This window comes from Psychrobacter sp. 1Y10 (assembly GCF_052259005.1).
GTDB lineage: Bacteria > Pseudomonadota > Gammaproteobacteria > Pseudomonadales > Moraxellaceae > Psychrobacter > Psychrobacter saeujeotis.
In genome coordinates this window covers 57672-115342 of record NZ_JBQQES010000003.1, presented here as the reverse complement: position 1 = coordinate 115342, position 57671 = coordinate 57672, and the positions used below count along the sequence as shown (strand labels likewise).

The 57671-nt window shown below is 42.7% G+C and carries 48 protein-coding genes and 1 pseudogene (2 of these 49 cut by a window edge); 26 read left to right on the top strand and 23 right to left on the bottom strand.

The annotated features are described in order from the left end of the window. Positions 1 to 370, top strand: the final stretch of a protein-coding gene (locus ACTXGH_RS06250) for a serine hydrolase domain-containing protein (RefSeq protein ID WP_439295987.1). It extends 1016 nt beyond the left edge of the window; 370 of the gene's 1386 nt are visible here — the last part of the coding sequence; the start codon falls outside the window, past its left edge; the stop codon is at positions 368 to 370. 28 nt (positions 371 to 398) lie between these two features. Here the strand turns inward: ACTXGH_RS06250 and ACTXGH_RS06245 are convergent, their stop codons facing one another. From ACTXGH_RS06245 to ACTXGH_RS06235, 3 genes are all read right to left on the bottom strand, one after another. Continuing rightward, entirely contained in the window at positions 399 to 1649 is a 1251-nt protein-coding gene (locus tag ACTXGH_RS06245) for a cation:proton antiporter (RefSeq protein WP_439295986.1), read from the bottom strand. A 262-nt stretch (positions 1650 to 1911) separates the two neighbouring features. Continuing rightward, positions 1912 to 3822 carry a dihydroxy-acid dehydratase gene (gene ilvD / locus ACTXGH_RS06240; RefSeq protein ID WP_439295985.1) on the bottom strand — a complete coding sequence of 637 codons (1911 nt, stop codon included), beginning with the start codon at positions 3820 to 3822 and terminating at the stop codon, positions 1912 to 1914. A gap of 197 nt (positions 3823 to 4019) precedes the next feature. Next, complete coding sequence (locus ACTXGH_RS06235; protein WP_439295984.1) at positions 4020 to 4784, bottom strand: hypothetical protein; 765 nt, start codon at positions 4782 to 4784, stop codon at positions 4020 to 4022. A gap of 243 nt (positions 4785 to 5027) precedes the next feature. Here ACTXGH_RS06235 and ACTXGH_RS06230 point away from each other — a divergent pair, with 243 nt between their 5' ends. From ACTXGH_RS06230 to dusB, 4 genes are all read left to right on the top strand, one after another. Beyond that, entirely contained in the window at positions 5028 to 5471 is a 444-nt protein-coding gene (locus tag ACTXGH_RS06230; protein WP_439295983.1) for an HIT family protein, read from the top strand. 291 nt (positions 5472 to 5762) lie between these two features. Continuing rightward, positions 5763 to 7808: a BCCT family transporter gene (locus ACTXGH_RS06225; protein ID WP_439295982.1), complete on the top strand. Its 2046-nt coding sequence runs from the start codon at positions 5763 to 5765 to the stop codon at positions 7806 to 7808. Between the two features lie 254 nt (positions 7809 to 8062). After that, entirely contained in the window at positions 8063 to 10105 is a 2043-nt protein-coding gene (locus ACTXGH_RS06220; protein WP_439295981.1) for a BCCT family transporter, read from the top strand. A gap of 136 nt (positions 10106 to 10241) precedes the next feature. Then, positions 10242 to 11279 (top strand): tRNA dihydrouridine synthase DusB, encoded by a 1038-nt coding sequence (gene dusB / locus ACTXGH_RS06215; protein ID WP_439260752.1) that lies wholly within the window; start codon positions 10242 to 10244, stop codon positions 11277 to 11279. A 56-nt stretch (positions 11280 to 11335) separates the two neighbouring features. Here dusB and ACTXGH_RS06210 read toward each other — a convergent pair whose 3' ends face one another. The 4 genes from ACTXGH_RS06210 to ACTXGH_RS06195 all read right to left on the bottom strand — a co-directional run bounded on the left by ACTXGH_RS06210 (position 11336) and on the right by ACTXGH_RS06195 (position 14284). Next, the gene (locus ACTXGH_RS06210) at positions 11336 to 11755 is read right to left on the bottom strand and encodes a DUF1622 domain-containing protein (protein ID WP_439260834.1); all 420 of its coding nucleotides are present in this window, start codon (positions 11753 to 11755) and stop codon (positions 11336 to 11338) included. A gap of 53 nt (positions 11756 to 11808) precedes the next feature. Further along, entirely contained in the window at positions 11809 to 12276 is a 468-nt protein-coding gene (locus ACTXGH_RS06205) for a hypothetical protein (RefSeq protein WP_439260753.1), read from the bottom strand. A 359-nt stretch (positions 12277 to 12635) separates the two neighbouring features. Beyond that, a complete protein-coding gene (locus ACTXGH_RS06200) occupies positions 12636 to 13166 on the bottom strand; it encodes an inorganic diphosphatase (protein ID WP_439260754.1) in 531 nt (176 codons plus the stop codon). A gap of 236 nt (positions 13167 to 13402) precedes the next feature. After that, positions 13403 to 14284 (bottom strand): lipoyl protein ligase domain-containing protein, encoded by an 882-nt coding sequence (locus ACTXGH_RS06195; RefSeq protein WP_439296069.1) that lies wholly within the window; start codon positions 14282 to 14284, stop codon positions 13403 to 13405. A gap of 320 nt (positions 14285 to 14604) precedes the next feature. Here ACTXGH_RS06195 and ACTXGH_RS06190 point away from each other — a divergent pair, with 320 nt between their 5' ends. The 6 genes and pseudogenes from ACTXGH_RS06190 to pncB all read left to right on the top strand — a co-directional run bounded on the left by ACTXGH_RS06190 (position 14605) and on the right by pncB (position 22969). Beyond that, positions 14605 to 16083: a coniferyl aldehyde dehydrogenase gene (locus tag ACTXGH_RS06190; protein ID WP_439260755.1), complete on the top strand. Its 1479-nt coding sequence runs from the start codon at positions 14605 to 14607 to the stop codon at positions 16081 to 16083. Between the two features lie 306 nt (positions 16084 to 16389). Next, a complete protein-coding gene (locus ACTXGH_RS06185) occupies positions 16390 to 18333 on the top strand; it encodes a glycine betaine ABC transporter substrate-binding protein (RefSeq protein WP_439295980.1) in 1944 nt (647 codons plus the stop codon). Positions 18334 to 18452: 119 nt separating this feature from the next. Next, the gene (locus ACTXGH_RS06180; protein WP_439295979.1) at positions 18453 to 19379 is read left to right on the top strand and encodes an ATP-binding cassette domain-containing protein; all 927 of its coding nucleotides are present in this window, start codon (positions 18453 to 18455) and stop codon (positions 19377 to 19379) included. A 183-nt stretch (positions 19380 to 19562) separates the two neighbouring features. Next, positions 19563 to 20228, top strand: coding sequence for a protein-L-isoaspartate(D-aspartate) O-methyltransferase (locus ACTXGH_RS06175; RefSeq protein WP_439295978.1), 666 nt, complete (start codon positions 19563 to 19565; stop codon positions 20226 to 20228). Beyond that, positions 20218 to 21546: pseudogene (locus ACTXGH_RS06170) on the top strand (erythromycin esterase family protein). The gene ACTXGH_RS06175 and the pseudogene ACTXGH_RS06170 overlap by 11 nt, the downstream one beginning before the upstream one ends. A gap of 196 nt (positions 21547 to 21742) precedes the next feature. Beyond that, the gene (gene pncB, locus ACTXGH_RS06165; protein WP_439295977.1) at positions 21743 to 22969 is read left to right on the top strand and encodes a nicotinate phosphoribosyltransferase; all 1227 of its coding nucleotides are present in this window, start codon (positions 21743 to 21745) and stop codon (positions 22967 to 22969) included. Positions 22970 to 22976: 7 nt separating this feature from the next. On the opposite strand, the gene xseB is transcribed toward pncB, so the two are convergent. From xseB to ACTXGH_RS06150, 3 genes are all read right to left on the bottom strand, one after another. Further along, entirely contained in the window at positions 22977 to 23222 is a 246-nt protein-coding gene (gene xseB, locus ACTXGH_RS06160) for an exodeoxyribonuclease VII small subunit (RefSeq protein ID WP_439260761.1), read from the bottom strand. A gap of 75 nt (positions 23223 to 23297) precedes the next feature. Continuing rightward, complete coding sequence (xseA, locus tag ACTXGH_RS06155; protein WP_439295976.1) at positions 23298 to 24848, bottom strand: exodeoxyribonuclease VII large subunit; 1551 nt, start codon at positions 24846 to 24848, stop codon at positions 23298 to 23300. Between the two features lie 193 nt (positions 24849 to 25041). Further along, on the bottom strand, positions 25042 to 25410 hold the full coding sequence (locus ACTXGH_RS06150) for a hypothetical protein (protein WP_439295975.1): 369 nt from the start codon (positions 25408 to 25410) through the stop codon (positions 25042 to 25044). 201 nt (positions 25411 to 25611) lie between these two features. On the opposite strand from ACTXGH_RS06150, the gene ACTXGH_RS06145 reads away from it, so the two are divergent. The 11 genes from ACTXGH_RS06145 (at position 25612) to purF (ending at position 36719) form a co-directional block, all read left to right on the top strand. Then, entirely contained in the window at positions 25612 to 26271 is a 660-nt protein-coding gene (locus ACTXGH_RS06145; protein WP_439295974.1) for an alpha/beta hydrolase, read from the top strand. A 129-nt stretch (positions 26272 to 26400) separates the two neighbouring features. Next, entirely contained in the window at positions 26401 to 27507 is a 1107-nt protein-coding gene (zapE, locus tag ACTXGH_RS06140) for a cell division protein ZapE (protein WP_299216012.1), read from the top strand. A gap of 86 nt (positions 27508 to 27593) precedes the next feature. After that, complete coding sequence (locus ACTXGH_RS06135; protein ID WP_443561724.1) at positions 27594 to 28244, top strand: nitroreductase family protein; 651 nt, start codon at positions 27594 to 27596, stop codon at positions 28242 to 28244. A gap of 135 nt (positions 28245 to 28379) precedes the next feature. Then, positions 28380 to 29822, top strand: coding sequence for an NAD(P)H-dependent glycerol-3-phosphate dehydrogenase (locus ACTXGH_RS06130; protein WP_439260767.1), 1443 nt, complete (start codon positions 28380 to 28382; stop codon positions 29820 to 29822). Positions 29823 to 29864: 42 nt separating this feature from the next. Next, the gene (gene sixA / locus ACTXGH_RS06125) at positions 29865 to 30323 is read left to right on the top strand and encodes a phosphohistidine phosphatase SixA (RefSeq protein WP_439260768.1); all 459 of its coding nucleotides are present in this window, start codon (positions 29865 to 29867) and stop codon (positions 30321 to 30323) included. 125 nt (positions 30324 to 30448) lie between these two features. Then, a complete protein-coding gene (gene gspL, locus ACTXGH_RS06120) occupies positions 30449 to 31780 on the top strand; it encodes a type II secretion system protein GspL (protein ID WP_439260836.1) in 1332 nt (443 codons plus the stop codon). Positions 31781 to 31823: 43 nt separating this feature from the next. Next, positions 31824 to 32375 carry a type II secretion system protein GspM gene (gene gspM, locus ACTXGH_RS06115; protein WP_439260769.1) on the top strand — a complete coding sequence of 184 codons (552 nt, stop codon included), beginning with the start codon at positions 31824 to 31826 and terminating at the stop codon, positions 32373 to 32375. A gap of 166 nt (positions 32376 to 32541) precedes the next feature. After that, on the top strand, positions 32542 to 33060 hold the full coding sequence (locus ACTXGH_RS06110) for a DUF4870 family protein (RefSeq protein WP_439260770.1): 519 nt from the start codon (positions 32542 to 32544) through the stop codon (positions 33058 to 33060). Positions 33061 to 33254: 194 nt separating this feature from the next. Next, positions 33255 to 34289 carry a quinone-dependent dihydroorotate dehydrogenase gene (locus ACTXGH_RS06105; protein WP_439295972.1) on the top strand — a complete coding sequence of 345 codons (1035 nt, stop codon included), beginning with the start codon at positions 33255 to 33257 and terminating at the stop codon, positions 34287 to 34289. A gap of 35 nt (positions 34290 to 34324) precedes the next feature. Then, on the top strand, positions 34325 to 34822 hold the full coding sequence (locus ACTXGH_RS06100) for a CvpA family protein (protein WP_439295971.1): 498 nt from the start codon (positions 34325 to 34327) through the stop codon (positions 34820 to 34822). A gap of 361 nt (positions 34823 to 35183) precedes the next feature. Then, the gene (purF, locus tag ACTXGH_RS06095) at positions 35184 to 36719 is read left to right on the top strand and encodes an amidophosphoribosyltransferase (RefSeq protein ID WP_299215990.1); all 1536 of its coding nucleotides are present in this window, start codon (positions 35184 to 35186) and stop codon (positions 36717 to 36719) included. Between the two features lie 280 nt (positions 36720 to 36999). Here the strand turns inward: purF and ACTXGH_RS06090 are convergent, their stop codons facing one another. The 6 genes from ACTXGH_RS06090 to yajC all read right to left on the bottom strand — a co-directional run bounded on the left by ACTXGH_RS06090 (position 37000) and on the right by yajC (position 43716). Continuing rightward, the gene (locus ACTXGH_RS06090) at positions 37000 to 37359 is read right to left on the bottom strand and encodes an AzlD domain-containing protein (RefSeq protein ID WP_439260772.1); all 360 of its coding nucleotides are present in this window, start codon (positions 37357 to 37359) and stop codon (positions 37000 to 37002) included. Beyond that, positions 37352 to 37993 carry an AzlC family ABC transporter permease gene (locus ACTXGH_RS06085; protein WP_439260837.1) on the bottom strand — a complete coding sequence of 214 codons (642 nt, stop codon included), beginning with the start codon at positions 37991 to 37993 and terminating at the stop codon, positions 37352 to 37354. The genes ACTXGH_RS06090 and ACTXGH_RS06085 overlap by 8 nt, the downstream gene beginning before the upstream one ends. A gap of 205 nt (positions 37994 to 38198) precedes the next feature. Next, positions 38199 to 39599 carry an MATE family efflux transporter gene (locus tag ACTXGH_RS06080; RefSeq protein WP_439295970.1) on the bottom strand — a complete coding sequence of 467 codons (1401 nt, stop codon included), beginning with the start codon at positions 39597 to 39599 and terminating at the stop codon, positions 38199 to 38201. Between the two features lie 220 nt (positions 39600 to 39819). Then, positions 39820 to 41097, bottom strand: a complete 1278-nt coding sequence (gene secF, locus ACTXGH_RS06075) for a protein translocase subunit SecF (protein WP_439260774.1) — start codon at positions 41095 to 41097, stop codon at positions 39820 to 39822. 9 nt (positions 41098 to 41106) lie between these two features. Next, positions 41107 to 42984 (bottom strand): protein translocase subunit SecD, encoded by a 1878-nt coding sequence (gene secD, locus ACTXGH_RS06070; protein ID WP_439260838.1) that lies wholly within the window; start codon positions 42982 to 42984, stop codon positions 41107 to 41109. A gap of 399 nt (positions 42985 to 43383) precedes the next feature. Further along, entirely contained in the window at positions 43384 to 43716 is a 333-nt protein-coding gene (gene yajC, locus ACTXGH_RS06065; RefSeq protein WP_058368608.1) for a preprotein translocase subunit YajC, read from the bottom strand. A gap of 542 nt (positions 43717 to 44258) precedes the next feature. Here yajC and ACTXGH_RS06060 point away from each other — a divergent pair. From ACTXGH_RS06060 to ACTXGH_RS06050, 3 genes are all read left to right on the top strand, one after another. Then, the gene (locus ACTXGH_RS06060) at positions 44259 to 45575 is read left to right on the top strand and encodes a hemolysin family protein (protein WP_439260775.1); all 1317 of its coding nucleotides are present in this window, start codon (positions 44259 to 44261) and stop codon (positions 45573 to 45575) included. Between the two features lie 211 nt (positions 45576 to 45786). After that, complete coding sequence (locus ACTXGH_RS06055; RefSeq protein WP_439260776.1) at positions 45787 to 46281, top strand: hypothetical protein; 495 nt, start codon at positions 45787 to 45789, stop codon at positions 46279 to 46281. 114 nt (positions 46282 to 46395) lie between these two features. Then, entirely contained in the window at positions 46396 to 49386 is a 2991-nt protein-coding gene (locus tag ACTXGH_RS06050; RefSeq protein WP_439295969.1) for a lytic transglycosylase, read from the top strand. 94 nt (positions 49387 to 49480) lie between these two features. Here the strand turns inward: ACTXGH_RS06050 and ACTXGH_RS06045 are convergent, their stop codons facing one another. Both ACTXGH_RS06045 and ACTXGH_RS06040 read right to left on the bottom strand, forming a co-directional pair. Continuing rightward, entirely contained in the window at positions 49481 to 50689 is a 1209-nt protein-coding gene (locus tag ACTXGH_RS06045) for a transglycosylase SLT domain-containing protein (RefSeq protein WP_439295968.1), read from the bottom strand. An 868-nt stretch (positions 50690 to 51557) separates the two neighbouring features. Continuing rightward, positions 51558 to 52385 carry a Nif3-like dinuclear metal center hexameric protein gene (locus ACTXGH_RS06040; RefSeq protein ID WP_439260779.1) on the bottom strand — a complete coding sequence of 276 codons (828 nt, stop codon included), beginning with the start codon at positions 52383 to 52385 and terminating at the stop codon, positions 51558 to 51560. Positions 52386 to 52697: 312 nt separating this feature from the next. On the opposite strand from ACTXGH_RS06040, the gene ACTXGH_RS06035 reads away from it, so the two are divergent. Continuing rightward, positions 52698 to 54050 carry a S1C family serine protease gene (locus ACTXGH_RS06035; protein ID WP_439260780.1) on the top strand — a complete coding sequence of 451 codons (1353 nt, stop codon included), beginning with the start codon at positions 52698 to 52700 and terminating at the stop codon, positions 54048 to 54050. 96 nt (positions 54051 to 54146) lie between these two features. Here the strand turns inward: ACTXGH_RS06035 and yfaE are convergent, their stop codons facing one another. From yfaE to nrdA, 5 genes are all read right to left on the bottom strand, one after another. Continuing rightward, positions 54147 to 54413, bottom strand: a complete 267-nt coding sequence (gene yfaE, locus ACTXGH_RS06030) for a class I ribonucleotide reductase maintenance protein YfaE (protein WP_299187604.1) — start codon at positions 54411 to 54413, stop codon at positions 54147 to 54149. Between the two features lie 96 nt (positions 54414 to 54509). Then, complete coding sequence (gene nrdB / locus ACTXGH_RS06025; protein ID WP_439295967.1) at positions 54510 to 55643, bottom strand: class Ia ribonucleoside-diphosphate reductase subunit beta; 1134 nt, start codon at positions 55641 to 55643, stop codon at positions 54510 to 54512. A gap of 97 nt (positions 55644 to 55740) precedes the next feature. After that, on the bottom strand, positions 55741 to 56112 hold the full coding sequence (locus tag ACTXGH_RS06020) for a hypothetical protein (protein WP_439295966.1): 372 nt from the start codon (positions 56110 to 56112) through the stop codon (positions 55741 to 55743). Positions 56113 to 56442: 330 nt separating this feature from the next. After that, positions 56443 to 57447, bottom strand: coding sequence for a DUF2806 domain-containing protein (locus tag ACTXGH_RS06015; RefSeq protein ID WP_439295965.1), 1005 nt, complete (start codon positions 57445 to 57447; stop codon positions 56443 to 56445). A gap of 125 nt (positions 57448 to 57572) precedes the next feature. After that, positions 57573 to 57671, bottom strand: the end of a protein-coding gene (nrdA, locus tag ACTXGH_RS06010; protein WP_439295964.1) for a class 1a ribonucleoside-diphosphate reductase subunit alpha. 2178 nt of this gene lie beyond the right edge of the window; the window shows 99 of its 2277 coding nt (coding positions 2179–2277); its start codon lies off the right edge, out of view; the stop codon is at positions 57573 to 57575.

Below are 57671 nucleotides of genomic sequence, written 5' to 3'. Positions count from 1 at the left end.
CAATGGTGTGGCTTCAGCACAAGCCTTGGCGACCATCTATGCTATGTTGGCAAACGGTGGTAAATGGCAAGGGCAAACTCTAATCGATGAAGCAACATTCGAGCAGCTATCTACTCCGCAAGTCACAGGGATGGATGCAGTAATGCCTGCTCACATGCATTGGCGCTTGGGTTATCATCGTCTGTTTAGCGTTTGTGCTAATACCGAAGCGGGTTTTGGACACATGGGCTACAACGGCTCAGTCGCTTGGTGTGATCCTGCTCGGCAGCTGTCTTTCGCTTTTATACATAACTTTGATGTAACTATGCTAAATGATGTCCGCCAGTTTGCCCTGACGGAAGCGGTATTAGATTTGATCAATACAGATTAAACATACGAATTGAGATTACCAACTTGAACTATGAGCGTGGTTTATTAGCTGTCATTTTTAGTAATTTTGGCGCACTTAAACCATGCATAAAGATAGAGGATAAGATAACAATAGAGCATACCACCCAAAGCTTAAGCGCATCTTCTTCTCCAAAAAACCCGTGATTAAGCGCATAAGACAAATAATATAAAGTACCAATACCTCTAATACCAAGGGCGGATATTGCATATTTTTCCGTTCGAGGTAGGTTCAGTCCTGTCAGAGCAATAATACCACCTAGCGGACGGATAAATAGTAAGAAAGCAAAACTGACAATATAGACTCGCCATGTCAGCTCAACACCTGATTGCAACCCTTGTCCAATAAGCATGCCAAAAGCTACCAGTACTAAGGACATCAATAGACCTTCTGACTGCTCAGCAAAATCATGCAGTTTTTCATGGTAACTATGTTCATGCTCCGAGCGGCGAAAGGCAAAAGCGGCGATAAAGACAGCAATAAAGCCATAACTATGTATATATTCAGCCAAGCCATAAGCTAATAATGTCAATGCAATGACTACATAACCTTGAGAGATGGTAGTCTCACGAGTATGCTTAGAAAACACCACTTTTGCCAAAGTCTTTCCGACGACTATACCGACGACTAAACCTGCACCAATCTTCCATAATACGTCGTGTGTAAACCACGTCCAAAGTAGCTCACCTGAGAACCCTTGACCTTCATTATAAGCTTCAGCTATTTTGATGGCCAAATACACAAAGGGGAATGCTAAGCCATCATTGAGCCCGGCTTCTGATGTTAAGGTAAAACGTGGGGCGTCTTCGCCCCCAGTATTAGGCGGTCCAACTTGAATGCTAGATGCTAATACAGGATCGGTAGGAGCAAGTACAGCCCCTAGTAGAATCGCTGCACCTATGGTTAAACCAAAAGCATAATAGCCCAAAAAAGCCATGGCAAAAATGCCAATAGGCATAGTAATAAGTAATAATCGTACAGTAGGACGCCATAGTCGCCAAGACAATGGCGTATCAATTTTAATACCAGCTCCAACCAGTGATACCAGCACCACAATCTCAGTGAGTTTTTCGATAATAATGCCGTGTTCCATGGGGTCTAGAAATGACAATGAAAGCCACAAATAGCCAATCACAATGCCAAAAGTAACTTGGAGCATGGGTAGAGATAAGGGTAGGGGCCTAAATATAATGGGAAAAACAGCACCAAATAAAAAAGCGATACCGCAAACTAATAAGAATAAATTATAATTTTCAATCATAAGGTTTATGCAAGCCGCTTGGTCCATTTAAAATTTAAAATTTAAAATTTAAAATGGAAAGTTGATAATAGCAATCTGTAGAAGTTGTAAGATGTAGAACATAAACGTAATCTATGAAAGCGGTCAAAAACCTATAGTGACGAAAAAACGCAATGAGTTTCGCAAAAAATCGTTATCAAAACGTCAGCTGCGTTGTTTTTTGGTGAAAAAAAACCAGCATAAAAGCTGGCTTGATTCAAAAATTTGGATAGCTGCTCTGTAGTTAGCGCTCCACTTGACTCACATCTCGTATCGCACCCGTGTCTGCACTGGTCGTCATAGCAGCATAAGCACGTAGGGCAGGTGTGACATAACGCTCACGACTCACAGGCTTCCATGCATCGCGGCCGCGTGCTTCCATTGCGGCGCGACGTGCGGCTAGGTCTGCATCACTGACCTGCATATTGATGGTACGGTTTGGAATATCAATATGGATGGTATCGCCTTCTTCAACCAGACCAATCGCACCGCCTTCAGCAGCTTCAGGGCTGGCGTGGCCGATAGATAAACCTGATGTACCCCCAGAGAAACGACCATCAGTGAGTAGCGCACATTCTTTACCCAAGCCTTTTGACTTAAGATAGGTCGTTGGATACAGCATCTCTTGCATGCCAGGACCTCCTTTTGGACCTTCGAAGCGGATAATAACCACGTCACCTGCTACGATTTGATCATCAAGCACAGCTGCTACGGCTGCATCTTGTGATTCAAAAATACGCGCACGACCAGTGAAGGTTAAGATGCTTTCATCGACGCCAGCAGTTTTGACCACGCAGCCACGCTCAGCGATATTGCCATAGAGTACGGCAAGGCCACCATCTGCTGAATAGGCATGCTTGACGCTACGAATACAACCCGACTCACGGTTGACGTCAAGGTTGGGCCATTCTTTTGACTGTGAAAACGCCTCAGTGGTACGTACGCCACCAGGTGCAGCAATGTAGCGCGCGCGCGCCTCAGTATTATCAGGATTCATGATATCCCATTTATCGATGGCTGCTTTCATGGAGGGGCTATGGATAGTCGGTATATCGGTGGTAAGTAAACCTGCTCGATCAAGCTCAGCAAGTAATGCCATCACGCCGCCGGCACGGTGCACATCTTCCATATGATATTTTTGCGAAGCAGGAGCAACTTTAGAGAGACAAGGGACACCGCGACTCAAACGGTCGATATCTGCCATTTTGAAATCTACTTCTGCTTCATTTGCCGCAGCCAATAGATGCAAGATAGTATTGGTCGAGCCGCCCATCGCAATATCTAAGCTCATCGCATTTTCAAACGCAGCTTTGGTCGCAATAGAGCGCGGCAATACCGAATCATCGTCCTGCTCATAGCGGCGTTTGGCCAAAGATACAATCGTGCGACCTGCTTCTAAGAATAACTCGCGGCGTAATGCATGAGTTGCTAATAAAGAGCCATTGCCAGGCAATGATAACCCCAAGGCTTCAGTCAAACAGTTCATTGAGTTGGCAGTAAACATACCAGAGCAAGAGCCACAAGTTGGGCACGCTGAGCTTTCAATAGCCAAGACATCTTCATCGCTAATGGTGTCATCAGCAGCATCCATCATCGCATCAACAAGGTCAAGCTTACGAATGGCGTTGCCTTTACTGTCAGTTGCATGTACGTCGCTGCCACCGTCGTTATTGTGACTGTGAGCAACGGTACTAGCGACAACTTTACCCGCTTCCATTGGCCCGCCAGAAACAAACACCACAGGCACATTTAGGCGCATGGCAGCCATCAGCATGCCAGGGGTGATCTTGTCGCAGTTAGAGATACAGACCAACGCATCAGCGCAGTGAGCATTGACCATGTATTCTACCGAGTCAGCGATGAGGTCACGACTTGGCAGCGAATACAACATACCGCTATGACCCATTGCGATACCATCATCGACGGCGATGGTATTAAACTCTTTTGCCACACCGCCCGCTTTTTCGATTTCACGCGCCACCATTTGTCCAAGATCTTTTAAATGTACGTGTCCAGGTACAAACTGCGTAAATGAGTTGGCAATCGCGATAATCGGCTTGCCAAAGTCACCATCGGTCATGCCAGTGGCGCGCCATAATGCGCGAGCACCTGCCATATTACGACCACCGGTAGAGGTTTTTGAGCGATAATCCATATGATATTCCTTACAAATAGGCGAGACTCGTTGAAGATATAGCCTCAGCTTTAGCTTTGATGTTTATAGTGTGCTTTTTATACAAAGTGAATACTAGTGAATAATACTAAGACGTTACCATACCATTAGATATGAATAACTAAAAACAATTCATGGGTAATGTGAAGATGTCTTACATAAAAATTGGCGTCATATGCTTAGGCGATTCGTTCTAGAATGGCTGCTTCAAACCAAGGCAATTCTGCTTTATCCGCTTCTAGCTTAGCGACAATCGTTAAAGCATGAGTAGCCAATAGCTGTTGATAGTCTGTACTAGCATTGATGATGATTAGCGGCTCATCATTTGCGCTTTGCTCATCAATACTGACCAAATCTTGCTTGTCATTTTTATACAGTACATCCACACGGCCAAAAAACTGCCATTCTTTAAAAGCCGCTGTCATAGCGTCGTCTGCGTCTTTGGTATATACCTGCTGCGTTGCTTTGCCCGTATTTGTCCAATGTAGGCGTACCGCTAATTGCAAAGCTTCGCTAAACACAACCAGCGAGCCGATAACTTTTACATGCCACGGGCTGGTGATAAGCGCCTTATCAATACCGATGAGTTTGGCGGCCTCACTGGCTGTCATAGGTGTATTAAACTGAGCAAGTAGGGCAGGTGTTAACGGATGAGTCTGTTTGATCGCGTCATCTAAACTGTCGTAGTAATATAAAAACGCCAAAGGCATATCTTGAGTGAGCGTTTTTTCACTAATTTTGCAATTATGAATGCGCCAGCTGATGGTTGTATCAGTTAGAGCGTCAGCCAAAATAGTGGCATTTGGCGCGATAGTCTTTGTGACAGCACCACTTTCTGATGATTCTATATCATCTGATGATGCAGATGATAGTTTATCAGAGTCAGAAAATGTATCGGCATTAGAATGGGATGATAACTGAGTAGGTAGGGTAGTCAAATTCATAAACCTAGCATTGGCAGAGTGAAGGTTTAATATAACATTTAAAGCACATACATCGCGAACAAAATAAGTGTTTAAACGATCGATATAACGATTTAATATTTGATGACTACACCGTGTTATAAATGATAATAGTGAGAAGGTATCTTGTACTCAGACTCTATTTCGTCCACTATATATGGCAGATGATAGGTAACTAGATAAAATGATGTATTAACTGCTAATGAATATTTAAGGAATAATATAATGAGTCAGGAAAATCAGGTAGTCAAGTACGATGACAATAACATCTTTGCCAAAATGTTAAACGGCGATATTCCGCACCATAAGGTGTACGAAGACGACAAAACGCTCGCCTTTATGGACATCATGCCGCAGGCAGAAGGTCATGTACTGGTCATCCCTAAGCAAAAGGCCATTGATTTGGCAAATCTTGAGCCAGAATATGCAGCAGCTGTGTTGATGACTTCTAAAAAAGTCATGCAAGCGCAGCGTCAGGTATTTGCGCGTGAAGGTATTATTCAGATGCAGCTAAATGGCGCACAAGCAGGGCAAACAGTGTTTCATTATCATGTACACCTGATACCAGGAAACATACATGAATTGGGTATTCATGCTGCCAAACAAGCGGATGGCGAAGCGCTTGCTAATATGGCAAAGAAACTTGCAGCAGCGATTTTAGATTTTTAATATAGTGCTATTGTTTTTGGTTATATAAATTAATTACATCAGATAAAGGCTTTAAGTCCTAACAAACTTACCATAGATATAAAAAGGTAGCTGACAAGCTACCTTTTTTATTGCTTGGTAATAGTCATGTAACAATCGTTAAATTAGTGTTACAAGACAAGCTTATATCTGGGGTTTGATCGGATAGTGTGGTAAAAAATATGTTTTATTGGGCGCGTTTGTTCTACTTCACCTATACGAATGAGTTTTTCGTTCGATAAAAGTGCCTTTAATTTGAGGACAATGTCTTTTATGAGTAAATTACCTCGCTCCACTATTTTGCTGCCAGTATTTTTACCCGCCGCCGCTATTATGCTGTTGCTAGTGATTGGCACAGCGATTAATCCCGAAGCTGCTGGCGAATTGTTTAGTTCTGTACTAGCGTTTACCACCGATACTTTCGGTTGGTTTTATATGTTGGCAGTTGCCATATTCTTGGTATTTATTGTTGCTTTGGCTTTCTCGTCTTATGGCAGTATCAAACTTGGGCCTGACCATGCGGAGGCTGAGTATAAGTTTCTGGAATGGTTTGCTATGCTGTTTTCAGCAGGCTACGGCATTGCCTTACTGTTTTATGGCGTCGCCGAACCTGTGCTACATTTTGCCAGTCCGCCACTCTCAGAGCCACAAACCATTGCTGCTGCCAAGGAAGCGATGCAGATTGCTTATTTTCACTGGGGATTCCACATTTGGGCGATTTATGGCGTGGTAGGGTTATCGTTGGCATATTTTTCTTTTCGCCATGGTTTGCCATTATCAGTGCGCTCAACGTTATATCCATTAATTGGTGACAAAATATATGGGCCTATTGGGCATACGGTTGACGTGTTTGCGATTGTAGGCACGATGTTCGGTATCGCCACCAGTTTGGGTTTATCGGTAGCGCAAATCAATGCAGGTTTGAATTACTTATTACCTAACACGGTGCCAGTAAGCACGACAGTGCAAGTCATTATTATCGCTTTGGTTACGGCAGCGGCGCTCGTCTCTGTACTGGCTGGAATGGATAAAGGTGTTAAACGGTTGTCTATCCTAAACATGGTCTTGGCAACAGCGCTGATGCTATTTGTATTTGTCGTCGGTCCATCAGTATTTATCTTAAATGCCTTTATGGAAAATACGGGCAGCTATTTGGGCAATATTGTTGAGCGTACTTTTAGTTTGCAAGCTTATCAGTCAAGTGATTGGATCGGTAGTTGGACGTTATTTATCTTTGCTTGGACGATTGCATGGGCGCCGTTTGTCGGTTTGTTTATTGCTAAGATTAGTCGTGGTCGTACCATTCGTGAGTTTGTACTGGGTGTGATGCTAGTACCAACGCTGTTTACGTTCTTTTGGTTTTCAGTATTTGGTGATACCGCGCTACATATGATTATGGTTGATGGTTACGATGCTTTGATTGGGGAGGTGCAAAATAACCAAGCGATAGCATTGTTTAAATTATTAGAAAATTTGCCGTTTACACAGATAGTTTCATCATTAACGGTTCTATTGATTATCACCTTTTTTGTGACGTCATCGGATTCAGGGTCGCTGGTCATTGACTCACTTGCTGCAGGTGGTCGCAGTGATACGCCGTGGTGGCAGCGTTCGTTTTGGGTGGTAACTGAAGGTGCAGTCGCGGCAGCGCTACTGATTGCTGGCGGTCTGAGTGCCCTACAAACTGCTGCTATTGTCAGCGCGCTACCCTTTGCGGTCATCATATTGATCTCTACATTTGGCATGTGGCGTGCGCTACGTATCGAAGGGCATCGCAACGAGAGCTTAGCCAATGACAATCATCTCCCACCGCATTTACTCAAACTAGATGCATGGCGCGACCGTATTGATTATATAACCCATCAACCAACGCGTGATAAGGTACTAGACTATATTAAAGGCACGGTTTTATCTTCAATGCATGAAGTTGCAGAGAAGTTTGAAGAGACAGGCTGGTTGCCTGATGTGAATTATGATGAGGTTAATGATCGTGCAGTGCTTGAATTAAGACGCGGTGATAACGTTGAGTTTTGGTACGAGGTTCGTTTGTCCGAGCATGAGATTCCTGATTATTATACTGAAGATATGGCCAATACATTACCGCAAGAGCATCACCATCGTGCTGAGGTATATCTGCGCCGTGGTGGTCAAACCTATGATTTGTATGGTTATCAATCAGAATCGGTGATTAACGATATCATCGATCAGTTTGAGAAATATCTACACTTTGTTAATGTGTCGCCAGACATTTTGCCTTGGCGTATGCAAGAGCATGATGATGATATTACGCTTGAGCAAGGTAGTGTGTTTGATAAGTAAGTATCGAATCATTTGATTGTCACTAAAGGCAGCTAGATGGCTGCCTTTTTTCTATAGAAAACACCCTTTTCATTATAGTTTAAAAGCGCTATGGTTAACGCTATTCTAAACTATCGCTTACTAGGCTTAGGGATGAATGAATTGTTGACAAGCGTTATTTATGCATACTAAAGACATATAAATACTTTAAAAAAACAGATGTTATATAAGCGTATCATATACCCATTCAAATTTATGATTTTTGAGAACCCTTTATGAGTAAGCTATCTCGTTCGACTATTTTGATGCCGGTATTTATACCGACTGCTGTGGTCATGGTATTGTTGGTGATCGGTGCTTCGGTCAATCCACAACTGGCAAGTGGTTTGTTTGCACAAGTGCTGGGCTTTACTACCGAGACTTTTGGTTGGTTTTATATGCTGGCCACAGCGCTGTTCTTGATGTTTATCGTGATTTTGGCATTTTCACCTTATGGTAGTATTAAGCTAGGACCTGATCATGGTACGGCGCAATATAATTTTATTGAATGGATCTCTATGCTGTTTTCGGCAGGATACGGTATCGCCTTATTGTTCTATGGTGTTGCTGAGCCTGTGATTCATTTTGCTACGCCGCCGCTGTCAGAGCCGCAAACAATTGCTGCAGCCAAAGAGGCCATGCAAATTGCGTATTTCCATTGGGGTTTTCATATTTGGGCTATTAACGGTGTGGTGGCACTCACCTTGGCTTATTTTGCTTTTCGACATGGTTTACCTTTGTCAATGCGCTCGACGCTGTATCCGATAATTGGCGAAAAAATCCATGGCCCCATCGGTCATGCGGTTGATGTATTTGCTATTTTGGGTACTTTATTTGGCCTAGCAACCAGTTTGGGTATCTCTGTCTCGCAAATTAACACTGGCTTGAACTACTTGGTGCCGAGTATTCCAGTTAATACCACCGTACAGGTTATTGCAATCACCGTAATAACAGGCTTGGCCTTGATATCAGTGTTGGCGGGTATGGATAAGGGCGTCAAACGCCTGTCTATTTTAAATATGACACTCGCGACCTCCCTGATGCTGTTTGTATTTATCGTCGGTCCTTCAGTGTTTATTCTAAATGCCTTTATGGAGAACACAGGCAGCTATCTGGGCAATATCGTTGAACGTACCTTTAGTTTGCAAGCCTATCAGCAAGGCGATTGGATCACCAGTTGGACGCTGTTTATTTTTGCATGGACGATTTCATGGTCACCGTTTGTCGGCATCTTTATTGCCAAGATTAGCCGCGGGCGTACTATTCGTGAGTTTATCGCCGGTATAATGCTAGTACCGACTATCTTCACTTTCTTTTGGTTTGCCGTGTTTGGTGATACGGCGCTAAATATGATTATGGTACAAGGCTATGAGTCACTAATTACTGAAGTACAGAACAACCAAGCTATCGCTCTATTTAAGCTGCTTGAAAACCTACCATTTACTCAAGTGGTATCTGGTCTAGCGGTCGTACTTATTATTACCTTTTTTATCACTTCTTCTGACTCTGGATCGTTAGTGATTGACTCGCTAGCTGCAGGAGGGCGTAGTGACACGCCAGCATGGCAGCGTACGTTTTGGGTGGTGATATTGGGTGTTGTCGCCTCGGTGCTGCTGCTGGCAGGTGGGCTACAAGCTCTGCAAACGGCAGCCATCGTCAGTGCTTTACCGTTTACGATGATTATCTTGATTGCAATGTTTGGTATGTGGCGGGCGCTGCGTATTGAAGGTCACCGTGATGAAAGCTTAGCAAATGAAAACCGTTTGCCACCGCATCTGCTTAAGCTTGAGTCATGGCGCAATCGGATTGATTACATCACTGAGCAGCCAAGCCGCGAGGATGTTTTGGGCTATATTAAAGGGACGGTCATGACATCGATGAAGGAGGTGGCGGAGAAGTTTAAGGAAACGGGTTGGAATCCTGAAGTCAATTACGATGACACCAATAACCGGGCAGTATTAGAACTACAGTATGGCGATGATGTGGAGTTTTGGTATGAAGTGCGGTTGACGCACCAAGACATACCTGATTACTATAAGGACAGGGTCAGCAGTGAGATATCGCAAGATCACTATTACCGTGCCAAGGTCCATTTGCGCCGCGGTGGTCAGGTTTATGACTTGTACGGTTATCAATCAGAGTCGGTGATTAACGATATCATCGATCAGTTTGAAAAATATCTATACTTTTTAGAAGAGTCGCCTAATAGCTTACCTTGGCGTATGCAGGAACATGATGACGATATTACGCTAGAGCAGGGCAGTGTGTTTGATAAGTAGCATGTTTGATAAATAGTTGGTTTCATTGTTGAAACTGAATGTTTATTGTTGCAAGTTATTCACCTGAATGGCTTGCATTAAAACCAAGAACCCTTAGAATAACGGCTTGTTTTCTATGCAAATCAAGCCGTTTTTTATGTCTATAAATAATCCAGCCCACGCTGAATCGGTCGTACAATCTGCCAGCGATCATCCATTGTTGCAGCCGCTTAATATTGGCGGTTTGTCGATTGAAAATCGTCTGATGGTCGCACCTATGGCAGGGGTGACGGACAATCCTTTTCGTAGGCTGTGTAAGTCGTTTGGCGCAGGTCATGCAGTCAGCGAGATGATTATCGCTGATACAGCACTTTATGCGCGCAAAAAATCTCTCTATCGTGCCAATTTTGATAATGAAATCGCGCCAATTTCTGCGCAGATAGCAGGAGCTGAGCCGGATAAACTTGCCGAGGCAGCGCATTATCAGATTGATAATGGCGCGCAGATTATCGATATCAATATGGGCTGTCCTGCCAAAAAAGTCTGTCGCAAGCTGGCAGGTTCGGCGTTGTTGCAAGACGAAGACTTGGTCGCGCGTTTATTAGATGCTGCGGTAAATAGCGTCAATGCGCCGGTGACATTAAAAACGCGCTTAGGTTTTGAAAATGGACGAGAGAATATTTTGCGCGTGGCGAAGCGAGCAGAGCAAGCAGGCATTGCTGCCATTGCTATTCATGGGCGCACGCGTGAGGATATGTATACCGGTGAAGCGCGTTATGAGCTGATACGAGAAGTCAAAGAGAGTATTAGTATTCCCGTCATTGCCAATGGCGATATCGATAGCGCGCAAAAAGCCCAACAGGTCTATGAGATGACAGGATGTGATGCGGTGATGATAGGACGGGCCGCCCAAGGACAACCGTGGTTATTTCGGGATATTGAGCATTTTTTACGTACTGGTGAGAGCCTTGACGCGCCAAGTGTTAGCGAGATAAAAGACATCGTACTGGCCCATCTACAAGAGTTATATGATTTTTATGGTGAATACTCAGGTTGCCGTATTGCCCGTAAGCATATCGCTTGGTACACCACTGGCATTCCCAACTCTAATGCTTTTCGCCAAGCAATGTATGGCGAGGAAAGTACCGCTGGACAGTTTCGCGTGGTCGAAGATTTTTTGCAAACGCACGAATAACTTAAATAAATGTCATACCAAAAGTATTATCTATAATCCGCATTTTGAGTCTGAGCTTAAGGGTCTAAATCTGGGCTTGGATTTAGATTATCAGAATTTTCATTATAAAGTTTTTGATTCACACGCTGTGCCCCCTGCGGTGATTTTTCTTTTTGCCACGGGAAGCGTCCTTCTAGCTCGACTTGTAGTGATAAGCTTAAAAAAGTTCGAATGAGTACAATAAAACCTAATACTAAAACGCCGCGTAACGTCGGCTCTGTGACCACGGTTGCCATAATGTCGGCAGCGATGAGCACCTCTAAGCCTAATAAAATAGACTTACCAACGGTCTGTCTAATCTCGACATAGGTATCATGATTGAAGCCATTAGTTAATCGTATGCCGCGATAAAACGCAAAGAACAAACCGAAAAACATAATAAGTACACCAATGATTTCAACTACCTTGGCAACCAAATCGATATAATGGGCTAGCATTTCTATCAAAATATATCCTTATTATCAAAAATCTTAGTTAAGTAAAGAACTAGTTAACCAAAGACCCGCCATAATATCCAAAACAATCCTGCCATGATGGCTGCAATCACTAAAAGCCGCTTAGCCAAATAAGGGATGAGCGGTTTTTTATAGCCTATATCATCCAATTTACTATCGACGCCTTTTTGTAAGCTTCTAAAACCTTGCTCAGGTTGCGTTGTTTTGACGCGGTGCTTGACAAGCGTTTCAGTCGTGGTCTCTACCTCTGGTTCTCTATCGAAACTTAAAGCTTCATTTGGGATGCCTTGTCTATTGGCAATTGTAGTTAGGTTTTGATGTTGTTTATTCTTAATCTCGGTCTCATAGGCGTCAATACGTAATTTTGCTGCGTCCATGCTGATGTTTTCGTCTTGAGCCAACGTCTTGATTGCCATCACTAGATTGCCTTTTTCGACCATCATACCAATAGACTTGGGTAGCTTTGCACTGACAGGTTTTGAGTTTGAGTCGGAGTTAAACATGATGGTCCTTGCTATTTGATGACGTTAGAGCGCTTGTTAAGAATGCCAACCATTATAGCAATGTTATCTCTATAAAATTATTGTTCGATGGTATCGTTAATACTAAATTAAATGGATACACCAGATTATGACGCGAGACTGGGAAAAAATTTTCTTGCGTGCTGTGTCTACACTGACAGAGACTGCGCAAAACTTGTCCCAGTCTTACTGACTCTCTTTTTATTGGCCTGACTATAAAGCAAAACCTTTACAACTTGATAGTTTTTCAATATGACCTAAATTTACACAAAAAAATACCGCCGTCATAAAGATGATTGCGGTATTTTAAATAATGCTTACTTATCACCTAAAGCAGTAGTTTACATATCTTTCCAGCGTTGGATAGACTCTTTGATGACTTCTTTCGCTTCCGTGACATCACCCCATGATTCGACCACGGTAGTACCTGCTTTTTTCAGGTCTTTGTAGTGGCTAAAATGGAAATGTAGCTGCTTAATGAGCTGTTCTGGCAAATCTTCTAAGCTGTTGTAGGCATTACCATTGTTGCGATCATCAGCTGGTACGACGACGATTTTGTCATCTACTTCGCCATCATCGACGAACTTCATCACACCAATAACCTTGGCTTTTAAGAAAATACCAGTCGTTAATGGCTGCTCTGTAATAAGCAGTGCGTCAAGCTCATCGCCATCTTCATCAAGGGTTTGCGGGATAAAACCATAGTTGCAAGGTTTGGCAAAAATCTGTGGATCAATACGATCAAGCTCGAACACAGCCAATTCGCGATTCCACTCAATTTTGTGACTGCTGCCAGTTGGGATTTCGACTACGACATTAATAATGCCGCCATCAACATCGCCTGCGTCTAAGATTTTATTGAAATCTGCCATAAAATACTCCTATCTGCTCTTGTTATAAATACTTGATTGGCTAAAAATGTTTAAAGGATGATATGTGGCGTAGGATGTGTATCGCTGCGCCTAATTTGTACCGCCTGCGAGTATAGCAAGTTTGACTTAAATTTTCTTGTTAAGCTTAAGTCTAAGAAGGCACGATATTATGCAAAATAAGACTCAATACTTTAGATTGGCATAAGACGATTAATATAAAGTAGTGAGACCAGCTGTTATTTATAAGAAGCAATCGGTCGCAATTCAATCAGACCAGCATGACGTTTGGCCACATTATCGATAAGTTTTTGGGTAACTTGCTCATAACTCAATGCTGCGCTCATTTGCAGTTCTCGCTTTGCATCATTATTCATTGACACAAAATCAGCCAATCGTAGCATTTGCATGCCAGCATAACCGCAAGGGTTAATCGCATTAAACGCTGACAAGTCACAATCTAAATTAAGTGCAATGCCATGATAGCTAAAGCCATGTTTAATCTTAAAACCTAATGAGGAAATTTTACCTAACATAATAGTGTCTTCTACTGACGAGTCAGATTGTTTATCTATATCGCTATCATCATCAGTATCGTTATCGTACGTATGAGACATGTTGGCATATAAATAGACACCCGGCGCATCACGGCGCGAATGAGCGCTAATAGTGCTACTAACATCGTTACTATCCGTTGGCGGCAGGATTTGTAGACAGTCGTTGACGACATCTTCTATCGCTTGTTCGGCATGTGATACTAGATTTCGAACACTCCAGCCAAGACTGTGTAAGTCAAATAGCCAATATACTACCAGTTGTCCATGGCCATGCCACGTGACTTGTCCACCGCGATCGGTCTTAATGATAGGCGTGTCTGTATGCTGTAGTATGTGCTCTTCTTTACCTGCCTGACCTAGGGTATAGACATCATTATGATCAACTATCCATAACTCATCAGGCGTACGTAAGCTTTGCTCTTTCTTTAAAGCAATGCGCTCAAGTGTGCGCTCAAGCATCGCATTATGAGTTGCATTATAGTCTGCAGAAGATAATGACTTACTGACAAGCATATCGCTTATTTGTGAAGCCTGTTGCGATGTTTCTTGTGAGGTTGTTTGCATAGTTTTTAGTGTGTGCTTTGGCATGAGGGTCAGCTTCTTATTGTGGTAGGTGCAATTTGTCGTATTTATGATTTGTTTAAGAGAGAATAATACATAATTAAAGATAATAACGAGTTTAGCAGTTTTTGCTATTATCACCCAGTCTGTAGATGACAGCTTATTTTATAAATAGGTTAATGTAGCCAAGTACTGCTTTAAAAGACAGCTGGTGCAAACCTATCAGTATGTGAATCAACCTTTTCATTCCTCACTCGATACGCTACATTAAGTAGCAACTGGCTAGAGTGCTTTCACTTTAGCATGTATGACAAGGAAGCAACATGACAGATAATGACCAAACTATAAACAGCGAAGCGATAAATAATCAAACGTCAATTGACTCTCAAAAGCCATTGAGTATTATTACGACGATAGCGCAATTACAAGCAAATTTTTCGCGCCTACAAACCTTGAGCCGTCATCAGCCCATTACTGATTGGAGCACGCGTGAGAGTCAGTTAGACAATCTAGAAGCGCTATTGAGCGATAATCAAACAACCTTAGCCAAGGCTATTAGTGCAGACTTTGGCTATCGTAGCGAGTCAGAGACGCAGTTTGCAGAGCTATTCCCTAGCTTTACGGGTATCAGTCATGCCAAAAAACATGGTAAAGCTTGGATGAAAACCCGCCGCGCATCCATATCAGCTTTATATATGCCTGCGCATAACGAGATTCAGCCGCAGCCCTTAGGCGTGGTCGGTATCATGGTGCCATGGAATTACCCATTATATTTGGCGATAGGGCCGATGATTGATGCCTTGACTGCTGGCAATCGAGTAATGGTTAAAATGAGTGAGGCTGCACCAAAATTTGCTGAGGCATTTGCTAAAGCAGTCGCGCATTATTTTTCATCAGATATGGTCTGTGTCGTACTGGGAGAAGTCGATATTGCTGAAGCTTTTAGTAAGCTGCCGTTTGATCATCTGCTTTATACTGGCTCTACTGCTGTCGGCAAAAAAGTCATGGCAGCAGCAGCACCGAACTTAACACCAGTGACACTTGAGCTGGGCGGTAAGTCGCCAGTCATCGTGCTCGATGATGTGAATTTAGAGAACGCAGTCAATCGCGTAATGATGGGCAAGACCCTTAACGCTGGTCAAACTTGTATCGCGCCTGATTATGTGTTGATTCAACGTCAATATCATGAGCGTTTTATTAGCCTAGCAAAAGAGTGGATGCAAAAACATTATCCTAATATTGGTAACAATCAAGACTATAGTCACATTATTAATGACGACCAGTTTAAGCGTGTAGCAGGTTATTTACAAAAATTGCCAGAAGAACGTGTACAGCCGCTTACTGATGTTAAGGCAAGTTCTGAGACACGTTTGATGCCTCCGGTTGTCGTTACTGATCCTGAAACGGACAGTGACGTGATGCAGGAGGAGATTTTTGCACCGATTCTTCCATTAATGGACTACGAAACACTTGATGATGCCATTCGTTTCATTAACGAGCGACCTCGTCCGTTAGCATTATATGTATTTGGTAATAATGATCGCGACGTTGATAAAGTACGCACGCATACGGTGTCGGGTGGTGTTTGTATTAACGAGGTCATCTTGCATGTGGCCCAGCATGATATGCCATTTGGCGGAGTAGGTCACTCAGGTATGGGGGCCTATCACGGTAAAGCAGGATTTGAGCGCTTAAGTCATATGAAGCCTGTCTTCGTACAATCGAAGCTTAATGGTATGAATTTGTTGTTGCCGCCTTATGGTGAGCTATTTAAAAAAGGTATGGCTCTGCTGTTAAAGTAGTTAATATTTAAGCTTCGTTATTTAAAGTATCAAAGCGTCTATTAGCATAGGCGCTGTTTTTTTATTTGAAATATAGTCAGTTTTTAAAAAAAGAGCTAAAACCATTAGCATGTACTACCAATTATAAGCTTTTTTTAGTCAAAAAAAGCACTAGTGATGAATAAGTAAGCGTTTGTCATCAATACTATAAATCGCTACACTTCGTAATATTACTAGATGGTAGTTGTGGTAAATTTATATTTCTGGTTAGCAATAAACTTTAATATTGATAATGACTGGCTAAAATAATAATAAATAGGACATAACATGCGCCAATGGATTGCGTTAAGTTTACTTTGTATGAGCGCGTTGTTACTGCCAATATCGGCATCAGCAGCCTGCCAATCACCTATCAAATTTGGCGCGCTGACTTGGGAGAGTGGTCAGTTTATCTCTGGTGTGCTTAAGTACATCACTGAAGATGGCTATGACTGTACGATCGAAGAAGTACCAGGAGCAGGCCCTGCGCTTGAGACGGCATTGTCACAGGACGATATTCAAGTCATTGGTGAGCAATGGGTTGGACGCTCGCCGATTATGGAACAAGCCATTGAACAGAATAAAGTGGCAGTCATTGGCGATACGCTCAAGGGCGGCGCAACTCAAGGTTGGTATGTACCCAAATATGTCTTAGAAGAAAACCCAGGTTTACGCAGTTATCAAGATTTGCCTAAATATGCTGAGTTATTTCCAGACCCTGAAGAACCTGGTAAGTCACGTTTTATGAACTGTCCATCGGGCTGGGCATGCGAGGTTTTTAATACTCGTTTGCTTAAAAATACTGGTTTAGACAGCACTTTTAATAATGCCCATCCTGGTACTGGAGCAGCTCTTGATGCTGAGATTGCCTCTGCGTTTGAGCAGCACAAACCGCTACTATTTTATTACTGGCAGCCTACGGGTTTGATGGCGAAATATGACTTTGCGTCATTAGAGTTCCCAGCTCATGATAATGCCTGCTGGCAAGATCTGTTACGAGCTGATGGTACCGCTGATTGTGTGTCTGGCTTCCCTGTGTCTCCTTTAGGTATTGCAGTATCCACGCCTTTTATAGAATCTAATCCTGAGCTCGCTGATGTCTTCAAAAAGGTTCAATTCACCCCTGACAAGCTCAATGGCGCTATCTTAGAGATGAGTGAGACTAAGCGTAGTGGAGATGAGCAAGCGTTAGCGTTTTTACGTGATAACCCAAATGTTTGGCAAGATTGGTTGTCTGATGAAGCAGCCAAGCGTCTAGCTGCTAAGTTAGGTATAAGCTTAACAGGCGCAGCTGTTACTAATACTGGCATTGTTAATGACAGTGCAGCCAGTGACAATCAATTAGGTCTAGCATCAAGCTTCCCTTCTTGGTCACTTGAGACTCCGCTGAATAATACTTTGGCAAGCGTCGTTCAAAATTATGGTGATGTGTTTCGTACCATCAGTACGATGGCATTAACCTATCTATTACTACCCATTGAGCGTCTGTTAACCGTTATTCCACCATGGATCATTATCGCGCTTGTAACGATACTAGGATGGTTTGGTGTCCGCAAAATATGGTTTGCGCTAGCCTGTGGTGCAGGGCTATTTTTAATTGGTGCTTTTGGTCTATGGGGCGCGCTCATCGATACCTTAGCGCTACTGATTGTATCAGTATTGGTTACGGTAGTGATTGGTATTCCTATTGGTATTGCCATGTCAGGTAGCAAGATACTTCGTAAGATTGTGACACCTGTACTAGATGTGATGCAGACCATGCCAAGCTTTGTTTATCTTATTCCGGTACTTATGTTGTTCGGGATTGGTAAAGTACCGGCGCTGTTTGCCACAGTCATTTATGCACTGCCGCCACTCATACGTCTAACGACTTTGGGTATTACTCAAGTCAATCATGAAATGGTCGAGGCAGGACGCTCATTTGGTAGCACTCATTTGCAGCTGCTTGTCTGGATTAAGCTGCCCCAAGCACTGCCTAGTATCATGGCGGGGATTAATCAAGCAGTAATGATGTCGCTTGCTATGGTAGTACTGGCTTCCATGATTGGTGCACCTGGTCTTGGCGAAGATGTCTTGCAATCTATCCAAACGCTCAATATCGGTCAAGGCTTACAAGCAGGTACCGCTATTGTCATCGTTGCTATTATTATCGACCGTATTACTCAAGCTTTTGGTCAAGGTAAGCGTGCGCGTCAAAAAACCATTGAAGGGGGCAAACGTCCGATTGGTTAGGAGTTTGCTTGGCGTTAAGGTGCACATGCCCCGTTAAAAATGAGCGTAACAAACAGCGAAAGTGACAATAACGAAAACCATAACAACGACAACAATAAATACCAATAGCGAGAACCACGATGAATCATATCCAATTAGAGAATATCAGTAAGATTTATAATGCCAATAGTACGCAAGCACAGTCTGCACTGACGTTACTGGCTGAGGGTATGGACAGCATTAAGGTGAAAGAGCAAACTGGCTATTCGGTTGGGCTATATGATATTAATCTGAATGTTAAAGCGGGCGAGCTGCATTGTATTATGGGTTTGTCAGGCTCTGGCAAGTCAACATTGATACGCCATATCAACCGCTTAATTGATCCAACCAGCGGCAAAATATGGGTAGATACCTCTATCAATGCAAAAAATATCAATACAAAAAATACTGCCAATGTGCAGCCAACTACAATGACTGCTGACAACATTAAAGACCCAGTAGGATCTGAAAAATCATCTTCTGCGATCAATGTGTTAAAGCTTGACGATAAAGGGCTACAACACTATCGCCAGCAAACCGTTAGCATGGTGTTTCAGCATTTTGGCTTAGTGCCTCATATGACCGTCATGCAAAACGTCGCTTATGGTTTGCGCGTCCGTAAAATGAGTGTCAGTGAGCGCCATGAGGTTGCCCGGCACTGGCTTAATGAAGTGGGCTTGCAAAATTTGGAACACAGCTATCCTGATGAGTTATCAGGTGGTATGCAGCAGCGTGTTGGGCTTGCGCGCGCGCTGGCAACAGACAATCCTATTTTGCTGATGGATGAGGCGTTTTCTGCACTTGATCCACTGATCCGTGCTCAATTGCAAGATCAGCTGCTTGAGCTACAAGAGCGGTTGAATAAGACCATTGTCTTTATCACGCATGATATCGATGAAGCGGTCAAAGTCGGTCAACGTATTAGTATCTTAAATGGTGGGCGCTTAGTGCAAACGGGCACACCGCATGAGTTACGCTACCATCCAGCCGACGACTATGTCGCCCAGTTTATGAGTGCTAAAGCCTAAAGTAAGTAAAACATCTATAAACTAAAAAGAATGTAAGCCAGCTAAAAGCAATTGTCATAGTCTTTGGAAAAGCGTATAGCCAACAAATAAATTTTTCTCAGTTATGTATGTTTATCTATTTTATTTGGGACTGACGATATCAATGGTATTGACTACTCCAAAATAAAAATTAAGGAAACCATCATGGATAATTTTGAAGAACTAAGGCAGCAAATGATAGATCGCCAACTTGCAGCTCGCGGCATTCACGATCAAACAGTGCTTAATGCGCTAGGTACGGTACCACGTGAAGCATTCATACCTACAGATCTCATCGAGTTTGCTTACAAAGACTCACCCCTACCTATTGAAGAAAACCAGACCATCTCACAACCCTTTATCGTTGCTTTGATGACGGCGGCACTTGAGTTGAAGTCAGACGACCGCGTACTGGAAGTCGGTACAGGGTCGGGATATGCTGCAGCTGTGCTTGCAGAGATTTGTGAGCATGTCTATACGATTGAGCGCCACAAAGCTTTGGCAGATACTGCCCAAATGAGACTAAAAAAATTGGGGTATACCAATGTTCAGGTCAAGCATGGCGATGGGACACTTGGGTGGGTAGATTATGCTCCTTTTGATGCCATTATAGTTGCAGCAGGAGGACCTGAAGCGCCGCAAATCCTCAAAGAACAGCTCGCCATCGGCGGACGTATGGTCATTCCCGTTGGCTCAACATTGAAGTCACAAAAACTGGTTCGTATTCGGCGTATCAGTAAAGAGGAATATGAGACAAAAGATTTGGGAAGTGTTCGTTTTGTACCTCTGATTGGTGCAGCAGGTTGGAAGGAGAAAAGGGATGAAAGCTAATAGAGCTTTGTCTGAATTGATTGGTCAATCAAGTGAACATTTTGCAAGTATTGATGACGTCAATCTAGATAATCTCATGGAGCGTATTGGAGACAGCCGTGTTGTATTGCTTGGCGAGTCATCACATGGCACGGCTGAATTTTATGAGATGCGCGCACGTATTACCAAAGAGCTCATAGAAAAGAAAGGCTTTACTATTGTCACTGCTGAAGCGGACTGGACAGATGCTGCGCATATCCATCATTATATTCATGGAAGAGAGCAAGATGCTTTGCTACAGAATAAACCTTTTTCCAGATTTCCTACTTGGATGTGGGCTAATCAATCCATGCTTGAGTTTACCCATTGGCTTCATGCATACAATACTAAAATTGAGAATGCTAAAACTGAATCTTCAGAACAAAAAGTAGGTTTGTATGGTCTGGATTTATACAGCTTATACAGTTCTATTGACAGAGTATTGGACTATTTGCAAAAAGTGGATCCGAAGACTGCAGAAATTGTCCGCGGGCGTTATGATTGTCTGATACCTTGGGCAGATGACCCTGCTTTGTACGGCCGTGCAGTGATGACCGAGCAACATAAAAGTTGTGAAGCAGAAGTACTCAAAAATCTGCAGGATTTACTCAAGACAGAGTTAGAGCATTCTAAAGCTAACGAAGAGCAGTTTTTTGACGCCAAGCAAAATGCTCAGCTAATAGCCAATGCCGAACGCTATTACCGTACCCTATATTATGCTGAAAACAACTCATGGAACCAGCGCGATCAGCACATGTTTGACACACTACAGGCAGTGCTTGAGTTTAGAGGCACCCAATCAAAGGCAGTTGTTTGGGCACATAATTCCCACCTTGGTGATGCTTGAGCAACCCAAATGAGTACACGTGGCGAATTAAATATAGGCCAATTGGCGCGTCAAGAATATGCTGACAAAGTTTATAATATAGGTTTTGGTACTGATCATGGTACGGTTGCTGCTGCGTCTAGCTGGGGCGGGCCCATGGAGATAAAACAAGTACAGCCATCACATATTGACAGCTATGAACGTATTTTTCACAAGGTCGCTGCTGATAATTTTCTTTTACCACTGCGCTATCCACTACATAAAGACATTCGTAAAAAATTGCTTCCAGAGCGATTAGAGCGAGCGATAGGCGTCATTTATAGACCTGAAACTGAGTTACAGAGTCATTACTTTTATGCCTCTTTGCCAGCCCAGTTCGATGAGTACATCTGGTTTGATAACACGCGTGCCGTTGAAGCGCTGCCAAAACAGCGAGAGGAAGGATCATTCGATACCTTCCCGTTTGGTTATTGAGAATACGCTCTAGGCAATCGTAGTAATTTTGCTGCAATCAACAGCGAATTCTGAAAAAAACAACAAACTTCGTTATACTTGACCTTTTATTGATGACTCATGAACAGTAATCATCTTGAGCTTATCAATCACCTATTATGTCGCTTTAAGTGTTAGGTGACGTTTATTTATTATTTTTGCGTTTTAAGGCCCTAGCATGACCGTTACCTATGCACCTATTATTACCTCGTTACTTGATAACGATTTGTACAAATTCACCATGCTACAAGCCATGCTACATCAGTTTCCGCAGACGCATGGGGTTTATCGTTTTCGTTGCCGTAATAACAAAGACACCGCTTATCCGCTAGCAGATATTAAAGCATCACTTGAGCAGCAGCTCGACAGTTTATGTGAATTGCGGTTTTTAGAAGACGAGTTGGAATATTTACGAGGGTTGCGTTTTATTCGTTCAGACTTCGTTGATTATCTTGAGCTGTTTCAGCTAAAGCGTCGATTTATTACGGTCAGTACTGACGCAAAAGGCAGGTTATGTATTGATATTGAAGGACCGATGATACAAGCGATGTTCTTTGAAGTGTTTGTATTAGCCATCGTGAATGAGCTATATTTTAATGCATTGTCTGATCCTAGTGTGATTAAAGAAGGCCAGCGTAGACTGGATGCAAAAGTTGCCTTGTTGCATAATTATGCAATAGAACAAGCCCAATACAGTCATGACACACCGCCTTTTATTGTTGCTGATTTTGGTACTCGCCGGCGTTTTAGCAAAGCTTGGCAAGCGCATGTGGTTGAGACTCTACACAAAGTTGCTCCAAAAATAGTTGGCGGTACCTCTAATGTATATTTGGCAAAAGAGCTGGGAATGACGCCAATCGGCACGATGGCACATGAGTTTATGCAGGCGTTTCAGGCACTAGATGTGCGTCTTCGAGATTCACAAAAAGCGGCGCTTGAGGCGTGGGTACATGAGTATCGCGGCGACTTGGGCATTGCTTTAACAGATGTCGTTGGTATGGATGCATTCTTACGCGACTTTGATTTGTATTTTGCCAAGCTATTTGATGGCCTGCGTCATGATAGCGGAGATCCCTATAGCTGGGGTGATAAAGCAATCGCTCATTATAAAAAATTAAAGATAGATCCCAAGACCAAAATTTTGACCTTTAGTGACGGTCTGAATCTCAATAAGGCGTGGGAGCTGCATCAGTATTTTAAAGATCGTATCAAAACCAGCTTTGGCATCGGCACCAATCTCACCAATGATATGGGCATCACGCCAATTAATATCGTTCTTAAACTGGTTGAATGCAATGGGCAGCCAGTTGCTAAGTTGTCTGACAGCCCAGGTAAGACGATGATCAATAATGATACGTATCTTGCCTATTTGCGCCAAGTCTTTGAGGTCGATGAGCCAGAGTAACGACCGTCTAAAGATCGTTATTCTCTGTTTTCTCTTCCTCAGCAAATGCTGCATCTAATGCTTGTTGCACGGCATTGATACGAGTTTCGCATACGCGATAAGCGGCGATTGACTCTTCAACGGTTGTCATTAGGTTATCAATATCAGGCTCATCTTGTTGTTGTAGTTCAGCTGCATTGGTCTTTAGAATATCGTAAGCCGCCTTAAAGGTTTTTGGGGCGGCTTTTTTGCGTCGGCGAGCAGGGGTTGTCATAAGGTTTCCTAGTTTCTTGTAATGGTCTAAGTAGATAATATGGTTTGAGTAAGTAAATAATTATTAAAAACTGTTTTATGATTCGGTTAGCGTATTAGCAGATTCTGTCATCTTGTTATTAGTTTTGATATCAATAATCTGCGCTTTTGCTTTACCGTCTTTTAAGACAATATGAATGGTCTGCTCGGGATAAAGCTGCGTACTGCTGGTCAATATCTGCTTATCTTTTGTATCAGTCAGCATGGTATAGCCTTGTTTGAGTACGCGAGACGGACGATGTAGTAGTACAATATCACGTAGATGCTCGCTGTTACGCTGCGCTTGTATGACGCGCTGCTGAGCATTTTGCATAACAGTTTTTCGATAATCCTTACTATTTGTAGCAGCCGTTGCCAACTGCTGATAAGCTGAGGATTGGGTCTGCGCGCGTAGCTCACTAGTTCGTCTTGCTGCCTGCTTAACTTGGCGCTGTGCGCTTTGCTGAATGCTACGCCACGCATAATCGCTGTCTTTTCGCAGTGCGGTTAGCTGACCGACAGTTTGCGATTGTATTTGGCTCAGTTGTCGTGACGTTCTTTGCTCAGCCATATTCAACTGCCGCTTTGCTGCTTGCTTAATCTGTGCTTGGTATTGCAGCGTCTGAGTGACTAGCTGGGCTAAATGCGCCATTATAGCTGCAATCACTTTAGATGGCGTATCAAAGCTAGTATGCGCGACCTCATCTAAGATAACTTTGTCACGCTCGTGACCAATACCGACCCACACAGGGATAGGCTGCTCAGCGACTAGGGCCGCTAGCTCATAATCATTGAGATAGGCTAAATCACCAACGGCACCGCCGCCGCGAATAATCACTAACAAATCTGGTATACGCTGATAAGTATCTTGGAATTGCTGTTGGGCGCTAACGATTGCTTGGCGGATCTCGCTTGGGGCATGATTGCCCTGAAAGGTAGCATGATGATAATGAAACTGACACGCACCGGTACTGGCTAAGCGGTTTGCGTCGGCTTGAAAGTCTCCCAATCCTGCGGCCTTTTCGGGTGCGATGACCAGCACATGCTCAATATCAAATGGCGTAGGCAGCTGCTGATTCAGGTGTAACAAACCTTCACCGGTTAAGCGGTCGATCATCTCGGCATATTGCCGCGCCAAGTCGCCTAACGTATAGCTGGGATCGATGTCTTCGATAGTGAGCGAGAAGCCGTACTGTGCATGAAAACCTGCCGATACTTTGAGCAGTACCGTTAAATCGCGCTCAAGCGGCATGCCAGTTGCGCGCTCAAACTTCGCTAAGACGCGGTCGGCTTTAAAGCGCCACAGGTTACCACGGCAGCTTGCGATAACTTTGCCATCGTCGTCTTTTTCTGCCAATTCAAAGTAATAATGTCCACCTTTGCTAGACAGGTTGCGAATCTCAGCTTTTACCCACACGCGATGATTAAAGGTTTGCTTGATGACCATATCAACGGCTGATAGATAGTCGCTAAGACGCAGAACGGTGTCTTCTAGGTTGACTTCAGGACTGTTTTCTTGCTCGGCGAGTTCAGCCTCCAATGTCGCCAAATCCTTGGCAGGTGCTAATACCTTTGCTTGTTTGATATTTGAGAGATTGGGTTTGCGCATAATAAAAAACCAAAGGTAAGGACAGATTAAAAGCTGAGTGTTTGTAGTCTGTTTGTTTGTGAATTGATTGTTTTAGACTAAATAAGATGGCTTAAACATTTAATACGACAGTTTAACCCAAAAACGGGCATACAAAAAGAGAAGCCAGTGATGCTACTATCAACCTGTTTTATTTGTTATAGGCGATTGACGATTACTGACAACGAAAGTTAATTTTATACTCATAATCGTCACTACGGGACAAATCTGGCGTACCAGTGCCGAAGATTGAGCCAATAACGGCACCCGCTTGTCCAACCATACGTCCAGTGCGCTCATCCAAGATACCGTTATACGTCATTTTGTCATCAACGATAATGACCTGCTTACTCTTGCAAGTCTTTTGCGCACTATCTATCGCATTTTGTTGAGCCTTTACCTTAGTATCTGCGATACCAGTTGTTTCATAAATTGAGTTGGCGCGCTGAATAACAGGTGATGAAAGCGTACTTTGACACGCACTTAAGGCAAGAACAGTGGCTACAGTAGCCGTCAATACTGTGGTTTTACTAAGGGTCTTCATAAATTATCCTTAATTTTTGTACATTGTTTCTATTTGTACTTTGTTTCTAGATGATAAGCACGAAAATTCACTAATTACTCAAAATAATGGATTATAACAAGCAAAAGTCAAACAAACAGCAACAGTACACAGCAAATCACTTGAAATATAAATCATATCTAGGATAATTAACCTATCTATTCTCAATTTATAAGTAAATCTATGCAATTGATTCCTGCTCCGGCTGGCGTGCTTGAAGTTGACGCACTATGGCAACAAGATAACCCTAATGATCCAGATACCGATACAGTGGCGCTGCTTTGCCATCCCAACCCACTTTTTGATGGTACGATGAATAATAAAGTGGTCACGACCATGTACCGTTTTGCTCGTGACAATGGTATGCATGTGGTACGTTTTAACTTTCGCGGTGTTGGGCAGTCGACTGGTGAGCATGATTATGCCGATGGTGAAGTAGTAGATGCAATGACCGTGCTACAATGGATTGCAGAACAAAGCGCTGCACGCAAGCTATGGCTTGGTGGTTTTTCGTTCGGTGGCTATGTGACAGCACGCGTCGCTGAGCAAATACTTGAAGCCTCTCATATTTGGGGGTTGAGTGATTTTGAAGTTGCAAAAATCGCCCTTATCGCACCATCGGTGGAGAAGAACGACAGCAGCGATTTGTATTTGCCAGCCGACAAGACCTTTGAGGTTTATGGTAATGCTGATGAAGTGATTGAGCCTGCCACTATGCAGGCATTTGCTGAACGCTTAGGTATTAGTGTTAGTGTGGTGGACGGTGCAGGACATTTTTTCCATGGACGTTTATCTGAGCTTAAGGGTTTATTAGAAGAGCACAGCTTTGGTAGTGATACATAGATTTTACTTAATAGTTTTATCTATCAGTATTACTCTTAATTATAACTGGTTCTCAGTTTTGCCGAGATATGGTGAAGCAAGATCAACAGTTTACTTTATTATTTATTTTGTCTAACGATGAGTCGCATTATGAGATTATCGCCATTGCAACGCTACGAACAAGCGATCGGTACTGATGAGTTTACTCGAGATGAGCAGCAATATCAGGCTATGAGCTACCTTGATGATCTCTATCATCAGCTTAATAGTAGTGCCGAACAAAAAAAGGGCTTTTTCAGTTTTTTAAAGTCAAAACCTGCTGCACCAAAAGGTCTGTATATGTGGGGCGGCGTTGGCCGCGGTAAAACATGGATGATGGACATGTTTTATGACTCTTTGACGATTGAGCGTAAGATGCGTCAGCATTTTCATCATTTTATGCAGCGTGTACATAGCGAGCTCAATACGTTACAAGGTCAAAGTGATCCGCTAGAAAAGGTCGCCGATATTATTCATACAGAAGCGCTGATTATCTGTTTCGATGAGTTTTTTGTCTCTAACGTCTCTGATGCAATGATCCTAGGGGATCTGTTTACTATGTTGTTTAACCGCGGTGTTACCTTGGTTGCCACTTCTAATATTGAACCATCGGGCCTGTACAAAGATGGCTTACATCGAGATCGTTTCTTGCCTGCCATTGCTGAGGTTGAGCGTCATACTACCGTGATGAATATTGACTCAGGCATTGATTATCGTTTGCGTGTATTACAGCAAGCAGAGCTGTATGAGTCGCCGATGACCAAAGCCAATCATCACTGGCTTGCCAACCGTTTTGCCAGCTTATCTAATAATCAAAAAATCAGTAACGAGCCCATCGTTATCAATGGCCGTGAAATAAAAATCAATGCTCGTACCGAAGATATTTTGTTCTGCGATTTTCGTCATCTGTGTATGGAGCCGCGTTCTGCCTCTGATTTTATTGAGATTGCTAAGCGATTTAACACTGTGTTGGTCAATGCAGTACCAGCACTAGACGATGACTTGCGCGATCCTACTCGTCGTTTTATTTATCTGGTTGATGAGTTTTATGATCGCCGTGTCAAGCTACTGGTACGAGCGGAACAATCGATTCTAGAGCTGTACCAAGGAGAAAAACTCGCGTTTGAGATCGAACGTACGCGCTCACGCTTGCTTGAGATGCAATCAGAAGATTATTTAAAAATGCAGCACCGTGTTGAAAACGTTGACGCTGCGTAACTGTTTTTTGATTTAACTATCAAGTATTTAGTTGTAGAATACCACTCATACTGAGCGACAATGATGATAATAATTAAGGATAGATGATGAATGTATCTGACGAAAATAAGAATAATAAAGAGATAGTTGATGATGATAAAGGAGTTGATAATATAGACGTTACTGGTGAGCAACTAATCAACTGGATTAATTCAAGACGCAGTATGGGTAATCTGGATGCGCCAGCACCAACTCGTGCCCAAATCCAAGAGGCTATTGAATGCGCTGCAACTGCGCCTGATCATAAGAAGCTTCGCCCATGGCGCTTTATTGTGACGGAAGGCGATGCTCGTCATGAGCTGGGTCTTGCCCTTCTTGAAGCTGCAAAGACAAAAGCGGTGCAAGATGGCGAGGACTTGTCTGAAAAAACCATCAAAAAAACTCAAAATATGCCATTACGCGCCCCCCTTATCATTACTGTTGCGACTCAAATGCAAGCACACAAAAAAGTCCCACCTTTTGAGCAAATGCTAAGTGCTGGTGCTGCTGTACAAAATTTGATTTTGGCTCTAAAAGCACAAGGTTTTAGTACCGTATGGCGCACAGGGTTACTGTGTAACGAGCCTGCGGTAAAAGCGTATTTCGATGTCGGCTCAGATGATTATGTCACCGCTTTTGTTTATATTGGCACTAGTCCCAAAGATGAGCCAAAACGTAAACCGATCGATATCGAACCGTTAGTACGTTTTGAATCATAAGCGTCATTTTATTGGTTTTAATCATAGCTGGTGTGGTGATGTATCAGAACTAAAGCATCATATAACGCTATACCTTTTTATGCAGACAGTGTAATCTGCCTCAATGATATAAGCAGTCAACACGGATAATTAGATATGACAAGCTCTACCAAAAACAATACATCCAACGAAAAGCCAAATAAAGAAGCTGTCGATACAGTAGCGCCCAATCAAAAGACAGACGATATAAGTTTGGATACCGCTAGTACTGAAAAGTCTAGTGGTCTGCTGGCAGGTATTATTGAGCGCGCAACTAAATCAGGGCTTGGCCGAAGAAAGCTTAATCCTAGTGCCGTTGAAGCCGATGTCGCCAAAAATATGGAACAAGTACGTGATAATCCAGATCAGCTACGTTTGGCGTTTTTAGGCGGCGGTAGTTTTGGTACAGCGATGGCAAACTTAGCCGCCCGTAATGGCTGTGATACAACCCTCTGGGTTCGTAACAAGCGTACGGTTAAATCTATGGCTAAATCGCAGATGAACAAAAAATATCTGTCTGGTTATAAGCTAGATGAAAGCCTTAAATACAGTCACGATTTAGCATCTGCCGTCAAAGATAAAGACATTATTTTTCTTGCAGTACCAAGCTTGGCATTTCGTGAGACGCTTAAGAGTATTGCGCCATTTATTACAGGACAGTCGGTTGTATCTTTGACCAAGGGTATGGAAAAAGACACCTTTGCGCTGATGAGTGACATCATCAAAGATGAGCTGCCAGAAGTAAATTTTGGGGTGATGTCAGGGCCAAATCTCGCTATTGAGATTATGAAAAATATGCCCTCAGCGACAGTAATAGCCAGTCATTCTGAGCCTTTGCGTCATGCAGTGCAAGCTGCACTACACAGTGCATTTTTTCGAGTATTTGCCAGTGATGACATACGCGGAGTAGAGCTTGGCGGGGCGCTCAAAAACATTTATGCCATTGCCATGGGTATGGCTGCTGCATATGATGTGGGCGAAAACACCAAAGCCATGCTACTAACCCGAGCGTTGGCTGAAATGAGTCGTTTTGGGGTAGAAGCTGGCGCCAATCCTTTGACATTCTTAGGCTTATCAGGCGTTGGTGATCTGTACGCTACCTGTAGCTCGGAGCTGAGCCGTAACTATCAAATTGGTAATATGCTCGGTCGCGGTATGAATATTGATGCAGCGGTCAAAAAACTGGGACAAACTGCCGAAGGGGTTAATACGATCCAGCAAGTGCATGAAAAAGCGTCCAAAGACGGTATTTATATGCCGATAACCCATGCTTTGTACGCTGTTATTTATGAAGATAAAGCAGCGCTTGGTGTAGCACTGCACTTGATGGAAGCAGGGTTTCGTAGCGATGTCGAGTTTGTCATGCCACACGATTATAGTAATGCGGCGCTTACTGCACAGATGCAAGCGGCTGCTAGTAATCCAGATGACCAAGAACAAGATTCTGACTCTAAAAACGATGCTGAAAACGTTACTAATACTGACGATGATTCGGTTGAAAATAAAGATGCTAAAAAAAGTACTGCTAAAAATGACAGTGCTAGCAAAGACAAAAAATAAGTTTGCTAAAAGTTATGTAATAAGCGGTAATAAAGGGATATTATGAAGATTATATTAATGCGTCATGGACAAGCAGAAGATGAGACTCGTCCAGATAGCGCACGGCAATTGACTGAGTATGGTCAACAGCAAGCAGCACAAACGGCTGAATATATTATTGAGCATTATGCGCCAGACCATTTTGTAGTAAGCCCTTATAAACGCGCGCAGCAAACATTGGCTGCGCTACAATCGCGTGCTACTGCAGTGCCGTCTATAGTACAAGACAATATTACACCGTCCGATGATGCCCATATGGCATTAGCAGATATTGCAAAGATTGAAGCCGAGTGTTTGGTGGTGGTTTGTCATATGTCTATCATTGCCTACCTTGCTGGGTTATTAACTGGTGATAATCCTGAGTCGTTCGCTTTGGCTGAAGCACGTGTCTTTGAGATGGAATTTGTCATGACTGGTATGGCAAACGAAATAGACCGTTTTGTGCCGCAGCAGCCCCATTGATATTATAAAGGCGTAAGTCAATACCGCGCTTTGATTTAACTGGCGACCATGACTAACTACTGAAATGTCTGATGGTTGGTTTTATTTTAATAATTTATCTCATAAGTTAAGTAAGGACACGCTTGGTGTTACATGTTTGGATAAGATCGCAGCATAGTCCGTTAGCAGTTTGGCACGCTGATACAAAAGAATGGCAGTCTGTGACCGGCTGGCAACAGCTGTATGATATTTATGGTAATAACAAAAACAGTGCTCCATCACTTTGTCTTTATTTTCCCTCCAGCTATCTGTTGCAAGTCGATACGAAGCTAAATGCAGCCCAGCTAAAACAGCTTGGTAACACAGGTAAGCAGTACTTATTTGAAGAAGCTTCTTTAACTCCAGTTGAGCAATTGGCAATTAGGCAGATTGGCGATACGCATGCACATCACATTTATGCGCTGGCTGAAAACAATATAGAGTCATGGCAACAAAGCGCAGCTTTAGTCGGCCTAAGTATCAACGCGCTACTGCCGGACTTTTTACTGTTGCCAATTCCTGAAGAGGGGGCCGCTCAGCAGATAATTTTATATCAAGATGAATATACTGCTTTATTACGACAGTCACAATATCAGGGCTTGGCAGTAAATTACTTGCCACTTATTTTTGAGCGCTTGCCGCATTTGAGTGAAGTTTGTATATTGCCTTCGATATCATCGGCTGATTTAGCATCTATTAGCGCTCCAATTGATGCATTTGATGACTTGACAGATAATAGCAATAACTTGCAAAAAACTGACTTGGAGTCAGGCTTTACATCAGACTCTATAGCAGAAACACGTATCGCGACAGAAACGGCCAACTTGCTGGCAGAACAGCAGATATTATCAACGCCTTTATCTACAGTCCCTATGCCAATAGAGATACCAGAACGCCACGCACTTAACTTTTTCATCAAGTCATCAACCACAAATCTATCGCCCTATTTACGAGTGGCGATGATGGTTGCATTGTCAGCATTGGTATTGCAAATGGCAACTGATGCCTTACAAACTTATCGTTATAATACTGCCGCTGATGTCGCACAGATGGCAACCGCGAAGCAGTACCAGTCATGGTTCCCAGATGAGGTGCTCAATACCAGTCGCACCAAGCTGCAAGTGCAGATGCAACCAAAACTACGTAGCGACAGTCAAGAGTCGGCTTCACACTTAGCGGTATTGGCGCGGATATCACCGCTTATTAAGCAGTCATCGTTACATGCACAGGCATTGGTTATGGAGCCATCTGTCTTAAGTTTTACCTTAATAGCGCCAGACCGTGGTAGTCTTGATAAGTTCGCCAGCACATTGACGGCACAAGGTATTCAAGCAAGCCTAGAGCGAGTCAACAGTAATGAGCAAGGACAGTTTAGTGGACAGATTACCATCGATATCGCCAATGATCCTGCGGCCGTAGACAATATGGCACAATCTTAAATTTTTAGTTTTTAAATTTTATACCATCCATCAAGGTCAAGTGATGAAACTATTACAGCGCCGTACCACCCACAGATCGTTAGCAACCAATGCCTTGTCAGCACGTGTGAACAACTATCAAAACGCACTATGGTCACGCTGGCAAGTACTCTCTTCTCGTGATCAGATGGCATTGGTTATTTTGCTGGTGTTTTTATTGTTATTTGTTGGTGGTTACGGTGGCTATAGTGTTCATCAAGCCGCTAAAGAGAGTAAGTCTAATTACCAAGAGCAGGTCGCTGATTATTTTTGGTTACGCTCACAAGCAGCCAATATCGACCCCAATGCATTAAATGCTGCTAGTAATCAAGATGGTGCTGATGCAATGCCACCAGCAAGCCGCGTGAATACTGCATTAAACAGCTCAGGTATCGATAATGCACAAGTGGTGGCTAATGGTGCAGGGGTGCAATTGAGCTTTAGTCATCCGAGCCAAGCGACCGTCAGTGCTGCACTTGGTAAGCTTGAGCAACAAGGCTGGCAGTTTACAAAGCTGTTGATGCAGCAGGATGTGGCGACCAAGCAGGTGCAAGTACAAGCGACTGTCACGTCTTAATAAACCTTATTTTTGAAAACTTGTCTCAAAGGCTCTTTACATATTCATCTACGTTTAACCGTTACTGTAAGTTAGATTATCAGGACATGGTAATTTTCATCTTGAAAGCGACGCTATTTGCCACAATTGAGTACTTAATGGCTACTGTCAGTTATGGATAAAAATTATGAACCAGTCTTCTAACGATAAAACCGATAAGCATTCATATACAAAAACACGGACTACCGAACCCTTTATTGACTCACAAACGACACACAGAATTATGCAGCAAGAGAGACCACTGTTGACTCAAAAAGAGCAGCGCGCATTAATCACTTATAATCACATCACCTATCTGCTTTATGTGATCAGCTATTTTACGGCAGGGCTGCTGTGGATTGTGCCAATCATAATGAACTATGGCAAACGCCGTGATGCCGAAGGTACATGGCTTGCGACACACTTTGACTGGCAGATTAAGACTTTTTGGTACAGTATAGTCTTTTTTATCATAGGAACGATTATCATAACGTTTGCGCTCGGTGGCGTTGGCGTCAGTATGTTGGCTGATAGTGGTAATATAGCTATCGGTTCATTTTTGTTGGCCGGGTTTGGCGCGTTACTGATGCTCTTTACTTTTATTTGGCACCTATACCGTATTATCAGAGGCTGGATCGCGCTTACTGACAATCGTCCTGTACCATAATTTAGTTGACTACTAATGCGTCCGTCTATGCTTGTCAAAACACAGCTAGTATTCAGTCGTTGCCCATGATATTAAGAATGAAACTTTGGTCTTATTATTGTTAAGCTGATATAATTGCAGCGCTTTATGACGCTCAATGTTTCATCCATCTTATTTCATTCACTATTTCTATCCAGACCGGGTTTATCGTTATTATGTCTTACGCCTTGCTTCGCCCTTTTTTGTTTAAGATGGATCCTGAACATGCTCATGATATGACTCTATCTTTACTGGCAAAAGCTCATAAAGCACGGGCTTTGGGCTTGGCTTATGGCCAATCTATGCAACCTACGAACTGTATGGGTTTGCAGTTCTCTAACCCTGTTGGTCTGGCTGCAGGATTGGATAAAAATGCCGATTACATTGACGCACTGGCTGAGCTTGGATTTGGCTTTATTGAGGTGGGTACGGTCACGCCAAAGCCGCAAGTTGGGAATGATAAGCCACGTCTGTTTAGAATAAGACAGGCAGATGCTATTATTAACCGGATGGGTTTTAATAATCAGGGTGTCGATTATCTGATTGAAAATGTCAAACGCTGTAAATATAAAGGCAACATCGGTATCAATATTGGTAAAAATGCCAGTACGCCCGTCGAAAATGCGGCTGACGATTATATTTACTGTCTAGAACGTGTTTATCCCCATGCCTCATATATTACAATCAATATCTCATCACCTAATACAAAAAATTTACGTGATTTACAAAGCGGCGAGGCGTTAACGCAGTTATTAGACGTGATTAAAAATCGTCATAGCCAGCTTGCGACAGAGTACGGGTTCTATGTGCCGTTAGTATTAAAAGTCGCCCCTGATTTAGAGCCGCTACAAGTTGATTATATCTCGCAGCAATTGTTAGATTTTGACATTGATGGTTTGATTGCAACCAATACGACCTTGAGCCGAGTGGGGGTTGAGGATCTGACCGATGGTGATCAAGCAGGTGGTCTATCTGGCCGTCCCGTCAGTCATATTAGTACTCAAATTTTGCAACAGTTCTCAGATCAGCTAGAGGATAAAGTGACTATTATAGGCGTTGGTGGCATCGATAGTGGCGAGAAGGCAGTTAAAAAGATTAAAGCTGGGGCAGATATGGTTCAGCTTTATACAGGTCTTATCTATCGAGGCCCAGGCTTGGTACAGTCTTGTATTCAAGCTATTGGCGGCTATTATGATGCCCAAGACATTTGATTAAGATGGTCCTATAAAGCCATGAGGCGGTCAGTATGAGTGGTCTAGATATCGTCATTGCCATTGTGGTCCTTATTGGCTTATGGCGTGGTTTTCAAATAGGACTTGTCAAGACGGCGGTTGGCTTAGTTGGTTGGTTTATCGCTTTGATTGTTGCGACTCGTTTAGCTGGTCCTATTGCGCCGCAGCTATCGGGGCTGACCCAAAGCTCTGTATTACAAATGGCGATGGCTTTTTTGCTCATCGTAATCGTAGTGTTAGCTGTGATGCATTTAGTAGCGTTTGTATTTTCAGGAGTGCTTAAAACTTTACGCTTGGGCGTGGTAGATAAAATGGCAGGCGGTGTATTAGGGGCGGCCAAAAACACTCTTGTGGTTTTAGTCATTATTAGTGTCAGTGCGCCGTTATTAGTACAGCTTCCGCAGTGGCAAACTTCTGTACTGGCCCCTGAGCTACTTCCTTATGCGCCAATGGCAAAAACGCTTGCATCAGATGTATTAGGCAGTGCGTGGGAGCAGATGAATCAGTCTTAATTATGGTAAAATTAAGGGCAAAATTAGTTCTAACGACTCTAGTTACGACAAGTGATACCTTGATAAATTGGCATTCATCATTATGTAACATCTGTGGTATCTACAATTTAAATCGCCATTGTTGATAATGCACTATCTAAATATTGTCGTTAATATGTCATCATATATAATATCTTTATTCTTAAATCAATCAGTATCTTTATTCTTGAATCAGTGAGTTAGAGCCAATAAAATGCTCAGTTCAGTGAAACAAATATCAGTAAATATATATCATCAGGTCATCGGTAAGCTAGTAGGCAACATTGTTATTTAGCTTACCGTTATAGTGTTACTAATGTGTGGTTTTAAATAGGACATAACTATGTGTGGAGTCGTTGGGGTTGCAGCTCATGAGCCAGTCAACCAAATTCTTTATGATGCCTTAACTATGTTGCAACATCGTGGTCAAGATGCGGCAGGTATTGTGACCTTGCAGGATGGTCGCCTATATCTACGTAAAGAAAACGGTATGGTTCGTGATGTCTTTATGAACCGTCATATGGTCAGACTGGTGGGTAAGTTCGGTATTGGCCATGTTCGTTACCCTACTGCAGGTACTTCAAGCAGTGCAGAGGCACAGCCATTTTATGTAAACTCACCTTATGGCATTACTTTGGCGCACAACGGTAACTTGACCAATGCTGAAAGCTTGGCCAAATCGTTATATCAAGATGATCGTCGTCATTTAAATACTGACTCAGATTCTGAAGTACTATTAAACGTTCTTGCTCATGAGATGCAAAATCTAGGTAAGACTCATCCAACGTCTGATGATATTTTTGAAGCGGTAAAAGCGGTCTACGCTCGCTGCGAAGGCGCTTATGGCGTAGTAGCGATGATTACTGGTCATGGCTTATTGGCGTTTCGTGACCCAAATGGCATTCGTCCACTAATCTTTGGCGAACGTTTAGCTGCCAATGGCGGCACAGAGTATATGGTTGCCTCTGAGTCAGTGGCCCTAACTGGTTGCGGTTTTAGTATTATTCGTGATGTCAAACCTGGTGAAGCTATCTTTATCGATTTGGATCACAATCTACATACGTATCAATGCGTAGAGCAAAAAGAGTATACGCCTTGTATTTTTGAGTATGTCTATTTTGCGCGTCCAGACTCTATCATGGACAATATCTCTGTCTACAAATCGCGCCTTCGTATGGGCGAAAAACTGGGACAAAAAATCCTCGATGAATGGGGCGATGACCACGATATTGATGTGGTGATTCCGATTCCTGATACGTCGCGTACTTCAGCGATGGAGCTGGCACTGAAGATGAATATTAAGTACCGTGAAGGGTTTATGAAGAACCGTTATATCGGTCGCACCTTTATCATGCCAGGTCAACAGCAGCGCAAAAAATCAGTTCGTCAAAAACTTAGCGCCGTGCCGTTGGAGTTCAAAGACAAAAACGTTTTGTTGGTTGATGACTCTATCGTCCGTGGAACCACCTGTCATGAGATTATTCAAATGGCACGCGATGCAGGGGCGAAAAAAGTGTTTTTTGCCAGTGCTGCGCCACCAGTAAAATATCCTAACGTATATGGGATTGATATGCCGGTACGTAGTGAGCTTATCGCTTCAGGGCACAGTGTGGAAGAGGTACGTAAAATCATCGGTGCTGACCGTCTGATTTTTCAAGATTTAGATGATCTTATCGATGCGGTAAAAGATACAAAGCATAGCCGCGTTGAAGGTTTTGATTGTGCTGTATTTAATGGCTGCTATATCACTGGACAAATCAATGAAGCTTACCTTGATCACCTGCAAGAGCAGCGTAGCGAAATCGCTAAAGCTGGTAAAAAAGGGGTACAAATTGTCGCAGATACGCCTGTCGATATGATGGGTGTAGAAGAGTCTTAAATAACCATTTTTAGTCAGTATAGTCGATATCGAATAAAACCGATGCGTTGTAATATGATACGCAACTGGTATCAATTTTTCTTGCTTGCTGTGTCTACGCTGACAGAGACTGCAAAAAATTTATACCAGTATCGCTGTATCGTTTTTATAGCGAATTAACTATAGTATGACTTAAAGGTATTATATAAAATAAAAGGCTGGATTCTTAATTGAATTCAGCCTTTTTTATTATTTTTGTTTACTAAGTATTAAGGGATAATCTATCAACTTATGAATACGATTAACCCAAAACGTTGGTTAACATCCAAAGTAGGCCGTTAATTGCTGCAATACCCACGACCATGCTTATTAATAACTGACGGCTAATATGATAGATAATTAGCACTAATAACAATGCGCCAATTTGAGCAAGTAATAGTTGCACCTCAGCGCTATTTAGCCCAGTGCTGGCAGACAAGTCTTGATAGGAGAGACTGGTCAAAATCAATAAGACCATGACAGATAGCGGTAAGCTCTCATTGAGTCGATGTAGCCAAGGCGTATCAAGAAGCTTTTTTGGTATTAATGCTGGAATAGCACGAGTAATAAAGGTAACTCCAGCCATCGCGAAAGTGGCTGCAATCAAATAGCTACTATTCATCGTTCTCTCCTGTCACTTTATGTTGTACCCAAAAACCACGTGCCAAAATCATGAGCATACAGATGGTAATCGCTACCAGAAGTAACCAATTGCTGGTGAATAACGAGGCAATAGCCAAAGCAACGACCGCGATGCCAATAGGGAAGTAGCGTTTAATACTTTGAAATTGCTCGTAAGCTAAGATTGCAAACAAACAAACCAACGCAAAATCCAAATGCGGCACCAAGTCACCAAGAGTGCTGCCGATCATTACCCCAATAGCGCTTGCCAATACCCACCAGCTCTGGTTAAACAAACTAATGGGTAATATAATCGCACGCCGTATTTCATGTGGTAAGCTCGTCATCACTGAAAATGTTTCGTCTGTTAGCGCAAATAAACAATAAGTTTTGGCTATTTTGTTTTTTGGTAGAGACTGTAGCAGCGGCATCCCATAAAATACGTGACGCAGGTTAATGGCTGCAATGTTAGTTGCAATATTACCTATGGGCAGGCCGGCACTAAGCATGGGTAGACAAGCGTACTGAGCCGCCCCTGCATACAGTACGATACTGAGCATAATCGTTGCCCATATCGGCACACCAGCGATTTGTGCCAAGACACCAAAAGCGATACCTGCAGGTAAATAGCCCATAGCGACTGGAATGCTTTTTTTAAAGCCTTCAGCCCATTGATAAGCGGATTTTTGCTGTTGTTCAGAGTAAGTATTCACAAGATATCCTAAGATCGTCAAGCTTAATAGATTGGTCGAAATATTGATTTATAGACATGATGGTTTGTAAACAATACTTCTTACTATATGCGTTTATAATATGGATAAAAGTATATTTAATAACTCATCAAATTGGTTGTAATTCTTCATAACTGCCAGTTCTATGCGCATAGTACAAAAAACCACTAAGAATTAGCATGCGTAATAACAACAGGCACCATACACTAAGCCAAATACCAGTCATGTCCCACTGCTGATAAAGTAGCCAGCTAAGGGGGAAAAATATGATAGCCAGTATCAAAGCGGCATTGCGAATGACATGTCCTGCCGTCAAACCAAAAAATATACCATCAAGCCAATAAGCACCCACACCGACGATTGGGAGTAGTATGGCATAACCTTGATAACTATTAGTTAAGGTAAAAACCGTTTCGATATTGGTCATCAAATCTAAATAAGTTGGCATGGCAAGCCACCAAATCGTACTTAATAGTAAAGCAAGAGCATAGCTGACAATGCCTGTACGCTTGACAATAACACGAAAGCGCAACCAGTCACGACGTCCCGCTGCTTGTCCACTTAAAGTCTCAGCTGACACTGCTACGCCATCAAGTGCAAAGGCTGAAATGCTTAATACTTGCAATAATATTGCGTTAGCAGCCAATACTAAATCGCCGCTTTGAGCAGAGAGGCGAGTAATCCATGCAAAGCTCACTGTTAAGATAAGCGTACGAATAAAAATATCTTTATTCAAAGAGAATAACCTAAGCATTTTATCTTTAGTAAAATGCTGCGGGTCCACTTGAAAGAAAGTAGGCCAAGTCAATTGTAAATGTCGGCGACTAAGCCACAAGGCCAATACAACCCCTGACCAAAATGCAATGGTAGTCCCTAACGCAACGCCAGCTATTCCCAACTGCATACTGTAAACAAAAAACAGTGTCAAAATAATATTAAATACAGCAATAAATCCTTGCTGATAGAGCATATAACGCGTTTTGCCTTGACCTGCAAACCAGCCAATAAAAGCAAAGTTCATCAGCTCAGCAATGACTCCCCAAAAACGTACATCTAAATAAATCTTGGCAGCAGCGCCACTATCAGGATTGGCAGACAACGCTTGCAAGCCAAAGTTTATGAGCCAAGGCTTCGCTAGTAGTAACACCAAACCAATGACGACGGCTAATAAGAGCGCACGCTGCAAAATAGATAGCAGTGGCGATGCTTTTTGCTGCGAGTTTATAGAGTTGCTACTATCTGAAAGTTGCCCCAATGCCTGTGCAGATAAACCAGAAGATGCATATTGTAAAAAGTTAAAGCTAACAAGCAGTAGGGACAAAAGCTGTATTGCCAGGCCCATGCCTGCAAGCTTTGCGGCATCATTCATATTGCCGACGATGGCAGTATCAATCACACTTTGGAGCGGCATGGCTAGATTAGCTAATAAAACTGGAACAGCAATCGCGACAATACGCCTGTAGCGTGTGTCAATAGGCGACGTGACTGTTGATGGGGTAGACGTTGGCATAAGATGATCACTTCTGCGTAAACACAGCTAATAATACCCGCCCGTTTGCTACATGACTGCGGGATGAGCTTTTACTACTAAATATATTGGATGGTCATACAAAGATAAAAGCACCTAACGGTTAGGTGCTTTTACTCGATTCTTTAGTCGTCTCTTAGTCAATACTACTATTATTAAACACCGTTATTGAAGCCAATGCTATCAAAATAGGTGTGTACCATTAGTCTTGTTCAAACATCTTTGGATCATTGAAAGTCACGATTTCTTCTTCAAACTCAGGCTTCACTTTTACAACGAAGTCATCGCGTGATAGACCCATTCTAAGAGGGATAGAGCTTGCAATATAGGTTGACGAATAAGTACCAGCAAGCAGGCCAATGAATAGCGCTACTGAGAACCAATACAGTCCGTCACCGCCTAAGAACATCATGGCTAATACAACTAATAGCACTGTTGAAATAGTCATAATGGTACGGCGCAGCGTTTCTGTTAATGACAAATCAACCGTCTGACTGGGACTAATCCCGCGGACACGGCGGAAGTTTTCACGAATACGGTCGTAGACGACAATCGTATCGTTTAGTGAATAACCGATCAATGCCAATATGGCTGCCAATACGGTCAGATCAAAGGGGAAACCAAATAATGCAAAGACACCGATAGTAACGATAGCGTCATGAAACAACGACATGACCGCGCCAAGTGACAGCTTAAACTGAAAACGTAGAGCGACATATCCAAGCATACATACTAATGCTAGCCCTAACGCCATGACTGAGTTTAAATACACCTCGTTACCGACTTGACTGCCGATAATGTTAACGTTACTAATATCAGCAGTGTTATTAGGCAAAGCTAAAGCTTGAGTTAAGCTGGCGCTTAGACCGTCAATATTGTCAGATTGTGGTGGCAAGCGTACAAGCAGCTCTTGACGCGTGCCTAGATACTGTACGACAGCATCATCAAAACCATTATCCGCCAATGCTTGTACGACTTCAACTTGCTCAGCGGGCTGCTCATAACGTACATCTGCTGAAACCCCGCCCGTGAAGTCCAAACCAAGATTAAGACCATTGACCGCAATCGCAATAATACTAGCAATGACCATGAATAAAGACAAAATTGCCATAGGCTTTTCTATCTTCATAAACGGAATAATACGCTGATTACCAACTGCCTTGATACCGCCTTCTTTTGCAGCAGCGTCATCAGCAGCGCTATCGATTATTTGGTTATGATCGTTATCGATAGCAGCATTGTCTGCTTGAGTCGCCAATGCTTGCTCATTTTTTGAGCTTTTGTTAGTCCCATGAGACTTACCTTTGCCAGCTTTTGCCGTCGTAGGATTATTGGCTTTAGCATTGCTGCCTTTACCATCACGACGCGGCTTACTACGGCGGCGACGTTTTTGGTTGTCATTAGGGTTATTGCCCGCACCGCCTGAGCTACTAGACGTCGGCGTATTATTCTCAGGATTGTTATTTTGTTCAATCGCCATGTTATTCTCCTAGCCGATACTCAAACGTTTGATAGATTTACGCTTACCATAAGCAATTTGTACCAGTGCACGTGTTACCAAAATCGCGGTAAATAGTGAACTGACAATACCAATAGCTAAGGTGATCGCAAAGCCTTTAATCGGACCAGTACCAATCGCAAATAAGATAAACGCGACCAATAACGTGGTGATGTTGGCATCAAAAATACTACTAAAAGCACGATCAAAGCCTGCCACGATTGCAGATTTTGGCCGTACCCCGTTTGCCAGCTCCTCTCGGATACGCTCAAAAATGAGTACGTTGGCATCTACTGCCATGCCGATGGTCAAGACCACACCAGCAATCCCAGGTAGAGTGAGCGATGAGCCTAAGATCGACATAATCGCAATAATGATAATGACGTTTACTGCCAATGCTACATTGGCAATGACCCCAAACAGGCGATAAAAAATAATCATAAAGACAAAGACTAGTAAGTAACCAATCTGAGTTGAAAACAGACCTTTAGCAATGTTTTCTTGTCCTAGTGACGGCCCAATGGTCCGTTCTTCAACAAAATACATTGGGGCTGCAAGTGCGCCTGAGCGTAGTAATAGAGCAAGCTCAGCCGCTTCAGCATTGCTATCTAGTCCAGTAATACGGAACGATGAGCCTAGTACTGCTTGAATATTAGCGCGGTTAATGACCTTGGTCTCAGCGTAAGGGGTACGCACTTCAACAGATTCCCCTGTAGTTGGGTCTTCTTCATACGTAATTCTTTGTTTATTTTCGATAAACAATACCGCCATTTGATCGCCAACAGCGGTACGGGTTGCATTTTGCATAAGCTTGCCGCCCGCACTGTCCAAGGTAATATTGACCTCAGGACGGCCACTTTCATCAAGACTGGTTTGGGCGTTAGTAACTTTGTCACCAGTGACGATGGCTTGACGCTCTAACAGTACAGGTGGACCGTCAAGTGTCTGGAATGGAAAGGCTTCGGTACCAGCAGGAGGGATACCACCCATAAAGTTTTCGCTGTCTTTGGCAACCAAACGGAACTCAAGGTTTGCAGTACGTCCAAGTACACGTTTGGCTTCCGCGGTGTCTTGTACGCCAGGTAATTCGACGACGATACGGCTAGCACCCTGAGACTGTACTAAGGCTTCAGTAACTCCAAGCTCAGCAATACGATTACGTAGGGTGGTTAAGTTTTGATTGACTGCATAACTGTTAATCTCATCCAATGTCGCATCATTATAAGCCATGATTAGCGCAGGACCTTGATCATCAATAGAGGACTGTAAGGTAAAGTTATTGCCCATCGAGCCTTGAAGAATATTCTGTGCACGGTTACGGGTATCTGTATTAGCGAAATGTAATACAATACCTTGTGACTCAGACTTAATACCCTTAACTGCAATACGCTCAGCACGTAGCTCACGGCGCACATCACGACTGGCACTGGACAGACGCTGCTCTAAAGCTTTGTCCATATCAACTTCTAGAACGAAACGTACCCCACCGCGCAAATCCAAGCCAAGCTTCATCGGTTTTGCACCAATATCACGTAGCCACTGCGGCGTTGTCTGCGCTAAGTTGAGCGCAACCACATAATCGTCACTAAGGTTCTTTTTGAGGACCTCTTGTGCTTTGAGCTGAGCATCTGGATTGTCTAAGCGTACCAGGGCGCTGTTGCCCTCAAAAGTGCCATCGTGGTGGCTTACGCCAGCTTCTTCTAACAGGCTCTCTGACTGAGTCAAAATACCTTCAGATAGCTGTGTACCTGCTGCAGCACTGGTAATCTGCACAGCAGGCTCATCAGGGTAGAGGTTGGGTGCAGCGTACAGACCAGCGATGATCAGTACGACGGTGATAAGTAGGTACTTCCAAGCGGGATATTGCATAATCACTTCTTTAAGTTGATAAGATACTGGCGATGCAGGCCACAGATTAGCAGATGGAGTGTTTACATTTATCATGAACAATGATCATAATCAGTATGAAGCATCATTCATCATTGCAAGCATCCGCTATAATAATAGAACGCTAAGCATTATAGAACGACTAACTTTTGAGCCGCAATACGCAGATAAAAGGTAAGTTTGCTACAATGAATCGACTAACTAAAAGGCAACGGATTAACCTAGAAACTAACGAGGAATCAATGTGTCATTAATTTGGCAGTCTAGTAGCAGAAAATGACCGTAGAGTATCAACGGTCATTTTCATCGATGTATGAGTCAAGGCCATAATGATAAATGCTAAACGCGATGATCCATCATCGATATTTATATGCTTTCTATTTATACACTTTCTATGGTGCCTGCAGGTAATACTGAAATAACAGAAGCTCGTTGTACTTTAATGTCAGTATTGTTGTTTAAGCTAATAATAGCGTAGTCGCCTTCAAGGCTTTTGATGCGGCCCATAAGCCCACCAGCGAAAATCACTTCGCTGCCAACAGTTAAAGCATTTACCATAGCACGATGCTCTTTGGTACGCTTCGATTGAGGACGAATGACTAAAAAGTAAAAAATTGCAAAAAAAGCTACTGGCAATAGAATTTGACCAAACAGTGATGCGCCGCCTGCGGCTTCAGGAGCAGCAGCATGGGCAGCTTGAATAAATAAGCTCATAATTTCTCTCAATAAGTCATAGGGAACGATAAAATTAAACGCATAGTAACAAAAAATCCCAATCTTGGTAACTGTTAATCATGGGATGAAGGTATTTTCCTTAACGTACTGGCATACTAGCAGCCGATATCTAGTGCGACAATCCCTTTAAGCAGTAACTAACTAAAATAAAATGACGATATATTGAAATATACTAAGTCAGTAGATATTGAATTTGTGTCAATTTGACACCACCAATAAGAGCATTACTCATACAATTTTATTACTATGTTTTTTATTTAAAATAGGGTGTTTTTTGGACAGGTAGATAGCACGACATTTAATTGTTAAATATAAGCATCAGTGCTAATATCAAATGATTGATTATATCGTCTGTTAGCGTAAGGAGTCGCGGGTTTGTCGTTCTTATTATATAGAGCTATTTTATTCGTTAAGCTTTGTTCATTGTGAGTTAAACGCGAGCAGTCACTGTATTTACTAGCAATAAAGCTCATTGTATTTTATCCTTTTCCATTCTTTTTTCATTGTTTAGGTTACCTAACTTGTTCACCATTTTTTCGTTTACACCTCGTCTATGTTGTCCACGCGCTCATCGTAAAGAAGCGCCTGCTGAACCTCCCCCGACGACGCGTTATTCTCGTCCTAGCACAAAGGTAGTATTTGGTCTATCAGCATTGATGACTGTATTAATCACTGCTTTACCTCATTCAGCACAGGCGGCTTTATCACAAGCTGCTGAAACCCCAGCATCAGCGGCACCAACAGCTACCAGCATTTTTTTACTTATACTTTTTGTTGCTATCGCTATTGGTATATCGTTTATTTGTTCTTTAGCAGAGTCCGCATTACTCAGTATGACCCCTTCGTATATCGCTGATGTCGAAGAAAGCAATCCTAACAAAGCAAACATGTTAAGACGTTTAAAGATTGACAATATTGACCAGTCTTTAGCGGCTATTTTGACATTGAATACGGTTGCCCATACGCTAGGTTCGATTGGTGCTGGTGCACAGGCAACGATTGTCTTTGGCAGCGCATGGTTTGGTCTATTTTCTGCAATCATGACTTTGGCGATTTTGTTCTTATCTGAAATTATTCCAAAAACATTAGGAACGGTTTATTGGCGTCAGCTAAGCGGCATAGTAGCTTACTTTGTACGCGGTATTGTTCTTATACTCTATCCTCTGATTTGGTTTTCAGAACGTTTGACAAAATTACTAGTACGCAGTAAAGAGACACATGTTTTTAGCCGCCGTGAGTTTGCTGCGCTTGCCAGCATAGGTGAAGAATCTGGCCAGATTGATCCATTAGAGTCACGAATTATTCGTAACTTACTCGCCTTTGGCGCCATTAAAGTCGAAGACATTATGACACCGCGCTCAGTCATGCTTGCGTTTGAACAGAATAAAACGGTCGCTGAAGTATTGGTTGATCGTCCAAAACTGACGTTTTCGCGCTTACCTATTTATGATGGCGATTTGGATAACATTACCGGTTTTGTCCTAAAAACGGATATGCTGTTGGCAAAAGTCAATCATGCGATGCATAAACCTTTGACGCAATTTGAACGAGAAATTACCTTTGTATTTTCAAAAATGAAGTTGTTTGATTTATTAGAATTGATGCTAAAAAATCGTATTCATATCGCTATCACGGTAGGTGAATATGGTGAAGTTAAAGGTTTGGTGACATTAGAAGATGTCTTTGAGACTCTCTTAGGTCTTGAGATCGTCGATGAGATAGATCGTGTCGAAGACATGCAGGCACTGGCTCGTCAAATGATGGATAGGCGAGTGGAGCGTTTAGGTATGAAGCTTAACGATGATGAAGAAGCGATACATGACAATACCAAAGCTTAGTAAATGTATAAAAACTTCATAAAGACTTATACATGAGCCTATAAGGGTAAAGCGTTTAGGATGTAATAGTAGGATACTAGGTAGGTATACATGCAATAATTACACATGGCGTTACATAGGTGTGAGTATTTAGTGATAGGCTAAAAATACCATTAATAGAGTGTCAATTACTCAACACAATTAGATAATAAGAAACACCTTAAGGATTATAATGAAACAACTGTGGAATAAAGGGCTATTGGCTCTGTTTATAAAAAGCGCGAGCGTTGCTACGTTGACGGTAATGGCCGGTACTGCTGCTATTACTGCTCAAGCTGCGACCATGAATGAGAGCTTGGTACAAAACTATGCTACTGCGATGAAAGCAGCAGCTAATAATAATGACATCAACCAAGTTGCCCGTTTGGTATCTGATGATGCACTGATCTCCTTATCTAGAAAGGGGAAGTCTACCAGTCTCGATAAAAATGCGTATTTAAAATTATTACAAGACAGCTGGAGCCAAACGTCAAATTATCGTTATGATATTAGCATCAACAATATCGTTACGACTGGCTCACAAGCAAAGGCAAACGTTAGAACCGTTGAGAGCTGGGTTAAAGACGGCAAAAAAGTCTCATTTGTGACTACATCAAGAGTCACACTTACTTTGTCGACTGGCAACGCTGTGCTGCTACGTGCAGTTTCCCAAGTAGCGATTGATTAATTTAATTTAAATTTTGCAGATCATCTTCTATAGAATGATGGTCTGTTTCTTACATTGTATATTATACTGTCGATTATCTTCATTACTTCTTGTCGCTAGGAACCTTCTATCATCATGTCTACTGTGTCATCAAAACCCCAATCATTTATAGCTTTACCATTGACCCTTGCAGTGTCAACCCTACTTATCAGCGCCTGTAGCAATACGTCAACGGTAAAAAATACCAGTGCTACCAATAGCTCGTCTGTTGTGAATAAGCGCCCAGTCAAACAGTCTGGAGCTGCTCGCCCAAGTACGAGTGATGACTACTCAACTGCATTTTTGGATGCAGAAAGCTTAGATGAGTTGGCAGACTTATTAGAAGCGACTGATATGACCATGGTTGAAGACAATAAACTGGCTATTCAGCAATATGGTGATTTGTGGAATCGTCTAAGAGCTGGTTATCGTATGAATGGCGGTCAGCCTATCTACAATCAACGTATTGAAGGGCAAAAAAGCTGGTTTACTAGCAGACAAGATTACTTAAACCGGTTGACTGCGCGTGCCAGTCGCTATATTTACCATACAGTACGTGAAGCTGAGCGTCGCAATATTCCAACTGAGCTTGCCTTATTACCAGTAATTGAGAGCTCTTATGATCCAAGCGGCACCAGTAGTGCAGCGGCAGCAGGTTTGTGGCAGTTTATTCCAAGTACGGGACGAATTTATGGTTTGAATCAAAGCAGCACCTATGATGGTCGCCGTGATGTGATCGAATCAACACGTGCAGCCTATGACTTTTTGACAGCGTTATACAATCAGTTTGGTAGCTGGGAGCTGGCACTAGCAGCTTATAACGCAGGTCCTGGTCGTGTACAAAAAGCCATTGATGCCAATGCGGCTCGTGGATTGCCCACTGACTACTGGTCGCTTAGACTGCCTACTGAAACAATGAATTATGTACCACGCTTTTTGGCGGTAGCAGAAATCGTCGCTAAGCCTGAGCAGTACGGTGTTTACCTGCCAGCTATTGCCAACCGACAGCATTTTCGTAGTGTACCAGTCAACTATGGTGTCAGTTTGGCTGAAGTGTCGCAAGTAACTGGCGTTAGTTACGATGAATTAGAAAGGCTGAATACAGCTCTAACATCAGGACGTGTTGATGCCTCAGGCCCGCAGCGTATCATCATCCCTAATGATATTAATACCAATCTTGATGCCAAGCTTATATCGTTAAGAGGCAATGGTACGAGTAACGTTATTGCCTCAAGTAACACCAGTAGCCCAAGTAGTACTGCTACGCCAAGCTATAATAGTCGACCATATACCAGCTCGTCATTACCTTCTACTGGTGGCGGCTTGGCAGATTACGCTGCCAGTGCAAGCGTGCCGCAGCAAACGACCAGTTATATCTCTCCGGCATCGTCTAGCGGCTCTGGATATAATAGTAACTCGACTGTTAGCACTGAGCCACCTATCACAAGTAAAGAGACCAGTAAGATTAATGCTGAACTGCAACGCAGTAATAGCTTACCGACGACCTCTGCACAGATTACACAAAACAATACCATTGTCCAAGAGCCTCCACTTAGTAAAGAAGAGCGCGACTTTATCGCCAATCAGATACGAGTCAAAACACCAGAAACCGAGGTCATTAACGCTGATGGCAACATCAATCTATCCGCGGTACAGACACAGCAGTCTATTTTGGAGGCCAGTGGTGAAGATAAAAAGTTGAGCTTTGCAAAAACGCCAGTCAGTAAGCCAAAACCTCAGGGCAAACGTACAACTTATACGGTAAAACGCGGCGATACCTTATCAAATATCGCCAGTCGTGCAGGCGTCAGCTGGCGTGATATTACTGAGTGGAATCAGATAGATGCCGAGGCAAAGTTGTTGTCTGGTAGTACTCTATATTTGTACGATGCCAAGACTATTGAGCCATTGAGTAGTGCAAATACACAAACCAAAGATCAGCCAGACAGTTACGTTGTACAGTCGGGCGACACGCTTATCGGTACGGCAAATCGCTTTGGCCTATCAGTGACACAGCTGGCAAGTTATAACAATTTGAGCAGCCGTTCTGATTTGCTAAGAGGTCAGAAACTGTGGCTAATACCAGGTAAAGTCAAGGCCCCAGCGACAACGCCTGCTGCACCATCTACTAAAGCTCGCAAATCTAGCAACGCGACTCAAAACTACAAAGTAAAACCTGGTGATGGCCTCATTGCATTAGCACGCCAGTTTGACATGTCAGCCAATACTCTAGCCAGTCTTAATGGTATTCGAGCAACAGACTCTTTATACGTGGGTCAAACGCTCAAAATACCTGATAGCGTCGATCTTTCTACCAATAGCAATTCTAGTAGTACAAATACCAGTAGTGCTAACAGCTCAGTCTCTAGCAGCCGTTATACAGTAAAATCAGGAGAGACGTTAATCGGTATTGCAAATAGTATCGGGGTCAGTGCAAAAGAAGTCGCAGCAGTGAATAGTAATTTTAATGCTAACGCGCGCTTGCAACGCGGACAAACCATTAGAGTGCCTGTATCAAAAGCAGAAGTAAATCGCCAATTAAACAATCAACCTATAAGCTATAAAGTACAGTCCGGCGATAGTTTGACAGGGGTAGCCAGTCGCTATAATATCGGTATCAGTGACTTGGCGGCAGCAAATGGCTTAAGTACGACGTCAAACTTATTGCGTGGTCGTACTATTACTATTCCAGCAAGGGGCAGTGCTCGCGCCACTATCAATAATACAAATGCTAGCAGCCAAAGTACGACAGTCAGCAGTAGAAGCGGTAATGGCAAAGTACTTGGTAACACTGAACGTTATAGAGTACAGTCAGGCGATGGTTTAATCGCTTTGTCACGTCGTTTTGGTATTGCAGTAGAAGATTTGGCAGCAACGAATAATATGGCGACCAATGCCCAGCTACAGCGCGGCCAAACGATTAAAGTCCCTAAAGCAACAGTGCGATATACGGTTGGCTCTGGAGATAGTCTTATCGGACTGGCTCGTAAATATGGGGTCTCAACCCAAGCGCTTGCTGATATGAACAATATCGCAGCAGACACTATGCTACAACGTGGTCAACGCCTAACAGTACCTAATCGCTAACTCACTGTTAAACCCGACTAACATAATTGAACAGTAAAAAAGCTGCTCTTACATAAGAGCAGCTTTTTTATATTTCCTCTATAAACTCATATGTCTAGACCATACGAGTTTTAATCGTTTCAAGATAGCTTCTGATATTACTTACATAATGCATCGCCTGCCCATAACGGCTATTGGAAGCTCTATTTTCTGATAAATATGTATAGACGTTCGCCCAGCTTTTATCATCGATACCAGCATCATTCAATTTGCGCTGTATACGTTTGACCGCATTAGGGCCCATGTTATAAGCCGCAAGTGCAAACCAGATTCGATCAGTCTTTGGCACATCAGCGAAGTCAGCTTTCATCTGTTCTAAATAACGAGCGCCGCCGCCGATGCTTTGATAAGGGTCAACACGATCTGAGACCCCCATTGCTTTTGCAGTGTTGTTAGTGAGCATCATCAAACCACGTACGCCTGTCGGCGATACGGCATTGGCATCTAAATGCGACTCTTGATAACCCATCGCCACTAGCAGCTCCCAATCATGGTTATAATTGCGGGCTTGTTCTTCAAAAGAAGATTGGTAATCAGGCAACTTTTCAGTCAACGTCTTTTTAAAATGATCTTGACTATAAGCATCTTTTAGTAAGTTTTGATTATAAAACGCGGCAAGCTTTTGCGTGTTTTCAAGCTTGATACTATCACATAAGAAGTAACTGGCTTTTTGTGATAACGGATCATCGGCTTGGTTAAATGTCCAGCTGACTTTAGGATGTAAGCCATTTTTTGTTAGGCTAGCATCATAGCCGCAACTAACATTAACTGAAGACAAATTCAGCTGACTCTTTAGCTGCGTACTCGCTGTCGTCAATGCCATATCAGCGTCACCTGATTTTATTGCTCTCAATGCCGCCTCTTCGCTAGCATAAGCCTTTAAATCAATCTCAACGCCTAGCTCATCAGCATAACTACGTATCAAATCAAAGCCAAAGCCGTGCTGAAAGCCATCGGTCGCAAAATAAGTGCTGTCTCCTGGGACAGCTGCGATGGTAAGAGTCTCCTCAAGCATCACCTTAGCATAGGCTGGTACTGTTGAATCCATCGTAATCAGGCTCTCAGCAGGTAAGGAGAGAAGGGCAATACTAGATACTTGTGCCATCTTTTTTGTTTTGGCAAAACGGTTCAATTTGGTAGGGGTAACGGATGAAACGAGGTTACTTTTGGTGCTAAGTGAGCGCTTGGATGGACGCAGTAAATAAGAAATACGACGTTTGGCACCTTGCGCAGATACTTTTACACGATAAGTAATACGCTGCATGGATGTCTCCTAATATTAGCCATCCTGCTTACCAGGGAGCTGCCATCATCTCAATGTGTACGTAAATGATAAATAAACATTTTGAAGGCAGCTTAGATGTTACACAGCTCATTAATCTAAATCGCTAATAGAGATCTTAGTGTTATGAGCATTACAACACCTTGATTAATATAATAATAAGTTTATAAAACAGCATAATAAACCGTGTGCTACCGTTCTAAGCATGTCAAAAATAACATCGCTCAAATAAAGCTACACAGATAAAGAATAATGACAGTTATGTCACCTTTATCGATAATGGCTGAAAATACACTTAAATTATTATATTAACTATAGGTAAGGTCATGAATAAGTTATTGAGACAAAAATAATAAACATACGGTAAAATCAAACAATACGGTAATATCTAACCGTTTGATTTTACTTGCAATATTATATTGTCCAGCAGTATTGATAACGAATTATACGAGCTTTGAGACATCAATTACTTATAATGTAAATGACATCGCACCTCATAAGATCGAATTATACAATCGTTGCAACGTCTCGCTAAAAAGTATCAAACGTAATTTATAGTAAATGTACGCATCATTATTAAATAGCTAGGCGTTATAACCGGAGGCCATAGTAAATGGGAAGTTTCATGACAAAACATTCTCTTTCTAGTTGACTTTATAGGGCTTATAAGGCCATTATTCAAGTAAAGTTAATTAAAGAGTGATAAAACTTAACAATTGAGTAATAGACGGTCAAAAACAGCTATTATATTCATATAAACGAATAAAGTCTATTTTATCGCCAGTCAGGCGGTACTATGTCAATATTTTTCGAAAAGGCCCTATTTTTGAGAAAGTTCTACGGCGTAGCGTTAAGCAGGGTTATCGATATCGATAAATGTCACTGGTAGTCCAAAGTGCTGAGCAACCATCTCCCCAAGCGCCTGAATACCACCTCGTTCTGTCGCATGGTGGCCACAAGCAAAGTAATCAATCCCAAGCTCTCGTGCGCTATGTGTAGTACGTTCAGATATCTCGCCAGACAGATAGGCATCGCATTCCATTATAGCTGCCTGCTCAATCATATCTTGCGCACCGCCTGTACATAAGCCGATACGTTCGATCATTTTTGTATTGTTTGTTTCATCTTCGTTTGTGAAACGACAATCGCTTGAAATATGTAGAGGCACGCGGCCGAGTGCTTGAGTAATCGTCTGAATTAGGGTTTCGGCACTTTGCGGCGTACAAATAGCGATATTGCCCACAGGATGGGTCTCATGAGGGTAGAGTGCTTCAGTGATCGTCAGTCCTAGCGTCTCAGCGAGCTTTGCATTGTTACCGATGATAGGGTGTGCATCAAGCGGTAGGTGATAGCCAATCATCGAGATACCATGCTGCATCAATTTGCGAATACGCCGACCCTTCATACCAGTAATAGGCTCAGGTTCACCTTTCCAAAAGTAACCATGGTGTACCATAATCGCGTCGGCTTTCGCCTCGATAGCAGCATCGATCAAGGCCTCACAAGCAGTAACACCGGTCACAATACGTCTGATAGGCTGCCCGCCATCTACTTGCAATCCGTTTGGAGCATAGTCTTTAAAGGCATTTGCAGATAAATAGTCATCGCAAAACTGCGTTAACGCTTGGGCAGTAATCGCTACATTTGATGAGTCGTATGATGGGTCTTTTGCTGACATTGGGTGTCCTTATGATTTAAGTTGAAACTATTGTTCTAGCTGACCTTGTTTGAGCCAATTTAACAATCACCGTTCATAAATTTGTAGTAATCATTTTAGCATGATGTTGCAAATGAGTAGATAAACCCCATAACTGAAATGGTACACGATACGTTACTATTTTGATGTATGGGCAGTTATAATTTACATACGTGAGCCTACTGGATGAATAGGTTTTAACGGGTTGTGTGGTACTTAATAGCAAGCAAAAAATAGTCGTCATCCCATTGTATTCAATAACGTCTGTTTGATTAAATTTATAGAGGTTTATATATGTCGTCATCTCCAAACACCAACAACAAGGCAACACTGTGGAAGTGGTTACCTTGGGTTTTATTGCTGGTAATAATTGCAGCGTTTGTCTGGTTGTTTATGAGTATGAAGACACCATCGAAGACAGCGTGGGAGCCACCAAGAACGACCGCGGCTGAGCAAGAAGCTATAGCACCTGCATCTGATAAACCTGAACCTATTGACTCGTATCATAATGCGGTCGCTCGTGCCTCGCAGTCGGTGGTCAATATCTATACCACTCAGACCATGGCCGAACATCCTTACATGGATGATCCTGTGTTACGTCGCTTTTTTGAGTTCCATGGTGGGCCACAAGGTCAAGGGCAGGGGCCAACCAACCTTGGCTCTGGTGTCATCGTGTCGGAGGATGGCTATATCGTTACCAATGCTCATGTGATCGAAAAAGCAGATGAGATTACGGTGGCTTTCAACGACGGGCGTAAAAATCGAGCCAAGGTCATCGGCACGGATCCCGATAGTGATTTGGCTGTGATCAAGGTCGATATGACAGGGCTTACGCCGCTTGGCTTTCGTGAAGAGCCTAGCCGCGTTGGTGATTTAGCATTAGCAATTGGTAATCCGTTTGGTGTCGGTCAAACGGTCACTCAAGGGATTATTTCGGCAACTGGTCGTACGGGTCTTGGGGTCAATAAGTTTGAAGACTTTATCCAGACTGATGCTGCTATCAATCCGGGTAATTCGGGCGGGGCACTTGTCGATGCTCGCGGAGAGCTGGTCGGTATTAATACAGTGATTTTTTCGCGCTCTGGCGGCTCGATGGGGATTGGCTTTGCTATTCCAACTGCCATCGTTGAGCAAGTCATGAATGCGCTTATTAAAGACGGTAAAGTCAGTCGCGGCTGGTTAGGTATCGAGATTCAATCACAACTACGTGATCCAACGCGCCTTGAAACCTCGACAGGAGTAGAAGTCTTAAATGTCGTCGCTCAAGGTCCCGCTGCCAAAAGTGGCCTAAGAGTCGGTGATGTTATCTTGACCATCGATGGTATCGAGATGACAGATGCCAATACTTTGATTCAGTATGTGGCGCGTAAGGCGCCAACGACTGAGCTAAACGCTCAAGTATTGCGCAACGGTCAAAACAAACAAGTTAAGATTATGCTTGAAGAGCGTCCTGTGCAAGAAGTCGTAGAAGTTCAGACACCTAGAATCTTGCACGATGACAGATTAAACGGTCAAGGCGGTACAGGGGCTCAAGGTGAAGAGCAATACTATGATGATCCAGATGCGCCGATGATGTCAGAAGAAGAGCGCAACCGTATGCGTGAAGAGCTGCTAAAACTGTTTGAACAAGACACCGCGTCGCAATAAGCAAGACGGGCATGGTAATTACCCAATAAAAAGCGCGCTATCTTATCTAAGGTAGCGCGCTTTTTATTGGGTATTTTTATTTTCATAAATGAGTGGTTATTTCACGATAGGCTCATGATTGATGTAAATGACTCCTTGCACACGGCAACAGCAAGGCAGGATTTCATCTTCTTCGATCATAGCAAGCGGTGCAAACGGATAATCAACCACATGTGAGCTGGCTATGCGCTTGACTCGGCAGCTACCACAATAACCTTCACGGCACTGATAATTGACCTCGTGCCCTGTACGCAGCAGCCCATCGAGCAGGCTTTCATCATCATGCAAATAAAACTGTTTTTTACTGGTCATTACCCAAGTCATAGTCTATCCCAGTAGTACTTTGTTATCGTTGTATCCATCTACGCAAAGCATATTCTATCTTTAAGACTCAAAACGGTCTTAAAGCTCAAAACTGTATTAGAGCTCAAAATCATCAAAATCGCTTTCTGATAGATCCGAATCAATCTGCCCGACCAAGTATGAGCTTATCTCTGTCTCTTGCGGGGCAACTTGTACGTTATCAGACGACAACCATGTATTGATCCATGGAATCGGATTTGATTTCGAATTTGGGAACGCTGATGGCAAGCCGACCGCTTCCATACGCAAGTTCGTAATGTATTCAATATATTGACAAAGGATGTCTTTATTTAGACCGATCATCGAGCCATCTTTAAACAGATAGCTGGCCCATTCTTTTTCTTGCTCGGCCGCCTTACGGAATATCTCAACACTCTCATCATAGCACTCGCTTGCAATCTCGACCATCTCAGGATCGTCTTTGCCGTTACGCATTAAGTTAAGCATGTGCTGCGTGCCAGTTAAATGTAGCGCCTCATCACGAGCGATAAGCTTAATAATTTTGGCATTGCCTTCCATCAATTTGCGCTCAGCAAAAGCAAACGAGCAGGCAAACGACACATAAAAGCGAATGGCTTCTAAGACATTGACTGCCATGATGCACAGATACATCTGTTTTTTGAGAGACTTTAAATCGACAGTGATTTGCTCGCCATTGATATTATGCGTACCCGGCCCGTATAAGCTGTATAACTGCGAGTTACGATACAAGTCGTCGTAGTATTTGGCAATGTCGGACGCACGCTCCAAGATGTGCTCATTTTGCATAATATCATCGAACACAATACCCGGGTCATTGACGATATTACGAATGATATGGGTATAGCTACGCGAGTGGATGGTCTCAGAGAACGACCATGTCTCAATCCAAGTCTCAAGCTCAGGGATAGACACCAGTGGCAGTAGCACCACGTTTGGGCTACGGCCCTGAATAGAGTCAAGTAGGGTCTGGTACTTGAGATTGCTCAAAAATATATGCTGTTCATGCGAGGATAAGTTACCAAAGTCAATACGGTCACGTGATACATCGACTTCTTCTGGACGCCAAAAAAACGACAGCTGCTTTTCGATCAATTGCTCAAAGATAGGGTGTTTTTGTTGGTCGTAGCGGGCAATATTGACCGGCTGACCAAAGAACATCGGCTCTTTTAAAGCATTGTTTGGCGTTTGAGAAAAAATCGAGTAAGTCATGGGACTGCCTTTATAATTGATACGGTTATTAATTTATAGGGGTTTGACTGGTTTTGATCTGATGTTATGACACGTTTTTGGATTATAGCGTTTTAGCTTAGAGGTTCTCTAGTGATATCTGTGACGACTCTTGCCCATCGTTCATATAGGCTTTGAATATCTCGCTCAGCTCACTATCATCGAGTGCTTCTAATTCATCAAGTGCGCTTTTGCGTAGGGTGCTCACATCAGACTCTTCCGCTGCTGTTTTTACGTCTTTTTTAGCCGCTCTCGATACTGGCTTTTTGGCTGCTTTTGCCACGCTTTTTTTGGCGACAGTTGTCTTTGGTGCTTCATTCACACCTAACTGCTGACGCACCTCTGCAATATCAACCTCGACTTGTACGATATGCGAGCCACCATCGTTTAGGTCTGAAAATACGTTTGGAATAAACAAACCACCGTCTTTGATGATTGCGGTATATTGCACATGACCTCCGTCGTTTTAGTTCTGTCTGTATGTTTTCATTATAACAGTAGCCAATCCCGCCTACCGCTTGTATCTGCTTTGCCGCTGGCGTGCAGTCTATTGTGTCTGACCGCATTCCTGTTGTCTCGATACTACGTTCAGCCTCAGACTGCATCGCCATCGTCGTCAGCAGGATACCGATATAGTCGCGGCTAAAAAGCCTTGCTGGGGCATCTTTCTTCTTTCTTAACAATTTTTCTGTTTGGGCGTAATTTGTAGGATGCGCTTTGCGCACATTTAAACATGATTTCTATATCATCGGTGCGCTGGGCGTACCTTACAACTCATTTATTATGCTCTTTTGATATTATCGATAAACTCATATTTTCCATTAGAGTCTCGTCTTTGGATTTCTATATCTGTTATATGCTCTAAACCTCTAAAGTTAAAAAGTTTTTTTGCTAGAAACTGACACTGACTTGCTATATCAGCATCTTTCTCAGCAATTTCCAGTGCTTTCTGTCCAATAGATGTTAATTGGTAAGCAGTTATTGATACTTCTTCATTACTTTCAGATTTTAGGAATAATACATAATTTCCGTTATAAGACTTGGATATATAAGGCGTATTTTTGTTGTCAAGCATACCAAAAGAAAGGGGAAAGCTAGTTTGAAAAGTTGAATTGAATTCTTTTATTAGCTTTAAATCTTGAAGTTCTTGTAATTCAAAAGATGATGTGCCTTCAAATGCTTCATCCTTTGGTCTATTATTGTCATAAAATATAAGATGGCTATATGCTGTGTAAGGGACAATTTTGAGAAATGATTCTAACTGTCTTTTTGACATCAATGAAAAGGTATTTAGAACTAAATAATTGATAGTATTAGGAGAACAAAGCTCTTCAGCCAGTAATCTGCCCCATAAAGACTGCAATTCATCATCAGAAACTTCTTTTGAGAAATTAAACCATTTATTAAAAAAGGTTTGTTCAATGATATCATCAGATACTTCATGGTCTTCAATTCCAGACAGGTATTCCAATGCTTTATTTAATGATTGCTGGACATTTTCTTGTTCTATAGTTGTTTGATTATTAATCATATTGCCGACAACAGTAGTGGGGTTATTTACCATTTCTGAACTTAAAATGAACTTGCCATCCCTAAACTCTGCTATACCATTCTCAATTAGTTTAATATCTTTTTCTGTTTGAGCACTAGAAAGCCTATCTGTCCTTTGTTGACGATTAAGATGTTTTGAAAATAAAAGATCGAAAAGTTTATTAACACCTTTAGGTGCACTTTCTACCAAAGGTGTTAGATCTACATTAACAGGTGAAATTTTAATATCACTCATCTTTCCAGTCCTTGAAGTTATTTGATAAGTTTCAATATTACTTTGCTATATCCGTGTTAATATTTAAAGTAGATATAAGCGGATGACGAGCTTAACCAAAAAGTTAAACCCGCCATCTATCAAACCTAAATCTTACAAGCCCCGCCAGCACAATCATCTTCCATATCCGCTTGCGCATCGTTCGCACCATCACGCGTATTGTGATAATACAAAGTCTTTACGCC

Bases quoted from the DNA above. Each gene is read 5' to 3' on its own strand.
- ACTXGH_RS06035 (WP_439260780.1), top strand. From the start codon at position 52,698: ATGTCGTCATCTCCAAACACCAACAACAAGGCAACACTGTGGAAGTGG.
- ACTXGH_RS06195 (WP_439296069.1), bottom strand. From the start codon at position 14,284: ATGCAAACAACCTCACAAGAAACATCGCAACAGGCTTCACAAATAAGC.
- secF (WP_439260774.1), bottom strand. From the start codon at position 41,097: ATGGCGATTGAACAAAATAACAATCCTGAGAATAATACGCCGACGTCT.
- ACTXGH_RS06245 (WP_439295986.1), bottom strand. From the start codon at position 1,649: ATGATTGAAAATTATAATTTATTCTTATTAGTTTGCGGTATCGCTTTT.
- dusB (WP_439260752.1), top strand. From the start codon at position 10,242: ATGTCTATAAATAATCCAGCCCACGCTGAATCGGTCGTACAATCTGCC.
- ACTXGH_RS06180 (WP_439295979.1), top strand. From the start codon at position 18,453: ATGAATCATATCCAATTAGAGAATATCAGTAAGATTTATAATGCCAAT.
- ACTXGH_RS06210 (WP_439260834.1), bottom strand. From the start codon at position 11,755: ATGCTAGCCCATTATATCGATTTGGTTGCCAAGGTAGTTGAAATCATT.
- ACTXGH_RS06200 (WP_439260754.1), bottom strand. From the start codon at position 13,166: ATGGCAGATTTCAATAAAATCTTAGACGCAGGCGATGTTGATGGCGGC.
- ACTXGH_RS06235 (WP_439295984.1), bottom strand. From the start codon at position 4,784: ATGAATTTGACTACCCTACCTACTCAGTTATCATCCCATTCTAATGCC.
- ACTXGH_RS06145 (WP_439295974.1), top strand. From the start codon at position 25,612: ATGCAATTGATTCCTGCTCCGGCTGGCGTGCTTGAAGTTGACGCACTA.
- ilvD (WP_439295985.1), bottom strand. From the start codon at position 3,822: ATGGATTATCGCTCAAAAACCTCTACCGGTGGTCGTAATATGGCAGGT.
- sixA (WP_439260768.1), top strand. From the start codon at position 29,865: ATGAAGATTATATTAATGCGTCATGGACAAGCAGAAGATGAGACTCGT.
- pncB (WP_439295977.1), top strand. From the start codon at position 21,743: ATGACCGTTACCTATGCACCTATTATTACCTCGTTACTTGATAACGAT.
- ACTXGH_RS06220 (WP_439295981.1), top strand. From the start codon at position 8,063: ATGAGTAAGCTATCTCGTTCGACTATTTTGATGCCGGTATTTATACCG.
- ACTXGH_RS06045 (WP_439295968.1), bottom strand. From the start codon at position 50,689: ATGCAGCGTATTACTTATCGTGTAAAAGTATCTGCGCAAGGTGCCAAA.
- zapE (WP_299216012.1), top strand. From the start codon at position 26,401: ATGAGATTATCGCCATTGCAACGCTACGAACAAGCGATCGGTACTGAT.
- xseA (WP_439295976.1), bottom strand. From the start codon at position 24,848: ATGCGCAAACCCAATCTCTCAAATATCAAACAAGCAAAGGTATTAGCA.
- ACTXGH_RS06205 (WP_439260753.1), bottom strand. From the start codon at position 12,276: ATGTTTAACTCCGACTCAAACTCAAAACCTGTCAGTGCAAAGCTACCC.
- ACTXGH_RS06135 (WP_443561724.1), top strand. From the start codon at position 27,594: ATGAATGTATCTGACGAAAATAAGAATAATAAAGAGATAGTTGATGAT.
- xseB (WP_439260761.1), bottom strand. From the start codon at position 23,222: ATGACAACCCCTGCTCGCCGACGCAAAAAAGCCGCCCCAAAAACCTTT.
- ACTXGH_RS06150 (WP_439295975.1), bottom strand. From the start codon at position 25,410: ATGAAGACCCTTAGTAAAACCACAGTATTGACGGCTACTGTAGCCACT.
- ACTXGH_RS06040 (WP_439260779.1), bottom strand. From the start codon at position 52,385: ATGTCAGCAAAAGACCCATCATACGACTCATCAAATGTAGCGATTACT.
- ACTXGH_RS06055 (WP_439260776.1), top strand. From the start codon at position 45,787: ATGAAACAACTGTGGAATAAAGGGCTATTGGCTCTGTTTATAAAAAGC.
- secD (WP_439260838.1), bottom strand. From the start codon at position 42,984: ATGCAATATCCCGCTTGGAAGTACCTACTTATCACCGTCGTACTGATC.
- ACTXGH_RS06090 (WP_439260772.1), bottom strand. From the start codon at position 37,359: ATGAATAGTAGCTATTTGATTGCAGCCACTTTCGCGATGGCTGGAGTT.
- ACTXGH_RS06130 (WP_439260767.1), top strand. From the start codon at position 28,380: ATGACAAGCTCTACCAAAAACAATACATCCAACGAAAAGCCAAATAAA.
- gspM (WP_439260769.1), top strand. From the start codon at position 31,824: ATGAAACTATTACAGCGCCGTACCACCCACAGATCGTTAGCAACCAAT.
- yfaE (WP_299187604.1), bottom strand. From the start codon at position 54,413: ATGACTTGGGTAATGACCAGTAAAAAACAGTTTTATTTGCATGATGAT.
- ACTXGH_RS06190 (WP_439260755.1), top strand. From the start codon at position 14,605: ATGACAGATAATGACCAAACTATAAACAGCGAAGCGATAAATAATCAA.
- ACTXGH_RS06230 (WP_439295983.1), top strand. From the start codon at position 5,028: ATGAGTCAGGAAAATCAGGTAGTCAAGTACGATGACAATAACATCTTT.
- ACTXGH_RS06050 (WP_439295969.1), top strand. From the start codon at position 46,396: ATGTCTACTGTGTCATCAAAACCCCAATCATTTATAGCTTTACCATTG.
- ACTXGH_RS06015 (WP_439295965.1), bottom strand. From the start codon at position 57,447: ATGAGTGATATTAAAATTTCACCTGTTAATGTAGATCTAACACCTTTG.
- ACTXGH_RS06175 (WP_439295978.1), top strand. From the start codon at position 19,563: ATGGATAATTTTGAAGAACTAAGGCAGCAAATGATAGATCGCCAACTT.
- ACTXGH_RS06225 (WP_439295982.1), top strand. From the start codon at position 5,763: ATGAGTAAATTACCTCGCTCCACTATTTTGCTGCCAGTATTTTTACCC.
- ACTXGH_RS06105 (WP_439295972.1), top strand. From the start codon at position 33,255: ATGTCTTACGCCTTGCTTCGCCCTTTTTTGTTTAAGATGGATCCTGAA.
- ACTXGH_RS06110 (WP_439260770.1), top strand. From the start codon at position 32,542: ATGAACCAGTCTTCTAACGATAAAACCGATAAGCATTCATATACAAAA.
- ACTXGH_RS06080 (WP_439295970.1), bottom strand. From the start codon at position 39,599: ATGCCAACGTCTACCCCATCAACAGTCACGTCGCCTATTGACACACGC.
- ACTXGH_RS06085 (WP_439260837.1), bottom strand. From the start codon at position 37,993: ATGGGCTATTTACCTGCAGGTATCGCTTTTGGTGTCTTGGCACAAATC.
- ACTXGH_RS06100 (WP_439295971.1), top strand. From the start codon at position 34,325: ATGAGTGGTCTAGATATCGTCATTGCCATTGTGGTCCTTATTGGCTTA.
- nrdB (WP_439295967.1), bottom strand. From the start codon at position 55,643: ATGACTTACTCGATTTTTTCTCAAACGCCAAACAATGCTTTAAAAGAG.
- purF (WP_299215990.1), top strand. From the start codon at position 35,184: ATGTGTGGAGTCGTTGGGGTTGCAGCTCATGAGCCAGTCAACCAAATT.
- ACTXGH_RS06185 (WP_439295980.1), top strand. From the start codon at position 16,390: ATGCGCCAATGGATTGCGTTAAGTTTACTTTGTATGAGCGCGTTGTTA.
- yajC (WP_058368608.1), bottom strand. From the start codon at position 43,716: ATGAGCTTATTTATTCAAGCTGCCCATGCTGCTGCTCCTGAAGCCGCA.